General features: G+C 62.4%; 56 protein-coding genes (1 of these 56 cut by a window edge). 35 read left to right on the forward strand and 21 right to left on the reverse strand.

The window, feature by feature from the left end:
- Nucleotides 1-19: 19 nt before the first annotated feature.
- A complete protein-coding gene (locus tag G6N78_RS10330) occupies nt 20-301 on the reverse strand; it encodes a GNAT family N-acetyltransferase (protein ID WP_165218063.1) in 282 nt (93 codons plus the stop codon).
- A gap of 91 nt (nt 302-392) precedes the next feature.
- Between G6N78_RS10330 and G6N78_RS10335 the strand changes: the two genes are divergently transcribed.
- Entirely contained in the window at nt 393-857 is a 465-nt protein-coding gene (locus G6N78_RS10335; RefSeq protein ID WP_165218065.1) for a paraquat-inducible protein A, read from the forward strand.
- Nucleotides 858-961: 104 nt separating this feature from the next.
- Here the strand turns inward: G6N78_RS10335 and sciP are convergent, their stop codons facing one another.
- Nucleotides 962-1,237, reverse strand: a complete 276-nt coding sequence (gene sciP, locus G6N78_RS10340; RefSeq protein ID WP_165218067.1) for a CtrA inhibitor SciP — start codon at nt 1,235-1,237, stop codon at nt 962-964.
- Between the two features lie 174 nt (nt 1,238-1,411).
- On the reverse strand, nt 1,412-2,443 hold the full coding sequence (locus G6N78_RS10345) for a DUF2793 domain-containing protein (RefSeq protein WP_165218069.1): 1,032 nt from the start codon (nt 2,441-2,443) through the stop codon (nt 1,412-1,414).
- A gap of 266 nt (nt 2,444-2,709) precedes the next feature.
- On the opposite strand from G6N78_RS10345, the gene G6N78_RS10350 reads away from it, so the two are divergent.
- From G6N78_RS10350 to G6N78_RS10365, 4 genes are read left to right on the forward strand one after another with little or no spacing between them, the layout of a single operon-like run.
- Nucleotides 2,710-3,963 carry a sarcosine oxidase subunit beta family protein gene (locus G6N78_RS10350; RefSeq protein ID WP_165218071.1) on the forward strand — a complete coding sequence of 418 codons (1,254 nt, stop codon included), beginning with the start codon at nt 2,710-2,712 and terminating at the stop codon, nt 3,961-3,963.
- Nucleotides 3,964-3,979: 16 nt separating this feature from the next.
- The gene (locus G6N78_RS10355) at nt 3,980-4,267 is read left to right on the forward strand and encodes a sarcosine oxidase subunit delta (protein WP_165218073.1); all 288 of its coding nucleotides are present in this window, start codon (nt 3,980-3,982) and stop codon (nt 4,265-4,267) included.
- Nucleotides 4,267-7,224 (forward strand): sarcosine oxidase subunit alpha family protein, encoded by a 2,958-nt coding sequence (locus tag G6N78_RS10360; RefSeq protein WP_165218075.1) that lies wholly within the window; start codon nt 4,267-4,269, stop codon nt 7,222-7,224. The genes G6N78_RS10355 and G6N78_RS10360 overlap by 1 nt, the downstream gene beginning before the upstream one ends.
- An 11-nt stretch (nt 7,225-7,235) precedes the next feature.
- Nucleotides 7,236-7,787, forward strand: a complete 552-nt coding sequence (locus G6N78_RS10365; RefSeq protein WP_165218077.1) for a sarcosine oxidase subunit gamma — start codon at nt 7,236-7,238, stop codon at nt 7,785-7,787.
- 3 nt (nt 7,788-7,790) lie between these two features.
- Here the strand turns inward: G6N78_RS10365 and greA are convergent, their stop codons facing one another.
- The gene (gene greA, locus G6N78_RS10370; RefSeq protein ID WP_165218079.1) at nt 7,791-8,273 is read right to left on the reverse strand and encodes a transcription elongation factor GreA; all 483 of its coding nucleotides are present in this window, start codon (nt 8,271-8,273) and stop codon (nt 7,791-7,793) included.
- Between the two features lie 131 nt (nt 8,274-8,404).
- On the opposite strand from greA, the gene G6N78_RS10375 reads away from it, so the two are divergent.
- From G6N78_RS10375 to G6N78_RS10415, 9 genes are all read left to right on the forward strand, one after another.
- Nucleotides 8,405-8,686: a ribbon-helix-helix domain-containing protein gene (locus G6N78_RS10375; protein WP_165218081.1), complete on the forward strand. Its 282-nt coding sequence runs from the start codon at nt 8,405-8,407 to the stop codon at nt 8,684-8,686.
- A gap of 66 nt (nt 8,687-8,752) precedes the next feature.
- On the forward strand, nt 8,753-8,911 hold the full coding sequence (locus G6N78_RS10380; protein WP_165218083.1) for a hypothetical protein: 159 nt from the start codon (nt 8,753-8,755) through the stop codon (nt 8,909-8,911).
- 118 nt (nt 8,912-9,029) lie between these two features.
- Nucleotides 9,030-11,456, forward strand: coding sequence for a GcvT family protein (locus G6N78_RS10385; RefSeq protein ID WP_165218085.1), 2,427 nt, complete (start codon nt 9,030-9,032; stop codon nt 11,454-11,456).
- Between the two features lie 224 nt (nt 11,457-11,680).
- The gene (locus tag G6N78_RS10390; RefSeq protein WP_165218087.1) at nt 11,681-12,583 is read left to right on the forward strand and encodes a branched-chain amino acid ABC transporter permease; all 903 of its coding nucleotides are present in this window, start codon (nt 11,681-11,683) and stop codon (nt 12,581-12,583) included.
- A 49-nt stretch (nt 12,584-12,632) separates the two neighbouring features.
- Nucleotides 12,633-13,985 (forward strand): high-affinity branched-chain amino acid ABC transporter permease LivM, encoded by a 1,353-nt coding sequence (livM, locus tag G6N78_RS10395; RefSeq protein WP_370691518.1) that lies wholly within the window; start codon nt 12,633-12,635, stop codon nt 13,983-13,985.
- Complete coding sequence (locus tag G6N78_RS10400; RefSeq protein ID WP_165218091.1) at nt 13,985-14,854, forward strand: ABC transporter ATP-binding protein; 870 nt, start codon at nt 13,985-13,987, stop codon at nt 14,852-14,854. Before livM ends, G6N78_RS10400 begins: the two co-directional genes overlap by 1 nt.
- Nucleotides 14,854-15,600 carry an ABC transporter ATP-binding protein gene (locus G6N78_RS10405; protein WP_165218092.1) on the forward strand — a complete coding sequence of 249 codons (747 nt, stop codon included), beginning with the start codon at nt 14,854-14,856 and terminating at the stop codon, nt 15,598-15,600. The genes G6N78_RS10400 and G6N78_RS10405 overlap by 1 nt, the downstream gene beginning before the upstream one ends.
- Nucleotides 15,601-15,624: 24 nt before the next feature.
- Complete coding sequence (locus G6N78_RS10410) at nt 15,625-15,978, forward strand: DUF6867 family protein (RefSeq protein ID WP_165218094.1); 354 nt, start codon at nt 15,625-15,627, stop codon at nt 15,976-15,978.
- 140 nt (nt 15,979-16,118) lie between these two features.
- A complete protein-coding gene (locus tag G6N78_RS10415) occupies nt 16,119-17,234 on the forward strand; it encodes a branched-chain amino acid ABC transporter substrate-binding protein (RefSeq protein ID WP_165218096.1) in 1,116 nt (371 codons plus the stop codon).
- 192 nt (nt 17,235-17,426) lie between these two features.
- On the opposite strand, the gene G6N78_RS10420 is transcribed toward G6N78_RS10415, so the two are convergent.
- The 3 genes from G6N78_RS10420 to G6N78_RS10430 all read right to left on the reverse strand — a co-directional run bounded on the left by G6N78_RS10420 (nt 17,427) and on the right by G6N78_RS10430 (nt 22,521).
- Nucleotides 17,427-17,957: a chemotaxis protein CheD gene (locus tag G6N78_RS10420; RefSeq protein WP_165218098.1), complete on the reverse strand. Its 531-nt coding sequence runs from the start codon at nt 17,955-17,957 to the stop codon at nt 17,427-17,429.
- A 258-nt stretch (nt 17,958-18,215) separates the two neighbouring features.
- Nucleotides 18,216-19,142, reverse strand: coding sequence for a response regulator transcription factor (locus tag G6N78_RS10425; protein ID WP_165218100.1), 927 nt, complete (start codon nt 19,140-19,142; stop codon nt 18,216-18,218).
- Complete coding sequence (locus G6N78_RS10430; RefSeq protein ID WP_165218102.1) at nt 19,135-22,521, reverse strand: hybrid sensor histidine kinase/response regulator; 3,387 nt, start codon at nt 22,519-22,521, stop codon at nt 19,135-19,137. The genes G6N78_RS10425 and G6N78_RS10430 overlap by 8 nt, the downstream gene beginning before the upstream one ends.
- A 215-nt stretch (nt 22,522-22,736) precedes the next feature.
- On the opposite strand from G6N78_RS10430, the gene olsC reads away from it, so the two are divergent.
- Nucleotides 22,737-23,555, forward strand: a complete 819-nt coding sequence (gene olsC, locus G6N78_RS10435) for an ornithine lipid ester-linked acyl 2-hydroxylase OlsC (protein ID WP_234905776.1) — start codon at nt 22,737-22,739, stop codon at nt 23,553-23,555.
- 57 nt (nt 23,556-23,612) lie between these two features.
- On the opposite strand, the gene G6N78_RS10440 is transcribed toward olsC, so the two are convergent.
- On the reverse strand, nt 23,613-24,707 hold the full coding sequence (locus G6N78_RS10440; RefSeq protein WP_165218106.1) for a 5-methyltetrahydropteroyltriglutamate--homocysteine S-methyltransferase: 1,095 nt from the start codon (nt 24,705-24,707) through the stop codon (nt 23,613-23,615).
- A gap of 214 nt (nt 24,708-24,921) precedes the next feature.
- Nucleotides 24,922-26,583: an alpha-amylase family protein gene (locus tag G6N78_RS10445; protein WP_165218108.1), complete on the reverse strand. Its 1,662-nt coding sequence runs from the start codon at nt 26,581-26,583 to the stop codon at nt 24,922-24,924.
- A 216-nt stretch (nt 26,584-26,799) separates the two neighbouring features.
- On the opposite strand from G6N78_RS10445, the gene urtA reads away from it, so the two are divergent.
- The 18 genes from urtA (at nt 26,800) to aidB (ending at nt 41,901) form a co-directional block, all read left to right on the forward strand.
- Nucleotides 26,800-28,089: an urea ABC transporter substrate-binding protein gene (urtA, locus tag G6N78_RS10450; RefSeq protein ID WP_165218110.1), complete on the forward strand. Its 1,290-nt coding sequence runs from the start codon at nt 26,800-26,802 to the stop codon at nt 28,087-28,089.
- Between the two features lie 171 nt (nt 28,090-28,260).
- Entirely contained in the window at nt 28,261-29,865 is a 1,605-nt protein-coding gene (gene urtB / locus G6N78_RS10455) for an urea ABC transporter permease subunit UrtB (RefSeq protein WP_165218112.1), read from the forward strand.
- Nucleotides 29,862-31,031 (forward strand): urea ABC transporter permease subunit UrtC, encoded by a 1,170-nt coding sequence (urtC, locus tag G6N78_RS10460; RefSeq protein WP_165218114.1) that lies wholly within the window; start codon nt 29,862-29,864, stop codon nt 31,029-31,031. The genes urtB and urtC overlap by 4 nt, the downstream gene beginning before the upstream one ends.
- 5 nt (nt 31,032-31,036) lie before the next feature.
- Nucleotides 31,037-31,795, forward strand: coding sequence for an urea ABC transporter ATP-binding protein UrtD (gene urtD, locus G6N78_RS10465; RefSeq protein WP_165218116.1), 759 nt, complete (start codon nt 31,037-31,039; stop codon nt 31,793-31,795).
- A gap of 222 nt (nt 31,796-32,017) precedes the next feature.
- Nucleotides 32,018-32,713 (forward strand): urea ABC transporter ATP-binding subunit UrtE, encoded by a 696-nt coding sequence (urtE, locus tag G6N78_RS10470; RefSeq protein WP_165218118.1) that lies wholly within the window; start codon nt 32,018-32,020, stop codon nt 32,711-32,713.
- A 147-nt stretch (nt 32,714-32,860) separates the two neighbouring features.
- Nucleotides 32,861-34,063, forward strand: a complete 1,203-nt coding sequence (locus G6N78_RS10475) for a CE1 family esterase (RefSeq protein WP_165218120.1) — start codon at nt 32,861-32,863, stop codon at nt 34,061-34,063.
- Nucleotides 34,000-34,824: an urease accessory protein UreD gene (locus G6N78_RS10480; protein ID WP_165218122.1), complete on the forward strand. Its 825-nt coding sequence runs from the start codon at nt 34,000-34,002 to the stop codon at nt 34,822-34,824. Before G6N78_RS10475 ends, G6N78_RS10480 begins: the two co-directional genes overlap by 64 nt.
- A gap of 22 nt (nt 34,825-34,846) precedes the next feature.
- Nucleotides 34,847-35,149 (forward strand): urease subunit gamma, encoded by a 303-nt coding sequence (locus tag G6N78_RS10485; protein WP_062553749.1) that lies wholly within the window; start codon nt 34,847-34,849, stop codon nt 35,147-35,149.
- Between the two features lie 12 nt (nt 35,150-35,161).
- Nucleotides 35,162-35,467 (forward strand): urease subunit beta, encoded by a 306-nt coding sequence (locus G6N78_RS10490; protein WP_165218134.1) that lies wholly within the window; start codon nt 35,162-35,164, stop codon nt 35,465-35,467.
- 17 nt (nt 35,468-35,484) lie between these two features.
- Nucleotides 35,485-35,907, forward strand: coding sequence for a lysozyme inhibitor LprI family protein (locus tag G6N78_RS10495; protein WP_234905777.1), 423 nt, complete (start codon nt 35,485-35,487; stop codon nt 35,905-35,907).
- Between the two features lie 148 nt (nt 35,908-36,055).
- Nucleotides 36,056-37,768, forward strand: a complete 1,713-nt coding sequence (gene ureC, locus G6N78_RS10500) for an urease subunit alpha (RefSeq protein WP_165218136.1) — start codon at nt 36,056-36,058, stop codon at nt 37,766-37,768.
- A gap of 44 nt (nt 37,769-37,812) precedes the next feature.
- On the forward strand, nt 37,813-38,085 hold the full coding sequence (locus tag G6N78_RS10505) for a hypothetical protein (protein WP_165218138.1): 273 nt from the start codon (nt 37,813-37,815) through the stop codon (nt 38,083-38,085).
- 27 nt (nt 38,086-38,112) lie between these two features.
- Entirely contained in the window at nt 38,113-38,349 is a 237-nt protein-coding gene (locus G6N78_RS10510) for a hypothetical protein (RefSeq protein WP_165218140.1), read from the forward strand.
- Between the two features lie 178 nt (nt 38,350-38,527).
- Complete coding sequence (locus G6N78_RS10515; protein ID WP_165218142.1) at nt 38,528-39,067, forward strand: peroxiredoxin; 540 nt, start codon at nt 38,528-38,530, stop codon at nt 39,065-39,067.
- A 124-nt stretch (nt 39,068-39,191) separates the two neighbouring features.
- The gene (gene ureE / locus G6N78_RS10520) at nt 39,192-39,707 is read left to right on the forward strand and encodes an urease accessory protein UreE (protein ID WP_165218144.1); all 516 of its coding nucleotides are present in this window, start codon (nt 39,192-39,194) and stop codon (nt 39,705-39,707) included.
- 6 nt (nt 39,708-39,713) lie between these two features.
- Nucleotides 39,714-40,385, forward strand: coding sequence for an urease accessory protein UreF (locus G6N78_RS10525; RefSeq protein WP_165218146.1), 672 nt, complete (start codon nt 39,714-39,716; stop codon nt 40,383-40,385).
- Between the two features lie 84 nt (nt 40,386-40,469).
- A complete protein-coding gene (gene ureG, locus G6N78_RS10530; protein ID WP_165221611.1) occupies nt 40,470-41,090 on the forward strand; it encodes an urease accessory protein UreG in 621 nt (206 codons plus the stop codon).
- On the forward strand, nt 41,083-41,901 hold the full coding sequence (gene aidB / locus G6N78_RS10535; RefSeq protein WP_165218147.1) for an AidB family quorum-quenching N-acyl homoserine lactonase: 819 nt from the start codon (nt 41,083-41,085) through the stop codon (nt 41,899-41,901). Before ureG ends, aidB begins: the two co-directional genes overlap by 8 nt.
- Before the next feature lie 41 nt (nt 41,902-41,942).
- On the opposite strand, the gene G6N78_RS10540 is transcribed toward aidB, so the two are convergent.
- From G6N78_RS10540 to G6N78_RS10570, 7 genes are all read right to left on the reverse strand, one after another.
- Nucleotides 41,943-42,629, reverse strand: a complete 687-nt coding sequence (locus G6N78_RS10540) for a Crp/Fnr family transcriptional regulator (RefSeq protein ID WP_165218149.1) — start codon at nt 42,627-42,629, stop codon at nt 41,943-41,945.
- A gap of 128 nt (nt 42,630-42,757) precedes the next feature.
- Nucleotides 42,758-46,093: an efflux RND transporter permease subunit gene (locus tag G6N78_RS10545; RefSeq protein ID WP_165218151.1), complete on the reverse strand. Its 3,336-nt coding sequence runs from the start codon at nt 46,091-46,093 to the stop codon at nt 42,758-42,760.
- A gap of 16 nt (nt 46,094-46,109) precedes the next feature.
- Nucleotides 46,110-47,324, reverse strand: coding sequence for an efflux RND transporter periplasmic adaptor subunit (locus G6N78_RS10550; protein WP_234905778.1), 1,215 nt, complete (start codon nt 47,322-47,324; stop codon nt 46,110-46,112).
- 340 nt (nt 47,325-47,664) lie between these two features.
- A complete protein-coding gene (locus tag G6N78_RS10555) occupies nt 47,665-48,657 on the reverse strand; it encodes an ABC transporter substrate-binding protein (protein ID WP_165218153.1) in 993 nt (330 codons plus the stop codon).
- A gap of 26 nt (nt 48,658-48,683) precedes the next feature.
- The gene (locus tag G6N78_RS10560) at nt 48,684-49,550 is read right to left on the reverse strand and encodes an ABC transporter permease (protein WP_165218155.1); all 867 of its coding nucleotides are present in this window, start codon (nt 49,548-49,550) and stop codon (nt 48,684-48,686) included.
- Entirely contained in the window at nt 49,547-50,425 is an 879-nt protein-coding gene (locus tag G6N78_RS10565) for an ABC transporter permease (protein WP_165218157.1), read from the reverse strand. Before G6N78_RS10565 ends, G6N78_RS10560 begins: the two co-directional genes overlap by 4 nt.
- 306 nt (nt 50,426-50,731) lie before the next feature.
- Nucleotides 50,732-51,520, reverse strand: a complete 789-nt coding sequence (locus tag G6N78_RS10570) for an ABC transporter ATP-binding protein (RefSeq protein ID WP_165218159.1) — start codon at nt 51,518-51,520, stop codon at nt 50,732-50,734.
- A gap of 124 nt (nt 51,521-51,644) precedes the next feature.
- Between G6N78_RS10570 and G6N78_RS10575 the strand changes: the two genes are divergently transcribed.
- On the forward strand, nt 51,645-52,055 hold the full coding sequence (locus G6N78_RS10575) for a cupin domain-containing protein (RefSeq protein ID WP_165218161.1): 411 nt from the start codon (nt 51,645-51,647) through the stop codon (nt 52,053-52,055).
- Between the two features lie 106 nt (nt 52,056-52,161).
- Here G6N78_RS10575 and G6N78_RS10580 read toward each other — a convergent pair whose 3' ends face one another.
- The 4 genes from G6N78_RS10580 to G6N78_RS10595 form a co-directional block, all read right to left on the reverse strand.
- Nucleotides 52,162-52,575 carry an endonuclease domain-containing protein gene (locus G6N78_RS10580; protein ID WP_165218163.1) on the reverse strand — a complete coding sequence of 138 codons (414 nt, stop codon included), beginning with the start codon at nt 52,573-52,575 and terminating at the stop codon, nt 52,162-52,164.
- 145 nt (nt 52,576-52,720) lie between these two features.
- Entirely contained in the window at nt 52,721-54,175 is a 1,455-nt protein-coding gene (hydA, locus tag G6N78_RS10585) for a dihydropyrimidinase (protein ID WP_165218165.1), read from the reverse strand.
- 100 nt (nt 54,176-54,275) lie between these two features.
- Nucleotides 54,276-54,473: a hypothetical protein gene (locus G6N78_RS10590; RefSeq protein WP_165218167.1), complete on the reverse strand. Its 198-nt coding sequence runs from the start codon at nt 54,471-54,473 to the stop codon at nt 54,276-54,278.
- Nucleotides 54,474-54,522: 49 nt separating this feature from the next.
- Nucleotides 54,523-55,776, reverse strand: a complete 1,254-nt coding sequence (locus G6N78_RS10595; protein WP_165218169.1) for a Zn-dependent hydrolase — start codon at nt 55,774-55,776, stop codon at nt 54,523-54,525.
- Nucleotides 55,777-56,068: 292 nt separating this feature from the next.
- Between G6N78_RS10595 and G6N78_RS10600 the strand changes: the two genes are divergently transcribed.
- Complete coding sequence (locus G6N78_RS10600) at nt 56,069-56,713, forward strand: TetR family transcriptional regulator C-terminal domain-containing protein (RefSeq protein WP_165218171.1); 645 nt, start codon at nt 56,069-56,071, stop codon at nt 56,711-56,713.
- A 6-nt stretch (nt 56,714-56,719) separates the two neighbouring features.
- On the opposite strand, the gene G6N78_RS10605 is transcribed toward G6N78_RS10600, so the two are convergent.
- On the reverse strand, nt 56,720-56,806 hold the final stretch of the coding sequence (locus G6N78_RS10605; RefSeq protein ID WP_234905779.1) for an ArsR/SmtB family transcription factor. The gene runs 216 nt beyond the window's last position; only the last 87 of its 303 coding nucleotides appear in the window; its start codon lies off the right edge, out of view — the gene reads right to left on this strand; the stop codon is at nt 56,720-56,722.

The raw sequence follows: 56,806 nt of genomic DNA on the forward strand, positions 1-56,806 counted from the left end.
GCGTTTCCAGCCGACCTGCTCAACCCTTGATGATGTCGCGCCATTCCGGATGGCGCTCGACCTGCGCCTTGAAGAAGGGGCAAAGCGGAATGATCTTCCAGCCGCCGCTTCGGGCTTCCAGAACGGCATGCTCCGCAAGGGCCTGTCCCACCCCCTTGCCACGCAGCGCATCATCCACCCGGGTGTGATCGATGATGATCAGCTGCGGATCGGCGCGCGAATAGGTCATCTCGCCGAAATAGCCGGCCAGTTCCGCCCGGTAGCGCCCGCCCGAGGTGCCTTCTTCCTGCGTGATCTGCATGGTCGTCTCTCCGCCTTGGACTTTGCGCTTCTTTGGTCTGCCGTCATGATGTAGGACGCAGATCGTCCAAAACCAGACGGGAAGGGTGGCAATGACGCGGCAAAGACGCCGATGGCCGGTGCGCATGCTGGTGCTTCTGGCCGGGTTCAGCCTCGCGCTCGGACTGACATTGCCGATCATCCGGATGGACCGCCTCTACGTTTTTACAGAAACGCCGTCGATCATCGATCTGATCACGGGCCTCTGGTCCGACGGCGAATGGCTGCTTTCGCTGCTGATTGCGCTCTTTTCGGTGATCTTTCCGGTGCTGAAGCTTGTCTTGCTCCTCGCACGGGAGGCCGTGCCGGAGATGTCGGCCGGCTGGCTCGGCCGCACGCTGCCGCATCTGTCCAAGTGGTCGATGATTGACGTGATGCTGGTGGCGCTTGCGATTTTTGCGGCCAAGAGCAGCGGGCTGGCGGCTGCCGTGGCGCAGCCGGGCCTTTGGTTCTACGCAGCCTCTGCGGTCATTGTCGGGCTGCTGCTGCCCGCAACGACACGTGCGGGCGGTAAATAACGCATCCATCCGGAACACTGCAGGGTCGCCATGGGCCACCGTCATGCAAAATATCCCGCGGGAGTAATCTCCCGGGGATCACGGGGAGGGGTAAGCGTGCGTGCCTAGTGGCGGTACTGCTGAATGCGGGTGGTGCGCAGACCGGCCAGGCCGTGCTCGTTGATCGAAGACTGCCAGGACAAAAATTCCTCGACGGTGAGGGTGTAACGTTCGCAGGCTTCCTCGAGACTCAACAGGCCACCACGCACCGCAGCAACCACCTCCGCCTTGCGGCGGATGACCCAACGGCGCGTATTGGCCGGCGGAAGGTCCGCAATGGTCAGGGGGCTGCCATCGGGGCCGATGACATATTTCACTCGAGGGCGGATCATTTCGGTCATTGGACTCTCTACACTACACAAGACCACAAAGCGGAGCCTAGCCGCTCAGATTTAACAATTACCTAAACGGGAACATCACTTTAGAAGGAGTTTCTCGCATGCGGCTGTTTCTGCAGCCCTCTGTGCATAACTTCGGCCCCGATCAGTATTGTTAAGAAGATCCTTATTTGTTCCTCACAGCCTGAAAAGCGACAGCTGCGTGCGGCCGGAACCTTCATCGATCGTGGCAGACCCGCCATGCAGCAGGCTGAGGTGGTCGCCGGCATATAGCTGGACGATCGCCACCCCGCTGGCGGTTGTCGGCGCCGCAGTTGGCCCCTGAACCGTGAGCAAAGTGACCGATCCATTGCGGCGCAGGCTGACGGAAAAGCCGGACGAGGTGGTGACGATGACCGTCAGGGCTGCGAGAAAAAGCCCATCCGCCGGCACCGACAGCGCATTGCCACCGCCGGCGAGTGCCGCACCGAGCGCAAAGCCGCCCTGTTCCAGCGCAAGCGCGGCAAAACCCGTTTCGCTGCCGGAGGCCGGGGTGGAGGTGCCAGCCGCGCGATGGGCGCGGGCGAGCGGCCTGTTCGGCATCGAGACCCGGCCCTCACCATCGCAGTGGAGCGCGGTTGCCCAGGCGGACCCATCGCCGCTGACCTTGATCGAGAAGGCATCATTGCCGGAGAGGCCCATTTCCGCTCTGCCGGACCAGTTGGACTGGAAGAGCAGGGAGGCAGTGTCGCCGGCGGTTGCCTTGTTGAGTTTCAACTGGTGGCCTCCGCCCGCATGGTTGAGGAGTGTCGCAGGAGAGGAGAGCGCAAGCCGGTTCGTGTCGTCCGGCGTGGCCGAGATGCCGAGGCGGGATGGGGTCAGGATGTCGGGCAAGGGCGGGCGTTGCCAGCCGCTGCCGGTGAAGATCTTCAGCACTCCGCTGTCCTTGAAATAGGCGAGATAACCGGTCCGCGGCGCGGCAAACAGCCAGCCACCATCCTGAAAGCAGGCGATCTGGCCGGCGCGTCCGCTCCAGGCGCCGGTGGGTGCGCCGCCGACGGCAAACCGCTGGCCCTCCGACGGCGCGCCGGGTGCGACATCGCCCTCATATTCCAGGGCAAGCTGTACGAGACGGTCGAGCATCACGAGCGCCTCGTTGTGCATCACGTGCTTCTGCGCCTGCGAGGGCAGGATATAGGGCAGGTGAAGGTTGGGTGTCGTATCGGCCATGGGGCGGCTCCATCTTAGCGGGTCTCGAAACCATGCTAAGGCAGGACGCAGGGGCGGGGACGACGCAGGCGCCAAGGAATTGAAAAGACAGGCCGAGGAGGTGCCGTTCGTCCCCGTTGTCTGCGACGGTTCTCCGGCGTTGCCCCTCTGCCACGCTTTGCCATCTTTGCGCGCTTGGCCGACACAGCAACGTGAAGAGAGAGGCAAACGGACTTGTCCTTTATCTTCCATATGCGAAGGTGGGCCGATTGTTCCAGGATACCCGCATGCGCTATTCCGCCCTCGAGATCATCCGCCACGCGTTTTCCGGCAACCGGCACTGGAAGCCTGCCTGGCGGGAGCCGCAACCGAAACCGCAGTATGACGTGATCATCGTTGGCGGCGGCGGGCATGGGCTGGCGACCGCCTATTATCTCGCCAAGGAATTCGGCGTCACCAATGTCGCGGTGCTGGAAAAAGGGTATCTCGGCTCCGGCAATGTGGGTCGCAACACGACGATCATCCGCTCCAACTATCTCCTGGAAGGCAACGAACCCTTCTACGAGTTCTCCATGAAGCTGTGGGAAGGGCTGGAGCAGGATTTTAATTTCAACGCGATGGTCTCGCAGCGCGGCATCGTCAACCTGTTCCATTCGGATGGCCAGCGCGATGCCTATGCGCGGCGCGGCAATGCCATGAAGATGCACGGTGTCGATGCCGAACTGTTGGACCGGGAGGGCGTGCGCAAGCTGATGCCCTTCCTCAATTTTGACCATGCCCGGTTTCCGATCCTCGGCGGGCTGTTGCAGAAGCGGGCGGGCACGGCACGTCATGATGCCGTCGCCTGGGGCTATGCGCGCGGTGCCGATAGCCGTGGCGTCGATCTGATCCAGAACTGCGAAGTGACCGGTATTGTCCGCGACGAGACGGGGCGGGTAACCGGCGTCGAGACCTCTAAGGGTTTCATCGGCTGCACCAAGCTCGCACTCGCCACCGCCGGCCACACCTCGGTGACGGGGAAGATGGCGGGGCTTGACCTGCCGATCGAAACGCATGTGCTGCAGGCCTTCGTGTCTGAAGGGCTGAAGCCGGTGATCCCGAACGTCATCACCTATGGCGCCGGACACTTCTATATCTCGCAGTCCGACAAGGGCGGTTTGGTCTTCGGCGCCGATATCGACTACTATTCCTCCTATGCCCAGCGCGGCAACCTCGCCACCGTCGAGCATACGATCGAGGAGGGGGTCTCGCTGATCCCCGGCCTGTCGCGCGCCCGGGTGCTGCGCGCCTGGGGCGGGGTGATGGACATGTCGATGGACGGCTCGCCGATCATCGACAAGACGCCGATCGACAACCTCTACCTGAACTGCGGCTGGTGTTACGGCGGCTTCAAGGCCACGCCCGCCTCCGGCTTCTGCTTTGCCCATCTGATCGCCAAGGACGAGCCGCATTATACGGCGCGCCTGCTGCGCCTCGACCGCTTCCGGCGCGGTTTCGTGGTGGATGAAGGCGGCAAGGGCCCGCAGCCGAACCTGCACTGACGAGACAAGAAAAGCCATGGCAAGCCTGATCACCTGTCCCCATTGCGGGGTCCGCCCGAAGGAAGAATTCGCGATCCGCGGCGATGCGGTGCCGGTGCGCCCGGGGCCGAATGCCTCCGACGATGCCTGGTATGCTTATGTCTATGTGCGCGACAACCCGAAGGGGCGCATCCGGGAATACTGGCACCACACCGGCGGCTGCCGGCGCTTCCTCATCGTGGAGCGAGACAATGTAACCCACGAGGTCTTTTCCGTGACCGATGCGGACGCTCTGGCGCGCAACAAGAGCGGGGAGGTGGCCTGATGGTGCCCTATCGCCTTTCCACCGGTGGTCTCGTCAATCGTAACCAGCCGCTCTCGTTTACGTTCGATGGCAAAGCCCATCGTGGGTTCGAGGGTGATACGCTTGCCTCCGCGCTGCTCGCCAATGGTGAGCTGCTGGTGGGTCGCAGTTTCAAGTATCATCGTCCGCGCGGCATCGTGACCGCCGGTTCGGCGGAACCGAATGCGCTGGTGACCATCGGCACCGGAGGCCGCACGGAGCCCAATAGCCGCGCCACCGTCGCCGAACTTTATGGCGGGCTGACCACCCAAAGCCAGAACCGCTGGCCCTCGCTGTCCTTCGATATCGGCGGCATCAACAGTCTGCTGTCGCCATTCCTCTCGGCGGGCTTCTACTACAAGACCTTCATGTGGCCGGCCGCCTTCTGGGAGAAGGTTTATGAGCCGCTGATCCGCCGCGCCGCCGGTCTCGGACGGCTGGCAACGGAGGCCGATCCGGACCGCTATGAAAAGGCCTGGGCGTATTGCGACCTGCTGGTGATCGGGTCCGGTCCCGCCGGTCTGATGGCGGCACTGGCGGCGGCGCGTGCCGGTGCCCGCGTGATCCTGGCGGACGAAGGCTTTCGCCTCGGCGGCTCGCTTCTGTCGGAAAGCGTCGCCGTCGGCGGCCTGCCCGCGGCAGACTTTGCCGGGACGATCCTCGCCGAATTGTCCTCCCTGCCGAACGTCACCCTGATGCCGCGCACCACCGTCTTCGGTTGGTATGACGACATGGTGTTCGGCGCGGTCGAGAAGGTGCAGAAACACGTGGCCGAGCCGAGCCTCGATCTGCCGGTGGAGCGGATCTGGCGGATCGTGGCGAAACGCGCCGTCTTGGCCTCCGGCGCGGAAGAACGGCCGCTCGTCTTCGGCGGCAATGACCGCCCGGGCGTGATGACCGCGCAGGCGGCGCGCACCTATCTCAACCGCTACGGTGTTTCCGCTGGCCGCAAGGTGGCTATCTTCACCAATGGCGGTTCCGGGTATGGGCTCGCGCGTGATCTCGTGGCCGCCGGTGTCGAGGTGACGGCGCTGATCGATGCGCGGCGCGAGAGCGGCGATCTTGTGCCCGACGGGCTGCGGCTGATCCGTGGCGGGGCGGTGACGGCGACCAAGGGGCATCTGGCGCTGAAGGGCATCATTGCCGACCGCTCCGGTTACGAAGAGGCGATTGCCTGCGATGCGCTCGCTATGTCTGGCGGCTGGTCGCCGATCGTGCATCTGATGTGCCAGCGCGGCGCAAAGCCAGTCTGGTCCGAGGAAAAACAGGCGTTTCTGGCGCCGGAGGTTGGTGCGGCCTTTGTGCCCGCCGGCAGTGCAGCGGGGCTTGCTGATCTTTCCGCCTGCCTGAAGGATGGGGCGAACAAGGCAACGGCGCTTTGCCGCGACCTCGGATTTGCCGCTTACGAGGCGGACCTGCCGGAGGTGGAGGGAGCCTATGACCCCGACTTTGCAGCCCTCTGGTATGTGCAGGGCTCGAAAGGCAAGGCCTTTGTCGATTTCCAGAACGATGTGACGATGGCCGATCTGGGGCTGTCGCAGCGGGAAGGCTATCGCTCGATCGAGATGAGCAAGCGCTATACGACCGGCGGCATGGCGACGGATCAGGGCAAGCTCGGCAATGTCAACACGATCGGCATCGTCGCCGGTATGCGTGGCGTTTCGCCGGCGGAGATCGGCACCACCACGTTCCGTCCCTTCTATACGCCCGTCTCCTTCGGGGGGCTGGCGGGCACATCGCGGGGTGAACATTCGCGGCCCGTGCGCCGTTCGCCGCTGCATGGCTGGGCGGCGAAGAACGGTGCGGTCTTCGTCGAAGCGGGGCTCTGGTACCGCTCCTCCTGGTTCCCGCGCGAGGGCGAAAAGACCTGGCGCGACAGCGTGGACCGCGAGGTGCGCACTGTGCGGGCGAGCGCCGGTCTCTGCGATGTCTCGACGCTCGGCAAGATCGAGATCTTTGGTGCCGGTGCGGCGGAATTCCTCAACCGCGTCTACAGCAACGCCTTCCTGAAACTGCCAGTCGGCAAGGCGCGTTACGGCCTGATGCTGCGCGAGGATGGCATCGTCTATGACGACGGCACCACCAGCCGGCTCTCCGAAAACCACTATGTGCTGACGACCACCACGGCCTATGCGGCGGAGGTGATGACGCATCTGGAATTTGCCGCGCAGACGCTCTTCTCCCATCTCGACGTGCGGTTTGCCTCCTCCTCCGACCAATGGGCCCAGATGTCGATCGCCGGGCCGAAAGCGCGCATCATCCTGCAGCGGTTGGTGGAGGACGATCTCTCCGATGCCGCCTTCCCCTTCCTGGCCGCGCGCGCGGTGACGCTGAAGGGCGGGCTTGCCGCCCGGCTGTTCCGCATCTCGTTTTCCGGCGAGCTGGCATTCGAACTGGCCGTGCCCGCCGGCTATGGCGAGGCGGTGGCCGATGCCATCATGCAGGCCGGTTACGAGGAGGGCATCTGCGCCTACGGCGTCGAGGCGCTCAACGTGCTGCGCATCGAAAAGGGTCATGTGACGCACAACGAGCTGGACGGCCGCACCACCGCCGACGATGTGGGGCTTGGCCGGATGATGGCGATGCAGAAGCCCGATTTCATCGGCAAGCGGCTCTCCACCCGCTTCGGCCTGACGGCGGCCGACCGCCTGCAACTGGTGGGACTGAAGCCGGTGGAGGCCGATGGCGAGATCAAGGCCGGCGCGCATCTCTTGAAGGAAAATGCCAAGCCTTCCACCGTCAACGATCAGGGGTTCGTCTCGTCGGCTTGCTACTCGCCGACTCTCGGCTCGCATATCGCGCTCGCCATGCTGAAATCGGGCCGCGAACGCTATGGCGAAAAGATCGTGGTGTGGGATGCGCTGCGCGACAGCGAGATCCTCGCCGAAGTCTGCGCGCCGGTCTTCGTCGATCCCGACAACACCAAACTCCAGGCCTGAGGGACACGCCGATGACCATCGCCTTCGTTCACCGGCATGTGCTGGAAGACCACATCATCGGCTTCGAGACGAAACCGAACGCCCACCACATCACCGTACCGCGCCACCCGACCATTCTGACTGTCCTGGCGCATGCGGGTTCGGAGGCTGCTGTCGGTGCCGCGCTCGCACATATCGAGGGCGTTTCCGTCCGCGTCTGCGGCCCCGCCGAATGGCTTTGCGTGTCGGAAACCGTCTCTGCCGAGGCTCTGCTGCGGCTTGTGCGCGAGATCGAGGGCGCCTCTGCCTTCGATCACAGCGATGGCCGGGTGCTGCTGCAGATCACTGGTGCGCATGTGCGCAAGATCCTCGCCAAGTGCCTGGCCGTCGATCTGCATCCGGAGGCCTTTGCCATCGGCCGCTCGGCGAACATGCTGGTGGCGCATGTCTCCGGCAACCTCATCCGCACCGCGGACAACATCTTCGAGATCATCGTGCCGCGCTCCTATGCCGGCACCGTCTTCGAGGAGCTGATGGAAATGGGCCGCGAGTTTGCGCTGACGGCAGGGTTCGCCGGCGAATAGGCTTCAGGTGATCGCAAGGATCTCCAACTCCTGGCCGCCAACGGTCACCACATCGCCGACCGTTTTGCCGAGCAGCGCCTGGGCGACCGGCGAGACATAGGAAACGCTGCCGGCCTTCGGATCGGCCTCGTCCTCGCCGACGATACGATAGGTCTGTACACGTCCATCCTCGCGCTCGAAGCGCACCGTGTGGCCAAACGCGACCACTTCCTTGGAGGCCGGTGCCGGGCGCAGATCGGCGGTGCGCAACCGCTCCACCAGATACCGGATGTCGCGGGCCGGCCCTGCGGAGTGTCGACGGCGCTCGTTGACATCCTCTTCGACCTGCGCTGCCTCGAAGGCCGCGCGCGCCTCCGCCAGATCCCGCTCCAGGGCCTTCAACCCGGCTTCGGTGACGAGATTGGGATGGGGCGAGACCACCCGGTCCGGCAGGATGGTTTCCGCCGCGGTCTCTGCACTGTCTTCCTTTGTGAAGGCTACGCTCAAGGGTCTGGCTCCGGTGAGTGATCGAAGTTGCTTGATATACCGCGGGAGGGCAAGGGGGGAAGGGAGAGTGACGGGAATGGGAATGGGCCCCGTTTCGTGCTAAAAACGCAATCCTGAGAAAAGGTTTCATCATGCAGCCTAAGCGATCTCTCCAAATTACCCTTCCCGATGAGCTTGCCGAGATGGTGGCGATGAAAGTTGCCTCCGGTGAATATGCGAGCGAGAGCGACGTGATCCGCGATGGCCTCCTGTCGCTCGTATCCCGTGATGCGAGCTTGGAGCGCTGGTTGAAGGACGATGTCGCGCCAGTCTATGACCGGTACAAAGCTGACCCGGCCAAGGCTGTCTCGCTTGAGGATGCCATGCACCATCTGAAGAGCCGCATCGCGGATCATGGGACCAAGTCCAGGTGAAACGGTATGTCGTCCGACTGACTCCGGATGCGGAAGCCGACCTTTTCAACATCTATCGCTATATCCTTGAAGCCAACGGCGTCCGAGACCATCGCGCTTGGTTACCTCGACAGGATCAACGCCTTCCTCGCCTCCTTTCAAACTTTTCCCGCACGAGGCAGCCTGCGTAACGAAATCCGCGAAGGCCTGCGGATCAGTTATCGCGGCCAGTCGCTCGACCTCTGAGGGTCACCGATCAGCCATGCCGCAAACGGCACAATTTGTTTCGCGAAAGCGACTATTGCCTGCCATCACCTGCCTCTAGGCTCGCATGCCAGCGGTTCGGCCAAGGGAGTGTTTGCGGATGAAGAGTCATGCCAGGGTTGTCGTGATCGGCGGTGGGGTCGTCGGCTGTTCGGTGCTCTATCACCTCACCAAGTTCGGCTGGACGGATGTGGTTCTCGTCGAGCGCTCCGAACTCACCTCCGGTTCGACCTGGCATGCGGCGGGCGGCATGCACACGATCAATGGCGATCCGAACGTCGCCAAGCTGCAGAAATACACGGTCGAACTCTACAAGGAGATCGAGGAGTATTCCGGCCAGGATATCGGCCTGCACATGACCTCCGGCCTGATGCTGGCGGCGACGCCGGAGCGGTTCGACTGGATGAAGTCGCTGCTTGCCAAGGGAAAATATGCCGGCGGCGAGGCGCGGCTGATCTCGGCGGACGAAGCCTATGCAATGATGCCGTTGCTCGACCCGACCCAGTTCGTCGGCGCGGTCTTCGATCCGCATGAGGGCCATCTCGACCCTTATGGCACCACGCATGCCTATGCCAAATCGGCCAAGAAGAACGGTGCCGAAATCTACCTGCACACCAAGGTGGAGGCGCTCAGCCAGACGCCGGACGGCACCTGGCGGGTAATCACCGACAAGGGCGAGATCTTTGCCGAACACGTGGTGAATGCCGCCGGGCTCTGGGCGCGCGAAGTCGGCCGGATGGTGGGGCTGGAACTGCCGGTGCTCGCCATGGAGCACATGTATCTCATCACCGAGGATATGGCGGAAGTGATCGACTTCAACCGGACAACCGGCAAGGAGCTGATGCATTGCGTCGATTTCGATGGCGAGATCTATATCCGCCAGGAGCGCAACGGCATGCTGATGGGCACCTATGAAAAGGATTGCCGCCCCTGGTCGCCGATCGAAACGCCCTGGACGTTCGGCCACGAACTCCTGGCGGAGGATCTGGAGCGCATCACCAACGAGTTGGAAGTCGGCTTCCGGCATTTCCCGGCCTTCAACAAGGCCGGCATCAAAAAGATCATCAACGGCCCCTTCACCTTCTCGCCGGATGGCAATCCGCTGGTCGGGCCGGTGCGCGGCATGACGAATTTCTGGTCTGCCTGCGCGGTGATGGCCGGCTTCAGCCAGGGCGGCGGCGTTGGCCTTGCGCTTGCCAACTGGATCATCGAGGGCGATCCGGGGTTCGACGTCTTTGCCATGGATGTCTGCCGTTATGGCGATTACGCGACGCTTGCCTATACCAATGCCAAGGTGCGGGAAAACTATTCGCGCCGTTTCTCGATCCGCTACCCGAACGAGGAGCTGCCGGCGGGACGTCCGCTGCTGACGACGCCGATTTATGACCGGCTGAAGGCGGAAGGTGCGGTCTTTGGCGCATCCTATGGCCTGGAAACACCGCTCTGGTTTGCGCCGCCGGGTGTCGAAGATCGTTTCACCTGGCGCCGTTCGACCGACTTCGAGCACGTGGGCGCCGAAGCCAAGGCGGTGCGCGCCGGTGTCGGGCTGATGGAGACTTCGGGGTTTGCCAAATATTCGGTGAGCGGCGAGGGGGCGGCGGAGTGGCTCGATCATATGCTCGCCGGAAACATCCCGCCGGCCGGCAAGATGGCGCTCGCCCCGATGCTGAACGAGGCCGGCAAGTTGATCGGCGACTTTACGCTGGCCAACCTCGATGATGACGATTTCCTGCTGATCGGCTCCGGTATTGCAGAGGACTACCATATGCGCTGGTTCGAGAGCCACTTGCCGGACGACGGCTCGGTGGAGATCAATCCGCTGGGCATGAGCCTCGTCGGCTTGGCGGTGGCCGGACCGAAATCCCGCGCGGTGCTGCAGGGGCTGACGCATGTCGATCTTTCAGTCGAAGCCTTTCCGTTCATGGCGATCCGCGAGCTCGATCTCGGCATGGCGCCGGTGCTGATCGGTCGCGTCAGCTATACGGGCGACCTCGGTTACGAGCTCTGGATGCGGCCGGAATACCAGCGTCATGTGTTCGAAATGCTGATGGAGGCGGGCAGGCCGCATAGCATCCGGCTCTTTGGGCTTCGGGCGCTCAATGCGCTTCGACTGGAGAAATCCTATGGCAGCTGGTCGCGCGAATATCGCCCGCTCTACGGGCCGCTCGAGGCAGGGCTCGGCCGATTCGTGGCGTTGAAGAAGGAGGCGAATTTCGTCGGCAAGACATCCGCCATCGAGGAAAAGCTGTCTGGCGGAACGCTTCGGCTCATCACGCTGATCGTCGATGCAAAGGACGCCGATGTGCTGGGTGACGAACCGATCTTCCTGAATGGCCAGGTGGTCGGCTGGGTCACATCCGGGGGGTATGCCCATGCGTCCGGTTGTTCGGTGGCGCTCGGTTACGTGCCGAAGGCCCAGGCGGCGGTTCAATCCGGGTGGCAGATCGAGGTTCTGGGCGAGATGCTGAAGGCGGTCCTTCAGGCGGAACCACTGTTCGACGCCGATGGATCGTTGATGCGTCAATGATCAAAAGACGGCTTTTTGGTCATTTTATGCTGCATTTCTAGGTTCTTTGGTCTGTTTCGCGCCAGTTTCCGGTCCGGTTGGGGGTAAATGGCGACAATACATGATTTTGACTTCCCTTTTCGGATGAAAGCGGTATGAAATTTCCAACACCGAAGAACCCATAAGGGCCACACATACAAGAGGCGCGACTGCCCTTCCTGCAGATCGCGTCCGGGGGAAAATTTATGGAGTATTTCATCCAGCAGCTCCTGAACGGGCTGACTCTTGGATCCATCTATGGTTTGATCGCGATCGGCTATACGATGGTCTACGGCATCATCGGCATGATCAACTTTGCCCATGGTGACATCTTCATGCTTGGCGGCTTTGCCGCGTTGATCGCCTTCCTTGTCCTGACATCCTTCGTCGCCGGCGTTCCTGTGGCGCTCGCGCTGTTGATCATGATGGTTGTCGCGATGCTGGTGACGAGCCTGTGGAACTGGACGATCGAACGCGTTGCCTACCGGCCGCTGCGTGGATCCTTCCGCCTCGCGCCGCTGATCACCGCGATCGGCATGTCGATCGTGCTGTCGAACTTCATCCAGGTGACGCAGGGTCCGCGCAACAAGCCGATCCCGCCGCTGATCAACGATGTCTATCATTTCGGCGACGTCACCGTCTCGCTGAAGCAGTTCGTGATCGTCGCGGTCACGGCGGTGCTGCTCACCGTCTTCTGGTACATCGTCAACAAGACGCCGCTTGGCCGTGCCCAGCGCGCAACCGAGCAGGACCGCAAGATGGCGGCGCTGCTCGGCGTGGACGTCGACCGAACGATCTCCATCACCTTCATCATGGGGGCGGCGCTTGCTGCTGTCGCCGGTACGATGTACCTCATGTATTACGGGGTCGCTTCGTTTGCCGATGGTTTCATCCCCGGCGTGAAGGCCTTCACCGCAGCCGTTCTCGGCGGCATCGGCTCGCTGCCGGGCGCTGTTCTGGGCGGCTTGCTGATCGGCCTCATCGAATCCCTCTGGTCCGCTTATTTCTCCATTGCATACAAGGACGTGGCGACCTTCGCGATCCTCGCCTTCGTGCTGATCTTCAAGCCGACCGGCATCCTCGGTCGTCCCGAAGTGGAGAAGGTATAACTCCATGCCGAACACAAACTCTTCTGCCAATGATGCGGCACCGGGCGTGATGGCCCAGGCCGTGAGGGAAGGCCTCTTTGCCGGCGTTCTGGCGTTTGGCATGTTCCTTCTCTATGTCGGGATCGAAACCTACCAGAACATCGACAATGCGCTGGTGTGGCGCACGCGCTGGGGGCTTCTCGCCGTCTTCGTTCTGGTCGCTGCCGTCGGCCGTTTCCTGATCGTCGGTTTCCTCAAGCCGCGGATCGACCGCCGCAAGCTGTCCAAGGCCAAGGCCGGTATTCCGGAAGTCTCGGACGACAAGGGCTTCTTCCACAAGAACTTCCTGAAGCTCGCCATGCTGGCGCTGGTTCTCTACCCGCCGGTGGTGGTCAGCCTTTACGGCGTGCAGGGCTCGCTGAAGTTCGTCGATAACTTCGGCATCCAGATCCTGATCTACGTGATGCTGGCCTGGGGTCTCAACGTCGTCGTCGGCCTCGCCGGTCTGCTCGATCTCGGTTACGTGGCCTTTTATGCCGTCGGCGCCTATTCCTATGCGCTGCTGTCGGATACGTTCGGCCTGTCCTTCTGGCTGCTTCTGCCGCTGGCCGGTATTTTGGCGGCCTTCTGGGGCATCATTCTCGGCTTCCCGGTCCTGCGTCTGCGCGGCGACTATCTCGCCATCGTCACGCTCGCCTTCGGTGAGATCATCCGGCTGGTGCTGATGAACTGGTCGGATGTGACGGGCGGCACGGCGGGTATCTCCGGCATCGCCAAAGCCTCGATCTTTGGCATCTGGTCCTTCGATGTCGGTGCGGACAATAATTTCGCCAAGGTCTTCGGGCTGCCGATGTCGTCGGCCTATTACAAGATCTTCCTGTTCTACGTGATCCTGGCGCTCTGCCTGATCACCGCCTACGTGACAATCAAGCTGCGCAGCATGCCAATCGGGCGTGCCTGGGAAGCGCTGCGCGAGGACGAGATCGCCTGCCGCTCGCTTGGCATCGATACCGTGAAAACCAAGCTGACGGCCTTTGCGATCGGCGCGATGTTCGGCGGTTTCGCCGGCTCCTTCTTTGCCGCACGCCAGGGCTTCGTCTCGCCGGAAAGCTTTGTCTTCCTGGAATCGGCGGTCATTCTCGCCATCGTCGTTCTCGGCGGCATGGGCTCGCTGACGGGGATTGCTGTTGCCGCGGTGGTGATGATCGGCGGCACAGAGCTTCTGCGCGAGATGGAATTCCTCAAGCACGTCTTCGGCGAAGATTTCACGCCCGAGCTCTACCGCATGCTGCTCTTCGGCATGGCCATGGTTGCCGTCATGCTGTTCAAGCCGCGCGGTTTCGTCGGCTCGCGTGAACCGACGGCCTTCCTCAAGGAACGCAAGGCCGTCTCCGGAAGCTTTACCAAGGAGGGTCACGGCTGATGACCCCCGGAAACACCACGATGACACGCGATACCATTCTGAAGGTCGAGCATCTGTCGATGCGGTTCGGCGGGCTGATGGCGATCAACGACCTGTCGCTGGAAGCCAAGCGCGGCGAAATCACCGCACTGATCGGCCCGAACGGTGCGGGCAAGACGACCGTCTTCAACTGCATCACCGGTTTCTACAAGCCGACCATGGGCATGATCACGCTCAACCAGAAGGGCGGCGATCAGTTTTTGCTCGAACGTCTGACGGATTTCGAGATCACCAAGAAGGCGAAGGTCGCCCGCACCTTCCAGAACATCCGGCTGTTTTCCGGCCTGACGGTTCTGGAGAACCTTCTGGTCGCCCAGCACAACAAGCTGATGAAGGCCTCCGGTTACACGGTCATGGGTTTGCTTGGGCTCGGTTCCTACCGTCGCGAGGCAGACGGTGCTATCGAGCTTGCTCGTCACTGGCTGGAAAAGGCCGATCTCATCGATCGCGCCGACGATCCGGCGGGCGATCTACCCTATGGCGCGCAGCGCCGTCTGGAGATTGCGCGTGCCATGTGCACCGGCCCGGAACTTCTGTGCCTGGACGAGCCCGCCGCCGGTCTCAACCCGAAGGAGTCGCTGGCACTCAACACGCTGCTCAACAGCATCCGGGATGAGAGCGGAACATCGATCCTGCTCATCGAGCACGACATGTCCGTGGTCATGGAGATCTCCGACCACGTCATCGTGCTGGAATATGGCCAGAAGATTTCCGATGGCACACCGGACCATGTGAAGAACGACCCCAAGGTCATCGCCGCTTATCTCGGTGTCGATGACGACGAGCTGGAAGACGTAATCCATGACGAACTCGAGGGGGGCTCGCACTGATGTCCGCCAACGTTAATTCCCAGGCAGACGCGCTCCTGACGGTGTCCGGCGTCGAGACCTATTACGGCAGCATCCGCGCGCTTGCCGGCGTCGATGTGCATGTCAACAAGGGCGAGATCGTCAGCCTGATCGGCGCCAATGGTGCCGGCAAATCGACGCTGATGATGACGATCTGCGGCAGTCCGCAGGCGCGCCACGGCACCGTCGTCTTCGACGGCACCGATATCACCAAGATGCCGACGCACCTGATCGCGCGCCGCCGTATCGCCCAGTCTCCGGAAGGCCGGCGCATTTTCCCGCGCATGACCGTCTATGAGAACCTGCAAATGGGCGCCGGTCTCGACAATCTGAAATATTTCAACGAGGACGTGGAGAAGATTTTTACGCTTTTCCCGCGCCTGAAGGAGCGCCAGAGCCAGCGCGGCGGAACGCTGTCGGGCGGCGAGCAGCAGATGCTGTCGATCGGCCGCGCGTTGATGGCCCGCCCAAAGCTGCTTCTTCTGGACGAGCCGTCGCTCGGTCTCGCGCCGCTGATCGTCAAGCAGATTTTCGAGGCGATCAAGGTGTTGAACGAGACGGAGGGGCTGACGGTCTTCCTCGTGGAGCAGAATGCCTTTGCGGCACTCAAGCTGTCGCACCGGGCCTATGTGATGGTGAACGGCAAGGTGACCATGAGCGGATCGGGCAGGGAACTGCTCGCCAATCCGGAAGTGCGCGCTGCCTATCTCGAAGGCGGACGGCATTGATGCCGGCATCAGGGAGACGATGACATGCAAGGTCTTTTCTTTGAAACCGATACCGGCGCCCGTTACGTGCTGCGCTTTCTCGTGCTGATGATCGGCCTTTGGACCGCCTGGCGCACGGGACGCGCTGTGGCGGAAGGCTGGAAGGAACTGCCGCTGGTGGTGGGCTATGTTCTGTTGCTCGGCGTTCTGATGCGCTTCCTGCACTTTTCGCTGTTCCAGGGGCCCTTCCTCAGCCTTGGTTATTACCTGATCGATGTCGTGCTCTTGCTGGTCGTCGCGATCGCCGGTTTCCGGCAGCGCCGGACGAGCCAGATGGTTGAAAACTACTACTGGCTCTACGACAGAAGCAGCATGTTCTCGTGGAAGAAGAAGAATTGACAGCCTGAGGTTTTCGGCTTCAGACTGCAACCAATCCGATTGGGCTTTTGCCCAGCAAAGGGAACCAGTTACCGGCGCAAGGGTGGTGGGTCTTGCGTCGGTCTTTACACCGACCCGCTCAAAAAACTGGGAGTAACATTATGAAGAAGTCTCTTCTCTCAGCAGTCGCGCTGACCGCCGTCATGGCGTTCAGCGGCACTGCCTGGGCCGACATCCTGGTCGGCGTCGCCGGTCCGCTGACCGGCCCGAACGCAGCCTTCGGTGCACAGCTTCAGAAGGGTGCGGAGCAGGCTGCAGCCGACATCAATGCCGCTGGCGGCATCAACGGCGAAAAGATCAAGATCGTGCTCGGCGACGACGTATCCGACCCGAAGCAGGGCGTATCCGTTGCCAACAAGTTCGTCGCTGACGGCGTCAAGTTCGTCGTCGGTCACTTCAACTCGTCGGTTTCGATCCCGGCATCGGACGTCTATGCCGAAAACGGCATCGTGCAGATCACGCCGGCTTCCACCAACCCGAAGTTCACCGATCGCGGCCTGTGGAACACCTTCCGCACCTGCGGCCGTGACGACCAGCAGGGCGCTGTCGCCGGCCAGTATATCGCTGAAAAGTTCAAGGGCGTTCCGGTTGCCGTCGTTCACGACAAGACCACCTACGGCCAGGGCCTTGCTGACGAAACGAAGAAGGCGATGAACGCCCTTGGCGTCAAGGAAGTCATCTACGAAGGCATCACCGTTGGCGACAAGGACTTCTCGGCCCTCATTTCCAAGATGAAGAACGCCGGCGTTGGCGTTGTCTACTTCGGCGGTCTGCACACCGAAGCCGGTCTCCTGATGCGTCAGATGGCCGACCAGGGCGTCAAGGCTCCGCTGATGTCGGGCGACGGCATCACCTCGAACGAACTGGCCTCCATCGCTGGCGACGCCGTCAACGGCACGCTGATGACCTTCCCGCCGGATCCGCGCCAGAACCCGAATGCCAAGGACCTCGTCGAGAAGTTCCGCAAGTCGGGCTTCGAGCCGGAAGCCTACACGCTCTACTCCTATGCCGCGATGCAGATCTTCGCTGACGCCGCCAAGGCTGCCGGTTCCAACGACCCGCAGAAGGTCGCTGAAGCCATGAAGGCCAAGGGTCCGTTCAAGACGGCCATCGGCGACATCGGCTTTGACAAGAAGGGCGACATCACCCGTCCGGACTATGTCATGTACGAGTGGAAGAAGGGCGCTGACGGCAAGTACAGCTACTTCCAGATGTAAGATCCGTCCGGATCTTCAGGATCAAACTGTGAGGGAGCCCGGTATCGTGCCGGGCTCCTTTTTTATCGGCTGCCGCCGGTACTGCTTCATGACCAAGGACGGCCAGTCGATTTTCGTCTGCGGCGCTAAGACCACAAGCACTCCAGCACCGGCGACTGCCGGGAGGAACCGCGTCGCGGGCTTGAGCCCGTCTCAACTTGCCCGACGCGTCGCCGTGGCTCGTCGCGTAGCGGGGGTCGGCAGACGAATGATGTCATTCGTTTCGCGAAAAGTCGTTTTGCCGGTCGTGGGATGGAATGTCACCCATCGCGCAACCTGACCACCCAGGCTGGCCTCGATCAACTTGATCCGGTGCATGCGCAGGAAGTGTTTGGCATATTCGGCGTTGAGTGCGCCTGGATCGCCGCCACTATCGTCCCTGAGGCGGCCGCCATAAAGTTTGGCCACCAGCCTTTCGGCGCGCGCGCCGTTGCGACACAGGCTGTCCACCAGGCTTGCCATGGCGATGTCGCCGTAGCGGTATTTCTGCGTCACGGGGGCCTTGTCCCCGCCGCGTGGCAGGACAAAATGGTTCATGCCGCCGATCCCGGCGAGAGGATCGTAAATGCAGGCGCTGACGCAGGAGCCGAGCACGGTGCTGAAAATTCTGTCAGGATCACGCGTCACCAGACATTGACCGCCAATGATGTGGGTGACCTCCAAGCCGTCAAGGTTCTGACTCACGTATTGTTCTACTCTCTGCGTTCATAAGACGTCTTCGGCAATCTGGGGATGCCGTACATATCTGTATATTCTCAGATATTTATAGTAGATCTGCAAACTTAAGAAACGGAGAAGATCTGCCTACCAGTTTTCTGGAGGCAATTCCTGTGGTCTGGTTAACAGGATCGAAGCTGGCATGCCCCGGTTGTATGTTGCATCCGGTATGGCGTGCGCAACCAAAGTGGGTGTCACGGTCCGCGCCAGTTTGGTTAGGTGCCGTCACACCTCGTGCAGCACATTGGCCGCCTTGACGGCGGCGGAGGCCCGGTTTTCCACGCCGAGCTTCACATAGATCTGCTCGAGGTGCTTGTTCACCGTGCGCGAGGAGAGGCCGAGGATATCGCCGATATCCTTGTTCGACTTGCCCTTGGCGATCCAGAGCAGGACTTCGGATTCGCGGGTCGTCAGGGCAAAATGCTCGCGCAGCACAGCGTCGCCGGGCCGCCCGCTCGCACCGGTGACGCGGAAGAGATATTCGTCCGGGCCGATCGCGCCGAGATAGGCGAATTGCAGGCTCGTTTCCACACCTTCCTGCTGGAAGGAAAAGGCGGCATCGCGGGAAAATCCTGGCCGGTCGCGTTCGACCATCCAAGCGGCGATCTGGCGGACGACGAGATCGAGCCCGTCATCGCGGCCGATCGCCGAGTTGATCAGCCGGGTTGCCTGCGGGGTGGACCAGTGCAGCCCACCATTGCCCTTGACGGCCAGCAGATGCCGGCCGGCGGCATCGAGTGCCACGCGGGCGCTCTGGGCGGAACGGGCATTGGTCAGATGCACGCGGATGCGGGCGCGCAACTCGTCGATGTTGATCGGCTTCGTCAGATAATCGACGCCGCCGGATTCGAGCGCATGCACCACGTGCTCGGTCTCGGTCAGGCCGGTCATGAAGATCACCGGCACCTGCGAGACGGCGGAATTCGCCTTCAGCCGCCGGCAGGTGGTGAACCCGTCCATCGACGGCATCACGGCATCGAGCAGGATGAGGTCCGGCGTAATGCGGTCAACGATGTTGAGCGCCGACTGGCCCGACGTTGCGATCAGCACCGAAAAGCCGGAGGCCTCCAGAGCCTCCGTAAGGAAGCCCAGCGCTTCGGGGCTGTCATCGACCAGAAGAACGATGTCGCGGGGCTTGGCCAGGTCAGACATCGCCGGTGATCCTCTCCTCAGTGAATCGGTTGAGGAATGTCCTATAGCCTGTCAGGTCAAAGGCTTGAACATAGTGGCCCGCTTCTTCCGCAAACGGGCGGTGCGCCGGCTCGCGGGAGATTTCCGCCAGCTTTGCCTCAATGCCGCGGATGTAACCGATCTCGCCAAGCTCGATCAGGTCCTGCAGGTGGCGCTGACCGGGGCTGATGACGACCGGCTTGGCACCGGGCACATCCGGCACCCGCTCCCCCTCGTGGATCCAGGAGAGGCCCAGATGCACGGCAAGCTTGTCGGAGAGCTGGCGGATATCGACGGGTTTCGCCAGCGTGTCGTTGTGCCCATCGCCGGCGCGCACGGTGGAGGCACCATCGCCGATATTGGCGGACAGCATCAGGATCGGCGCCGTTTGACCGCCTTCGCGCAGCTTTTCGACCAGCTGCCAGCCGTTCATGCCGGGCATGCGGATATCGACGAGGAAAAGGTCCGGCTTCAGCCCCTCGATCAGCGTCAGGCAGTCCGGCCCGTCCTTGGCCGTCAGCACGACGAAATCCATCGGCACCAGTACCTCGCGCATCAGGTCGCGGTGGTCCTCGTTGTCGTCCACCACGACGATGGTGCGCCGCGCGCCGGTGTAGGAAATGATCTTCTTCTCCGCCGCCGGCAGGGTGTTGGCGCGGTCGATGGCGGACAGAAGCAGGCGCACCTTGAAGGTGGAGCCTTCATCCTTGCGGCTTTCGACGGAGATCTCGCCGCCCATCGTATTGGTCAGGAGCCGGGTGATGGTGAGGCCGAGGCCTAAGCCCGGCATCGGTCGCACGTTGTCGGCCTCGCCGCGCTGGAAGGGTTCGAAGATCCGCGACAGATCCTTGTCCGCAATGCCACAACCGGTATCGGCGATGGTGAAGGTTGCGACCTGGCTGCGGTAATCCACCTTGAAGCGGACACTGCCGGTTTCGGTGAACTTGATGGCGTTCGACAGCAGGTTGACGAGGATCTGCCGCACCCGCTTTTCGTCGCTTCGGACATAATGCGGCAGGTTGCGGGCGCGCTCGTGGATGAAATCCAGCCCCTTCGCCTGCGCCTGCGGGCGGACCATCTCGATGATCTGGTCGAGGAAATCGTGGATGTTGATCTCGTTCGAATAGACCTGCAGCTTGCCAGCCTCGATCTTGGAGATATCCAGCAATCCGTCGATCAGGCCTGACAGATGGTCGGCAGAGCGTTTGATGACCTTGATTGCCGACTGACGGGGCGTGGGAATGCTGTCGTCGCGTTCAAGGATCTGCGCGTAGCCCAGAACGGCGTTCAGCGGTGTGCGCAATTCGTGGCTCAATCCCACCACGTAGCGGCTTTTCGCGCGGTTGGCGGCTTCCGCCACCTCCTTCGCCTTCTGGAGCGCTGCATCCGTCTTTTTGTGCGCAGCGATTTCCTTCAAGAGCAGGGTGTTCTGGCGGGAGGATTCCTCTTCCGCCACCACCCGGCTGTCATGGGCAAGCACATAGAACCAGGAAACGATGCCGGCGATGATGGCGAAGACGAAAAACACGATCAGCACCGTGCCGTAGATCACCTCGGCATTGGCGGGGGCGGCCTCACCGACATGATAGGCGATCATCGCCAGAATGCCGCCGATCAGGGACACCGAGATGACGGCGGTCAGCGCGTAACGACCCAGCCGGGTCATCAGCCGCTCGACGATGCTATCGGAGAGGAAGGAGCGGGCGACGCTGCCGATCTGCGCCTTCATCTGCGCCTTTGGTTTGCACATGTCGTGGCAGCGGCTGTCCAGCGAACAGCAGAGCGAACAGATGGGCGCCGCATAGGCGGGGCACCAGGCCATGTCCTCCGGCTCGAACGGGTGTTCGCAGATGGAGCAGGTGATCGAGGTCTGGTTCTTCCAGGCGTAGCGCGGTTTGCGCGCCAGATAGAATTTTCCCTTGGTGCCCCAGGCGATCAGCGGCGACAGCAGGAAGGCAGACAGCGTCAGATAGGTGGAGAGGGAGGCCATCAGCGGCCCGAAGGCGCCGAAATGCGCGGTGAGGGCAATCGCCGCCGATCCGAACATCGAACCGAGGCCGACTGGGTTCAGGTCGTAGAGATGGGCGCGCTTGAACTCGATGCCGGGGGGCGAGAGGCCGAGCGGCTTGTTGATGAAGAGATCCGCCGAGATGGTGCAGAGCCAGGCCATGGCGATGATGGAGAAGATTCCGAGCGTCGCTTCCAGCAGCCGGTAGATGCCGAGCTCCATTAAGAGCAGCGCAATCGCTACGTTGAAGATCAGCCAGACGACCCGGCCCGGATGGCTGTGGGTGAGCCGCGAGAAGAAGTTCGACCAGGCAAGCGACCCCGCATAGGCGTTCATCACGTTGATCTTCAGCTGCGAGACGACGACGAAGGCGGCCATCAACAGAAGCGCCGCGGTCTCGTTCGGGATCATGTAGCCGAAGGCGGCGAGATACATGTGGGCGGGATCGGCGGCCTCGCGGGCCGGCACGCCCATCGAGAGCGTCAGCACGGCCAAAAAGGAGCCCGCCAGCAGTTTCGGCACGCCCACCACCACCCAGCCGGGACCAGCGAGGAAGACGGCGAAGCGGTGGCGCCATTTCTGTTGCCCTTCCGGCGGCAGGAAGCGCAGAAAATCCACCTGCTCGCCGATCTGCGGCATCAGCGCCAGGATGACCGCCGAGGCGGCGCCGAATTCCACGATGTTGAAGGGGGCGGCCTGTCCGGCATGGGCATTCGAATGGTTGATGCCGGCAAAGCTGCGCCAGAGGTCGAACTTTTCCCAATCGACGAAGGCGATGAAGACGAAGGGCAGGACGTTGAGGACGATCCAGAAGGGCTGCGTCATCAGTTGGAAACGGGAAATCAGCTGTACGCCGTAGATCACGAGTGGGATGACCACCACGGCGCTGATCATGTAGCCGAGCCAGGGCGGGATGCCGAGCGCGAGCTCCAGCGCTGCCGTCATGATCGAGGCCTCGATCGCAAACAGCATGAAGGTGAAGCTCGCATAGATCAGCGAGGTGAGGGTCGAGCCGATATAACCAAAACTTGCGCCGCGGGTGAGGAGATCGATATCCACCCCGTGGCGGATGGCATAACGGCTGATCGGCAGGCCGACGATCAGCATGGCGACGGCGGCCGTCAGGATCGCAAAGAAGGCGTTCGTCGTGCCGTAGGAGAGGGTGATCGCGCCACCGATCGCCTCCAGCGCCAGGAAGGAAATCGCGCCGATCGCGGTGTGCGAAATGCGGTTGGAGGAGAAACGGCGGGCGCTTTTGGCGGTAAACCGCAGCGCATAATCTTCCAGCGTCTGGTTTGCGACCCAGCGGTTATATTCACGCCGGACGGGAATGATGCGTTGCCGCGCTGCCATGCGCCATGCTGCCCTTTTGTGCATGCTGATCGATTGTGCACTCTCCAGGGTTCAGCACGATTTTGCAAGCGGATTGCGGTTCGTCACAAATGTGTCGCCGGACCTTGCACGCCGCCGCAATTGCGCCAATCTCAGAGGTGCAAATCGTTCCACAGCCGGCTCATTGCCCCGATGAGTCCCGGTCTCCCGTCAACCTTCCTTGTGTGTGATCTCCCGTGAAACCGTCTCAAGCCAGCATTTCAACGACTGAACAGACTTTTGGGACCGAGGGCATCCAGCCCATGGAGCGCCCCAGCCGCATCACCCGCTTTTTCATGGGCATCGTCGCCTGGGCGGAAAAGCTGAACTTCAAATATGCCACGCTCGGCAATCCGCCCGTCTATGACAATGCCACCTTTCCCTGGGCGGCCGAGATCGAAAAGGCGGCGCCGGCCATCCGCGCTGAACTCGACAAGATCCTGCTGCGCAAGAACGAGCTGCCATCCTTCCAGGATATTTCGACCGACGTGAAGACGATCTCCACCGACAATGGCTGGAAGACCTTCTTCCTGCTCGGCTTCGGGGTGAAATCGGAGCAGAACATCGCCGCCTGCCCGGAAACCTGGAAGGCCTGCCAGAAGATCCCGGGGCTGACGACCGTGATGTTCTCGATCTTCGAACCGGGCAAACATCTTCCCGCCCATCGCGGCCCCTATAACGGCGTGCTGCGTCTGCATCTCGGCCTCATCGTGCCGGAGCCGCGCGACAAGCTCGCCATCCGCGTCAAGGACCAGATCTGCCACTGGGACGAAGGCAAGGTGCTGATCTTCGACGATGCCTACGAGCACGAGGCCTGGAACCACACGGAGCATACCCGCGTGGTGATGTTCGTCGATTTCGTCAAGCCGCTGAAGTTCCCGGCCCGCTTCGTCAACTGGTGCCTGATGAACCTGGCGATTTTCACACCCTTCATCCGCGAGGGGCTGGATAACCACAAGGAATGGGAAAAGAAGTTCTATGCGGAAGCGGAAAAGCTGAGAAATCGCCCGAACTGAGCGGTCTCGGCTTTTCAGGTGGCCTGCGAACGATCTGCTCGCAGGCCACGGTGTAACTCAGGCTTCGCCCCAGATCGTCTCGGCGGTCTTCACCACCAGTTCGAGCTTTCGCCTCTGGTCGTCTTCGGTGATGGCATTGCCGTGCTCGGTGGAGGCGAAGCCGCATTGCGGGGCAATGCCCAGCTGATCCATGTCGACGAACTTGGACGCATCGTCGAAGTGCTGGCGCAGCGAATCGAGGCTTTCCAGGTCGCCCGTCTTGGTGGTGATGAAGCCCGCCATGATCCGCTTCTTGCCCTTGGGCAGAAGCTTCAGCGGCTCCAGGCCGCCGGCGCGCTCCGTGTCATATTCCATGAAGTACACATCGACACTGGTCTTGTTGAAGATCGCATCGGCTGCGGCATCGTAGCCCCCGGTTGCCACATGCGTGGAGCGGAAGTTGCCGCGGCACATGTGCATGCCGATCACCATGTCGGACGGACGGTCCTTGATCGCTTCCTCGAGCATCCAGGCATAGCGGTCGATCAGCCAGTCCGGATCCTGCCCCATAGCCTTGCGCAGGTCGCGCTGCTTCGGATCGCACAGGTAGGCGAAGAAGATGTCGTCCATCTGGAGATAACGGCAGCCGGCGGCGTAGAAGCCGGCGACGGCCTGTTTGTAGGTCTCGGCAATGTCGGTGAACAGCACGTCCGGGTCCTTGTATTCGGACGGGCGCACATCGACGGGCTCGGTTCGGAAGTGCACGCAGGATGGCCCCGGAATCGAGATCTTCGGGCAGACCTTTGTGTGCTCCTGTACGAATTTGAAGTGCCCCAGCATCGGGTGATCGGCGGGAAAGCCGAGCTTGCCGTTGATCACGGGGTGGACCGGCGGGAGCTGCGTGCCATGAAACTGCACGCCTTCTCCGCGCGTCTCCATGTCCATGCCGTCGAGCATGCCCATGAAATCGAAATGCCAGTAGGCGCGGCGGGCTTCGCCGTCGGTCACCACCTTGAGGCCGACATCCTCCTGCATCTTGATGAGGGACGGAATTTCGGCGTCCTCGATGGCGTGCAATTCGGCGGCCGGCACATGGGCATGCCGGGCCTCGGCAATGGCGCGAGGGCGCAGCAGACTGCCGACGTGATCGGCACGGAAGGGCGGTGTGGGCATGGGATCCTCCTATGGATGTTTTCTCTGATAGTGCGGCGGCGGGGTCGAACCTTCGCCACGGCCTGCAAGACAACCGATGGCTGATCTTGCAAAGCCTGCGGCTGCAAGAACTCCTCCTCTCCCAAGGCCCATCAGTGCCTTGTTGGCGTTGTAATGCAAGACCTTCTTGAGGTTGTATCCACTTCTGAACAGCGCCTGACTGCCCTGCCGCACCTCAGATCTCGGTGCGGCGCAAGATATAGTCGAGGCCGCCGATCCGGTACCAGCGGTAGCCATAGGGCTCGAGCAGGATGTGGTGGCGCCCGTCATCCTCGGCCTGGCTGTGGCCGCCGTCGGCGATGTCGATCAGCCGCAGGCCGATCTCGCCCATCTTCAGGTCAAGCGCGATCTTGTGGGGGTAGTCGCAGAGATTGTGCAGGAGAAGCACGGAATTGTTGCGCCAGTCGTAGCGCATCGCCAGCACGTCCTTCTCGCCCGTCTCCACCACCGAATAGGCGCCCCAGCCGATCTCCGGCGCCTCGCGGCGCATGCGGATCATCCGCTCGGTCCAGTTCAGGAAGGAGTTCGGGTCGCGCCGCTGACTGGCGACATTGACATGGGCGAAGCCGTAGGGTCCTTCCGAAATGACCGGCAGCACCGTCTTGTCGCTGCGGCTGAAGCCGCCCTGCGGCTCGTCCGACCATTGCATCGGTGTGCGGGCGCCGTTGCGTTCGGGAAGCGACAGATCGTCGCCCATGCCGATCTCGTCGCCATAGCGCAGCACCGGCGTGCCCGGCATCGACAGCATCAGGCTGTAGGCGAGTTCCAGCCGCCGCCTGTCGCCGCCGAGCATCGGGGCAAGCCGTCTTCGGATTCCGCGCTCGTAGAGCTGCATGTCGGGGTCCGGCCCGAAATGATCAAAGACCAGCTTGCGTTGCGCTTCGGTCAGGCGCCCGAGATCCAGTTCGTCGTGATTGCGCAGGAACGTGCCCCATTGGGCGGTGTCTGGCCGCGCCCGCGTCTCATCCAGCGCCTTGATGAGCGGCTTCGTATCGGCGCTGGCCAGCGCGTAGAACAGCGTCTGGTTGACCTGGAAATTGAACATCATGTGCATGCGGTCGCCGTCATCGCCGAAATATTGCAGGTTCTGCTTTGGCGGCACATTGGCTTCGGCAAGGATCACGGCGTCGCCCTTGCGCCACTGCAGCAAGGCGCGGAACCAGCGCAGAAGATCGTATTGCTGCTGCGGCTTCTGCTCGTCGGCGCCCTTGTCGGCAATCACGAAGGGCACGGCATCCATGCGAAAGCCGTTGACACCCAACTGGATCCAGAAGCCCATGATCTTCAGGATTTCCGCCTGCACCTCCGGATTGGCGGTGTTGAGGTCCGGCTGGAATTTGTAGAAGCGGTGGAAGTAATACTCGCCGGCCTTGTCATCCAGCGTCCAGGTGCTTTCCTGCACGCCGGGAAACACCATACCCTGGTCCGCATCCTTCGGCTTCGTCTTCGACCAGACATACCAGTCGCGATAGGGTGAGTTCGGGTCGCTGCGGGCCGACTGGAACCAGGGGTGTTGGTCGGAGGTGTGGTTGACGACGATATCGATCAGCACGCGGATGCCGCGCTGCTTTGCGGCGTGGGTAAACTCGACGAAATCGCCGAGCGTGCCGAAGCGCGGATCGATATCGTAGTAATTGGAGATGTCGTAGCCGTCATCCTTGCCGGGCGAGGCCTGGAAGGGCATCAGCCAGATGGCATCGATCCCCATGCCGTGCAGATAGTCGAGCCTGCGCATCAGGCCGGGAAAATCGCCGACACCATCGCCGTTGGAATCCTGGAAGGTTTCGACGGACAGGCAATAGATGACGGCGTTCTTGTACCAGAGGTCGTTGATCATGACGGCTCCTTGCTATGCGCCGGAGCAACTCCGGCCACCGGCGGGCGGTTCCGCTTGAATGAACGGGTGCCTGCGCAAAACTTCCCCTTTCGCCCCCTGACTTACGTCATTTTACGTATGCCGTTTTGCGGTGCAGCAGCCGATAGTTCGTGAAGCAACGGTTAACGGCTCGCCTGAAGCCCCGTTGCAGAACGAACGAGAAGAGGGGTTCGCACCATGAGTTTCAAGACCAAGCTTGGCGGCGCCATGCTCGCTGCCATCATGTCCACCACGGCATTCCACGGCGCATTCGCAGCAGACGACACCATCAAGATCGGCGTCCTGCATTCACTCTCCGGCACCATGGCGATTTCGGAAACGACGCTGAAGGATGCCATGCTGATGCTCGTCGAAGAGCAGAACAAGAAGGGCGGCGTTCTCGGCAAGAAGCTCGAAGCCGTCGTCGTCGATCCGGCCTCCGACTGGCCGCTGTTTGCCGAAAAGGCCCGCCAGCTGATTTCGCAGGACAAGGTCGCCGCCGTGTTCGGCTGCTGGACGTCGTCCTCGCGCAAGTCCGTCCTGCCGGTCTTCGAAGAGCTGAACTCCATCCTCTTCTACCCGGTCCAGTACGAGGGTGAAGAATCCTCGCGCAACATCTTCTACACCGGTGCTGCTCCGAACCAGCAGGCCATTCCGGCCGTCGATTACCTGGCCGACAACGAAGGCGTTCAGCGCTGGGTTCTCGCCGGCACCGACTACGTCTATCCGCAGACGACCAACAAGATCCTGAAGGCCTACCTGATGTCGAAGGGCGTCAAGGAAGAGGACATCATGATCAACTACACGCCGTTCGGTCATTCCGACTGGCAGACGATCGTCACGGACATCAAGAAGTTCGGCTCGGCCGGCAAGAAGACCGCCGTCGTCTCCACCATCAACGGTGACGCCAACGTTCCCTTCTACAAGGAACTCGCCAACCAGGGCATCAAGGCCGAAGACATCCCGGTCGTCGCCTTCTCCGTCGGTGAAGAAGAACTCGCCGGCCTCGATACGGCGCCGCTCGTCGGCCATCTCGCCGCCTGGAACTACTTCCAGTCCGTCGATGCCCCGGTCAATGCCGAGTTCATCAAGACCTGGCACGCGTTCACCAAGAACGACAAGCGCGTGACGAACGACCCGATGGAAGCCGCCTATATCGGCTTTAACGCCTGGGTGAAGGCTGTCGAAGCCGCCGGCACGACCGACACCGACAAGGTACTCGACTCGATCATCGGCGTCTCCGTTCCGAACCTGTCGGGCGGCACTTCCACCGTCATGCCGAACCACCACATCACCAAGCCGGTGCTGATCGGCGAAATCCAGGCCGACGGCCAGTTTGAAATCGTGCAGCAAACCCCGTCCGTCGTCGGCGACGAGTGGTCGGACTACCTGCCGGATTCGAAGGACCTGATCTCCGATTGGCGCAAGCCGATGTCCTGCGGCAACTTCAACGTCGCCACCGGCAAGTGCGGCGGCAAGGGCAGCTGATGTCCCCCTTCTCCCCCTCGGGGAGAAGGTGGTCCGAAGGACCGGATGAGGGGGAGGCGTAGCCTCGCGGCTCCCCCTCATCGCCTCGCATCCGCTCGGCACTTCTCCCCGCTGGGGAGAAGAGGGAGCGCGCCGCAATCGCCGATTTCCTGGGGCGACGGGGACTGCCAAATGATAGCGCGACTTTTCACACTCGTTTTCTTCCTTCTTTCCATCGCCACACCCTCGCTTGCCCAGTCCGATCCGAAAGCGTTGATCGACCAGCTCGGCAAAGCGGATTTCAAGCAGGCGGAAGAACTGATCGGCCAGATCGCCGCGACGGACGACCCGCGGGTCGTGCCGGCGCTGAATGCGTTTGGCGAAGGCGATCTTTACGCTCGCAAATCGGATGGTGCCGTCTTCATCACCAAGGCCGCCGGCGCCAATTTTGCGCTCACCGATCCCTTGACCGGGGAAAGTGCCGGCGAGGCGCCAAAAGCCGCCATGGTCAAGCTCAAGATCAACAACAGCCTGCGCCGCGTGATCCGCTCGGCCATGGGCGGCCTGACGCTCCTGAGCCCGGATCGTGCGGTGCGCCTGCAGGCGGCCGATGCCGTTTTACGCTCGCCGTCGGCGGAAAACCTCGAACTGGTCGAGGCAGCCCTTGCCAAGGAGACCGACCGCGAGGTGAAGGCGCGGATGGAAGAGGCGCGCGCCGTCTCCATCCTGATTTCCGATCGTCCGGTCGCCGACAAGCGCGCCGCCATCGAGACGGTTGCCAGCCTCGGCGGGCGTGGCGCGATCAGCATCCTGATGTCCGCATCCGCCTCGCTCGATCCCGCGCTGAAACCGGATGTGGATGCGGCGATCGCCAAGATCGAAACCACCCAGGCCTTCTGGGACATGGGTCAGAACGTCTGGTACGGCATTTCGCTCGGCTCGGTGCTGCTGCTGGCCGCCATCGGCCTTGCCATCACCTTCGGCGTGATGGGAATCATCAACATGGCGCATGGCGAAATGGTCATGCTCGGCGCCTATTCCACCTTCGTGGTGCAGGAGGCGATCCGCACCCATGCGCCGCACCTGTTCGACTGGTCGCTGGCGATTGCGCTTCCGGTCGCCTTCCTGGTGACGGCCGCCGCCGGCCTCGTCATCGAGCGCGGTGTCATCCGCTTCCTCTACGGGCGCCCGCTGGAGACCCTGCTGGCGACCTGGGGCGTCTCTTTGATCCTCCAGCAACTCGTCCGCTCCATCTTCGGTCCGACGAACCAGGAGGTCGGCAATCCGTCCTGGATGTCCGGTGCCTTCCAGCTCGGGCAGATGCAGATCACCTGGAACCGTCTGTGGATCGTGGCCTTCTCGCTCACCATCTTCGTCGGCTTGCTGATGCTGATGAAGCGCTCCGCCTTCGGGTTGCAGATGCGCGCCGTCACCCAGAACCGCCGCATGGCCTCGTCCATGGGTATTCGCACGCCGTGGGTGGATGCCTTCACCTTCGCGCTCGGCTCCGGCATTGCCGGGATTGCCGGAGTCGCACTTTCGCAGATCGACAACGTCTCGCCGAACCTTGGCCAGTCCTACATCATCGACAGCTTCATGGTCGTGGTCTTCGGTGGCGTCGGCAATCTGTGGGGAACGCTGGTCGGCGCGCTGTCGCTTGGCGTGCTCAACAAGTTCCTCGAGCCCTCGGTCGGTGCCGTTCTCGGCAAGATCCTGGTGCTCGTTCTGATCATCCTCTTCATCCAGAAGAGACCGCGCGGCCTGTTCGCGCTCAAGGGAAGGGCGATCGAAGCATGATCACCAGCTTTATTCTTCGCGCGCTCGAAGGCCGGATCGTCGCGGCCGTCGCCATCCTGCTTGCCGTGGCCGTTCTGGTGCCTGCCAGCAACCTCCTTCTGTCGCCCGACAGTGCCTTGCATATCCCAACCTATGCCATGGCACTGATGGGCAAGTATCTGTGCTATGCGCTGCTCGCGCTGGCGCTCGATCTGGTCTGGGGTTACTGCGGCATTCTCTCGCTCGGCCACGGCGCCTTTTTTGCGCTCGGCGGTTATGCCATGGGCATGTATCTGATGCGCCAGATCGGATCGCGCGGCGTCTATGGCGATCCGGTCCTGCCGGATTTCATGGTCTTCCTGAACTGGAAGCAGTTGCCGTGGTTCTGGCATGGCTTCGACATGTTCTGGTTCGCCATGCTGATGGTGCTGGTGGTGCCCGGCCTGCTCGCCTTCATCTTCGGCTGGTTCGCCTTCCGCTCGCGCGTCAACGGCGTTTATCTCTCGATCATCACCCAGGCCATGACCTACGCGCTGATGCTCGCCTTCTTCCGCAACGACATGGGGTTTGGCGGCAATAACGGCCTCACCGACTACAAGGACATTCTAGGCTTTTCCGTGCAGGCGGATGGCACGCGCGCCATGCTCTTTGCACTCTCGGCGATCATGCTGTCGCTCTGTCTGGTGCTGGCGTCGGCCATCACCCGCTCAAAGTTCGGCAAGGTGCTGGTTGGCGTGCGCGACGCGGAAAGCCGGGTGCGCTTCCTCGGCTTCCGCGTGGAAAACATAAAACTCTTCACCTTCGTCGTCTCGGCCATGATGTCGGGCATTGCCGGCGCGCTCTTCGTGCCGCAGGTCGGCATCATCAATCCGGGCGAGTTTGCGCCGGCGAACTCCATTGAAGTGGTGGTCTGGACGGCAGTCGGCGGGCGCGGCACGCTGATCGGCCCGATCATCGGCGCGGTGCTGGTCAATGGCGGCAAGAGCTTCTTCACCGGCGCCTTCCCGGAGTTCTGGCTCTATGCGCTCGGCGCGCTGTTCATCGGCGTGACGCTGTTCATGCCGAAGGGCATTGTCGGCACGGTTCAGGGTGTTTTCGCCAGCCGCCGGGCCGCCCGGGCGGCCGCAAAGGCCGAGGCCGGCCAGAACGACGACCGTGCCACCCCACAGATCCAGGCAGCGGAGTAAGAGTGATGGAAGTCAATGACGGCAAGGCCAAATCGCTGCTTTATCTCGACGGGGTCTCGGTCTCCTTCGACGGGTTCAAGGCGCTGAATTCGCTCTCTTTCGTGGTGGAGCCGGGGGAACTGCGCGCCATCATCGGCCCGAACGGTGCCGGCAAGACGACGATGATGGACATCATCACCGGCAAGACGCGGCCGGACAGCGGCACGGTTTTGTTCGAGGACAAGATCGACCTGACGAAACGCGACGAGGCCGACATTGCCCAGCTCGGTATCGGTCGGAAGTTCCAGAAGCCGACGGTCTTTGAAAGCCACACCGTCTGGGACAATCTGGAGCTGGCGCTGAACCGCAAGCGCGGCGTGTTTGCCACTCTCTTCTATCGCCTGACGGCGGAGGACCGGGACCGTATTGAGGAGATCCTCGCCACCGTGCGCCTCGGCCATCGCCGCGATGAATTGGCCGCCAATCTGTCGCATGGCCAGAAGCAGTGGCTGGAAATCGGCATGCTGCTTGCCCAGGAACCAAAGCTGCTGCTCGTCGACGAGCCGGTGGCCGGCATGACCGATGCCGAGACGGCCGAGACCGCGATCCTCCTGCGCGAGATCGCCAAGAGCCGGTCCGTGGTGGTGGTGGAGCACGACATGGGCTTCATCCGCGACCTCGGCGTCAAGGTGACCTGCCTGGCGGAAGGCTCGGTGCTGGCCGAAGGATCGATCGATTTCGTCTCGAATGATCCGAAGGTCATCGAGAACTATCTGGGGCGGTGAGGTTCATCCGGTTGGTCGTGGATTGCCCCTCACCCTAACCCTCTCCCCGCTTGCGGGGAGAGGGGACGTGCCCTGCGACGGCTTGGTGGATGCGGAGAGGGCGCGGCAAAACCCTTCTCCCCGCCTGCGGGGAGAAGGTGGCGGCAGCCGGATGAGGGGCAGCCTTCGAGATTGCTGACGGCGGTGGCCGGAGATGGGCTCAACAGAATTGGAAGAACAGCCATGCTGACAGTCAACAACATCAATCTTCACTACGGTGCCGCGCAGGCGTTACGGGGCGTGTCCATTGAGGCGCCGATGGGCAAGATCACCTGCGTGCTCGGCCGCAACGGGGTGGGAAAGTCATCGCTCTTGCGCGCCATCACCGGGCAGCATGCGATCTCCGCCGGCACGATTGCCTTCGACGGCGAAACTCTCAACGGTCTTGCCCCCTTCAACCGGGCGAAACATGGCATCGGCTACGTGCCGCAGGGGCGCGAGATCTTTCCGTTGCTCACCGTCAAGGAGAACCTGGAAACCGGATTTGCGCCGCTGCCGCGCAAGGAGCGGTTCATTCCGGACGATATCTTTGCGCTGTTTCCGGTGTTGAACTCCATGCTGTCGCGCCGCGGCGGCGACCTGTCCGGCGGCCAGCAGCAGCAGCTTGCGATCGGTCGCGCCATGGTCACGCGGCCGAAAATCCTCGTGCTGGACGAGCCGACGGAAGGCATCCAGCCGTCGATCATCAAGGATATCGGCCGGGCGATCCGTTACCTGCGCGATTCCACGGGGATGGCGATCCTGCTCGTTGAACAATATCTCGACTTCTGCCGCGAACTCGCCGATCATGTCTACATCATGGATCGGGGCGAGATCGTGCATGAGGGGGCGGCTGAAACGCTGGATACTCCGGAGGCACGGCGGCATCTGACCGTGTGAGCCTGTGTCATTTATGATAGCTCGTCATATTTTGCACGGCTGGCACGCGCAGGCAGGGTTTATCAAAGGGGGCTAATATGATACTCGGGCGGCGCTTTTCATCCAAAGCATGACACCTTCCACGCACTCTCTGTCACGAGGCGCTTGATGGCATTTGGAATTTGGACCGGCTCCGTCGCCCGCGCTCTTGCTCGCCTGACCGCGGCAGGGGCCTTTTCATTGGGCGCCAGCGTTGCCGCCCATGCCGCGGGATGCGGCACGCCCGTTGAAACCGGCTACCATGACATGACGCTCGATGTCGGCGGGCAGACCCGCTCCGGCGTCGCCTTCATCCCGCCGGGCTATACCGGTGCGCAGAAGGTACCGGTCGTGTTTGACCTGCACGGCAGCAACAGCAATCCGCGCGGGCAGATGACCCGCAGTTCCTGGGACAAGGTGGCGGCGAAGAACGGCTTCATCGTGTTCGCCCCGCAGGGCAGCCTCTCCGGCAGCATGCCGGGCACGCATGCCTGGAACGTTCCGGGTGTGACCTTCCGCGAGGGCGGACTGGACGAGGTGGCCTTCCTGAAGGCCGCCGTCGAGCGAGTGAAGGCGGAATATTGCGTTGATCCGGCGCAGGTCTTCGCTTCCGGTTATTCGGGCGGCGGGCGCATGCTGTCGGCCTATGTCTGCTCCGGTGCCGATGATTTTGCCGCGGCCGGTTTCGTCAATTCGCTGCGCGTCGGCCTGCCGGTCGAAAGCCGCGATGGGCGCTGGCGGCCGGACCCGACCACCTGCCACCCGGCCAAGCCGATCTCGATCATGGCCTTTGCCAGCGTGAAAGACGAGCAGAACCCCTATGCGGGCGGTGGCAAGCCCTATTGGCAGTACAGTTTCAAGACGGCGCTGCAGCGCTGGCTGGAACTCGATGGCTGCAAACCGGCCGCCAAGCCCGAGACGGTGGACGACGTGACCTTCAGCCAGTTCGACACCTGCCAGAACGGCGCGCGTGTCGCGGCTTACGAGTTTGCCGAGGGCAATCACGACTGGCCGAAGCCGAGCCAAAAGGCGCGGGTGATCGCCGCTGCGGCGGAGGGCAAGGCTGCCGGCGTGGTGCAGGTGTCGAGCGTCCGCAAGCCGGGTTTCGATCCGAATATTGATCCGGCGTCGCGGATGTGGGACTTCTTCCGCAAGGCCGACAGCACGGATGTCGTGGCCACCGCAACGCCGCCCGCGACCAAGGTCAAGGCGGCGGCAACCTGCGGCGGCGACCCGGCATCGGCCGCACAGACAGTCGAGGGGATGACGTGCAGCAGCAATCCGCCGCAAGAGCCGCGCCGCAGCGGGCTCGGGGCAAAGGGCGCCTTGTAACGAAACAGTTGGCGGGCCGTACGCGGCTCGCCGAACTCTATCAGGAGGGCTGCGGCAAGATCCGCCTGCCCGAAACCTTCGATTCCTCCCTTGAAGCGATCCTCATCAACAGTTCGGGCGGGCTGACCGGCGGCGACCGGCTGGACTGGTCGCTGAGCGCCGGACCCGGCACGGACGTCACCGTCACCACCCAGGCAAACGAGAAGATCTACAAGGCGGCTGCCGATACGGCTTTGCTTTCCAGCCGGATCGAGGTGGGCGAGGGGGCGAAGGTCGCCTGGCTGCCGCAGGAGAGCATTCTCTTCGACCGCGCCTCGCTCACCCGCGAACTTTCCGTCGATCTGGCACCGAGCGCCGAGTTCATGGCGGTCGAAGCGATCATTCTTGGACGCACCGCCATGGGCGAACGGGCCGAGACCGGTCTTTTCCGCGACCGCTGGCGCATCCGCCGCGGCGGCAAACTCATCCATGCCGAAGACGTGCGGCTGGAGGGCGAGATCGCAAGACTTTCAGCCGAGCCTGCTGTGCTGTCCGGCAAGGTGGCCTTTGCCACCGTTCTCTATTGCGGCCCCTCCGCAGAGCTGTTTTTGCCGCGTCTGAGGTCGGTTCTCGACGGCCACCATGCTGGCGCAAGCCATTGGCAGGACAAGCTGATCGTACGGGCTGCCGCAACGGACGGATTCTCTTTAAGAAAAATTCTTGTTCCGGTCATTTCGCTCTTGCGAAACGGCGCGGCCTTGCCGAAAGTCTGGAACACATGACAGCACAAGATTTGGGGAACCCATGAACCTCAGCCCGAGAGAAAAAGACAAGCTTCTGATTTCGATGGCGGCCATGGTGGCCCGCCGGCGGCTGGAGCGCGGCGTCAAGCTCAACTATCCGGAAGCCATTGCGCTGATCACGGATTTCGTCGTCGAGGGCGCGCGCGATGGACGCGCCGTGCCGGATCTGATGGAGGCCGGTGCCCATGTCATTACCCGCGACCAGGTGATGGAAGGCATTGCCGAAATGATCCACGACGTGCAGGTGGAAGCGACCTTTCCGGACGGCACCAAGCTGGTGACCGTTCACGAACCGATCCGCTGAGGGGAAGACGTTATGATCCCGGGTGAAATCATTGCCGCCAGCGGCGAGATCGAACTGAATGCCGGACGCCCGACCATCACGGTCGAGGTGTCCAATACCGGCGACCGTCCGGTGCAGGTGGGCAGCCACTACCATTTCTACGAGACCAATGCCGGCCTGTCGTTCGACCGCGACAAGACGCGGGGCATGCGGCTAGACATTCCGGCGGGCACCGCCGTTCGTTTTGAGCCCGGCCAGACGCGCGAGGTGACGCTGGTCCCGCTCGCCGGCAAGCGCGAGGTCTACGGGTTCCGCCAGAAGGTCATGGGCAAGCTGTGAGAACAAGGAAACAGGCGGTGATCAAGGCGGGCCTCGGCATACTCTATCTCTGCGGCTGCGTCCTGCTGATGGATGCCCCGTCCTCGGCGGAGGACAAGCCCTCGGTGCCTTGCGACCAGGCGGTGAGCCAGGCCGACATCAACCTCTGCGCCGATCTCGATTACCGCGCCGCCGACAAGGCGCTGAACGTTCAGTGGAGTGCCACGAAGAAGGTGCTGGCTGGCTGGGATGCGGAGCTCGAAGCCCAGAACAAGGGTGCGGTCGAAGAGCTGACGAAGGCGCAACGTGCCTGGATCGCCTATCGCGACGCCCATTGCAATGCCGTCGGTTACAGCGTGTGGGGCGGCAGCCTCTATCAGGCGGTGATCCTCGGCTGCCTCGCCGAGGTGACGCGCAATCGCACGACGGAACTGAAGGAACTGGCGGACGGCATCCAGTAGGGTGCCGGTCGCCGCATTGACCCGCGCGAGCGCTGCCGGCCTGAACCGGCGGCTCCGCCGAACACACATGGACTGACCCGTTTTGCAGTCGCCGGTTTCCCGCCGGTTCTGCTGCCGAAATTCTCCCGCCTCGAAGGAGTCTGACCCGATGCCCTACAAGATGTCCCGCGCCGCCTATGCCTCGATGTTCGGTCCGACCGTCGGCGACAAGGTGCGGCTCGCCGATACCGAACTCTTCATCGAGGTGGAGAAGGACTTTACCGCCTACGGCGACGAAGTGAAGTTCGGCGGCGGCAAGGTGATCCGTGACGGCATGGGCCAGAGCCAGGTGACGCGCGCCGATGGTGCTGTCGATACCGTCATCACCAATGCGGTGATCGTCGATCACACCGGCATCATCAAGGCGGATATCGGGCTGAAGGACGGGCGGATCGTCGCGATCGGCAAGGCCGGCAATCCGGATACCCAGCCGGGCGTCAACATCATCGTCGGGCCGGGCACGGAAGCGATTGCCGGCGAAGGCAAGATCGTCACCGCCGGCGGCATGGACGCGCATATCCACTTCATCTGCCCGCAGCAGATCGAGGAGGCGCTGATGAGCGGGCTTACCTGCATGCTGGGCGGCGGCACCGGCCCCGCGCACGGCACGCTTGCCACCACCTGCACGCCCGGCCCCTGGCATATTGCCCGCATGATCGAGGCGGCAGATGCCTTCCCGATGAACCTCGCCTTTGCCGGCAAGGGCAATGCCTCGCTGCCCGGCGCGCTCGAGGAAATGGTGCTCGGCGGCGCCACCTCGCTGAAACTGCACGAGGATTGGGGCACAACGCCCGGCGCCATCGATTGCTGCCTCTCGGTTGCCGATCAATACGACGTGCAGGTGATGATCCATACCGACACGCTGAACGAAAGCGGTTTCGTGGAAGATACGGTCGGCGCCATCAAGGGCCGCACCATCCATGCCTTCCACACGGAAGGCGCCGGCGGTGGCCATGCGCCGGACATCATCAAGATCTGCGGTCAGCCGAACGTCATTCCGTCCTCCACCAATCCGACGCGGCCCTATACTGTCAATACGCTCGCCGAACATCTCGACATGCTGATGGTCTGCCATCACCTGTCGCCGTCGATCCCGGAAGACATCGCCTTTGCCGAAAGCCGCATCCGCAAGGAAACGATCGCGGCGGAAGACATTCTCCACGATATCGGCGCCTTTTCGATCATCTCGTCGGACAGCCAGGCCATGGGCCGCGTCGGCGAGGTGATCATCCGCACCTGGCAGACGGCTGACAAGATGAAGCGCCAGCGCGGCAGCCTGCCCGGCGAGACCGGCGACAACGACAACCTGCGTGTGCGCCGCTATGTCGCGAAATACACGATCAACCCGGCGATCGCGCATGGCGTCTCCCACGAGATCGGCTCTATCGAAATCGGCAAGCGTGCCGACCTCGTGATCTGGAACCCGGCCTTTTTCGGCGTGAAGCCGGACATGGTGCTGATGGGCGGCGTGATTGCGGCTGCCCCGATGGGCGATCCGAACGCCTCCATCCCGACGCCGCAGCCGGTGCATTACCGCCCGATGTTCGGTGCCTATGGCAAGGCGCGCACGAATTCGTCCGTCACTTTCGTGTCCCAGGCTTCGCTCGATGCAGGCCTTGCCGGAAGACTCGGCGTTGCCAAGCAGCTGGTGGCGGTGAAGAACACCCGCGGCGGCATTTCCAAGAAGTCGATGATCCTCAACGACCTGACACCGCATATCGAGGTGGACCCGGAAACCTACGAAGTGCGCGCCGATGGCGAACTTCTGACCTGCGAACCGGCGACCGTGCTGCCGATGGCGCAGCGGTATTTCCTGTTCTGAGGAGCCCCTTTTGGCGGGCGGATGGTCTGTGATAGAATGCTGCCATGAGCACCAAAGAGACGGTCAGCATCGACGGTGATTTGAAAAAGCGTCTCGCAGTCATTGCGGAACGCGAAGGCTCGACCGTCTCTGAACTGGCGGAAGGCGTTTTGCGGCTTCATGCGGAAGATGTGGAACGCCAGGAGGCCGAATTTGCCGAAGATGATCGGCGATGGGCGCGATATCTGGAGACCGGTGAATCGATTTCTCTTGAGGATATGAAGACAGAATTGCGAGCTCTTGCCGATGAAGCGGGGCGCAAGGCAAGATCAGCTTGATAGTGCGTGTCATGTCAGGGTGGAGCCATGGCTGAAGACATCAACAATCTTGTGCTTGAACACCTGCGCGCCGTCCGCGCGGACATCCGCGACATGCGGGAGAGCCTGCGTGAGCAGGGCAGCCGCCTGACCCGGATCGAATTGGGGCTTGCCGGTCTTCGCCGAGATCAGGGAACTGATGCAGAAGGCGTTGCAGAGATGGGGCTGGATCGTCTCACCGACAAGATCAACCGGATCGAGCGGCGGCTCGACATCACGGATTGATGAGCAACCGTGCGGCCCCTCTGCCATGATCACACCGCATAGCCGCTATGCGCGGGTGTTGAAATCACCGTTCTATGCTGCACTGCACGCAAAGACCGGTTAAAATACCTCCTGTTTTTCCGCTGCCGGTTTCTTTTCCGATGCGGCGGCATCTATCGGTTTTTACAGGAGACGATCCATGCTCATTGGCCGCAAAGTGCCTGACGTGACCTTCCGCACGCGCGTTCGCGATGAAGCGATCGGCGGCCCCAATCCGTTCCGCTGGCAGGATGTCACCTCGGCGGATTATTTTGGCGGCAAGCGCGTCGTGCTGTTCTCGCTGCCGGGCGCCTTCACGCCCACCTGCTCGACCTTCCAGCTACCGGATTTCGAAAAGCTCTATCCGGAGTTCCAGGCGGAAGGCATCGACGAGATCTACTGCATCTCCGTCAACGATGCCTTTGTGATGAATGCCTGGGGCAAGTCGCAGGGTCTCGACAACGTCAAGCTCATTCCGGATGGTTCCGGCGAGTTCACCCGCAAGATGGGCATGCTGGTGCGCAAGGATAATCTTGGCTTCGGCCTTCGCTCCTGGCGGTATGCGGCCGTGATCAACAACCTGGTGGTGGAGCAGTGGTTCGAGGAAGAAGGCTTCTCCGACAACTGCGAGACCGATCCTTACGGCGTCTCCTCACCGCAGAACATTCTCGAGACCCTGCGCCGCAAGCAGGCCGCCTGAGGATTGTATTCGGGTCGGGCGGTTTTATCCGCCGGCCCCCCTATGCCTGTGCATCGCAAAAATGCCGCTTGTCATGCGGACCTTGCTTGGCAATGATGCCGGCCATCATCACAGGAACAATCCCATGCAGCATGTCCATTCCTTTCGCCCGGCCGGCGAGATCACCGATCCGCCCGTCGATACCGTCACGCTTCCGCATGACCTGCGGCACCTGCGCCGCAAGCTCCTGCATCTCTCCAATGGCGACATGGTGATGCTGGATCTGAAGGAGGCCGTGCTGTTTCATGATGGCGACCGGCTGGTGCTGGACAATGGCGATACGGTGGAGGTGAAGGCGGCGGCGGAAAAGCTGTTCGAGGTGAAGGCGCGCAATCCGCTTCACCTCATCGAACTCGCCTGGCATCTCGGCAACCGGCATCTCTCGGCGCAGATCGAGGAGGGGCGTATCCTGATCCTGCGCGATCACGTGATCCGCTCGATGCTGGAGGGCCTCGGTGCGAGCGTCACGGAGGTCGAGGAAGCCTTCCAGCCGGCCCGCGGCGCCTATCACAGCCATGGTTCGCACGGTCATTCTCATGATCACGGCCACCAGCACGACCATGGCCACGATCATTCCCATGGCCATCATCACCCCGATTGAGGCGCCATGAGCGCTTCCTCCGACATGCAGGCCCTGCTGCGGCTGATGGCGTGGCTCTCGCCGGCCTTTCCGGTCGGCGGCTTTGCCTATTCCGGCGGACTGGAGCGGGCGGTGCATGACCGTCTGGTGACGGATGCCGCCGGACTGGAGGGGTGGTTCTCGACGCTGCTGCGTTGCGGCACGTTGTGGAACGATGCGGTCCTGCTTGCCGCCGCAGCGGCTGCGAACGGAGAGGGCGAAACACTGGCCGAGCTCTCTGAACTGGGGCTGGCGCTGGCCGGGTCTGCCGAACGGCATCTGGAAACCCTGTCTCTGGGAAAGGCCTTTCTTTCCGCCGCAACCGCCTGGCCGCATCCTGTCTTCGAGGCCCTGCCGAAGGACTGTCCCTATCCGGTGGCGGTCGGTGCGGTGGCCTCTGCGCATGGGATCCAGCCGGCGCAGGCGGTTGCCGCCTTCCTGCATGCCGGGCTTTCGCAAGGCGTGTCCGCCGGCATCCGGCTCGGCGTCTGCGGCCAGCAGCAGGGTGTGGAGATCCTTGCACGCCTCGAGCCGCTGATGGCAGAGATGGCGGAACGGGCGGCGCGGGCAAATCTCGATGACCTCGGCACCGCCACCGTCCAGGCGGATATCGCCTCGCTCCGGCACGAGACGCAGGTCTCGCGCCTCTTCCGGTCCTGACGACCGGTCAACGTTTTGTCGCCTTGTGCGGCGCAGCGGCGGCGTTATGCTGCCGTCATGGATTTGTGGAAAGGCATGGACAAGATGACATCGGCAAACGGACCTCTTCGCGTCGGCATCGGCGGCCCGGTCGGCTCCGGCAAGACGGCGCTGACGGAAAAGCTCTGCAAGGCGATGCGCGAGACCTATTCGGTCGCGGTCGTCACCAATGATATCTACACCAAGGAGGATGCCGAGGCGCTGGTGCGCATGCAGGCGCTCTCCTCCGACCGGATCGTCGGGGTGGAAACCGGCGGCTGCCCGCACACCGCCATTCGCGAAGATGCGACGATCAATCTGCAGGCGATCGCGGGACTGAACGACCGCTTCCCGGATCTCGACGTGGTCTTCATCGAATCCGGTGGCGACAATCTTGCGGCGACCTTTTCGCCGGACTTGGCTGACATCACCATCTATGTGATCTCCACCTGCCAGGGCGAGGAAATTCCTCGCAAGGGCGGGCCGGGCATCACCCGCTCGGATCTGCTCGTCATCAACAAGAAGGATCTCGCGCCTTATGTCGGCGCCGATCTCGACGTGATGGACCGCGATGCCAGCAAGCAGCGCGCCGGCATGCCGTTTGTCTTTACCGATCTCAAGCGCGGCGAGGGGGTCGATCACATCGTCCGCTTCCTCGAAACCCATGGCGGATTGCAGCATGCCTGACGGTCGACGCTTCGGCTCTTATGAGGTTACAGTACTGATTGACGGTGTCTACAAGGCGCCGATCGAGCATCTTGCGCATGCCAGCAGCGAGACGGTGCGGGATGCCGCGGTCGCCGCCTGGGCCGAGCCCACCGTGGATATGGACGTCAACCTTTTCCTGCTTCGCGGACCGGATGGTGTGACCTTGGTCGATGCGGGCACGGGGCCGTTCTGGGGGCCGCAACTGGGCCTTGGCCGGGCAGCGCTTGCAGACGCTGGCGTGCAGCCGGAGGATGTCAAGCGCGTGCTGATCACCCATCTGCACGGCGACCACGCGCTGGGACTGTTTGCCGATGACGGCGCTTATTTTCCGAAGGCGGAGATCGTCGTGCCGAAGCCGGATCTCGACTTCTTCGGCAATAGCGCGTTGAAGGAAACGGTGCCGACCTATCGGCGTGGCGGGTTTGATATCGCGGCCCGCCTCTTGGCAACCTATGGCGAGCGGGTCAAGCCGGTGCCGGAAGGTCCCGTGCTGCCGGAGATCGAAGCGATCGCCATGCCTGGTCATACGCCCGGCCATTTCGGTTATCTCATCGGCAAAGGGGCGGAGCGGCTTGTTCTCTGGGGCGATCTGGTGCACGCACCGGCCCTGCAACTCGACGATCCGGATTTCTGCTTCATTTATGATGCCGATGCCGCCCAAGGGGCCGCAAGCCGCCGGTCGATCTTCGCGCGTGCCGCCGAGGAGCGCTGGGTGGCGTCCGGCGGGCACGTCTCCGGTTTCGTGCATGTGGAGAGGGCGGGTGACGTCTGGCGTTTCACGCCGGCCTGACACCCGACCATCCTGGCCGAAGCCTTGTTCTGCCGGGTGCCTCAGATTTCCTTCAAGGCGTCCACGTCGCCGATCTGGATGACCCGGCCGCGGACGGTGACGCCGGTGCGGCGCAGGGACGAAAAGGCCCGCGACAGCGCCTCGGGCGCCAGCCCCAGCATGCCGGCCAGAAGGCTCTTCTGGAAGGGCAGCCGGATGGAGGTCGGGCCGTTCTCATTGGTGCAGCGGGCGAGCAGATAATCGGCCACGCGCTGCGGCGCGGTGTGCAGCCGGTCGTTCACCACGCAATCCATCGTCGACAGCAGATGGTCGGAGAGGGTCGCCATGATCGCTTTGGCCACGGTCGGATCCTGTTCGGCGAGTTCGCGCACGTCCTGCATGTCAAAGCGGGCCAGCATGACATTTTCGGCGGCCTGTGCGTTGAAGCGATACTTGTCGCCGCCATAGATCAGGCATTCGGCAAACATGTCGCCCGGGCCGCAGATGCGGATGTCGGCCTGCCGGCCATCGCGGCTGACCCGGTAGAGGCGGACATAACCGCTTAGCAGGCAGTAGAAGGAAAGCGCCTGTTCACCCTCGCGGAAGATGGCGGAGCGCGCCGGCATCGTCGCGATATGCGCGCCATCCAGCATTTTCGATGACGCCACCGGGGACAGCGCGCGGATGAAACTCGTCTTTGACAGAAGAGTGCGCTCCCGTTGATTTGCCCTGTGATTTCTGTCCAGCATCGCCTGTCGCTCCCCTTGCGCGTCATGTCCTTCGGACTTGCGAACGGGAATGAGATTAGCACCACGCGAAAAGGCCCAATTTGACATCGATCAAACTGGGCCTCCCGAAAGATTAATTTTCTGTCTTCTTATTCAGCCGCAAGTGGTGGCAGCCTCAGCACGTTGTTGCCGGCGGAATGCGCCGCGCGCCCGTGTTCGTCAGGTGCCGATTTCGTCGTCAGGCTGTCCAGCTTTTCCTGCAGGGCGGCGATCTTGCGCTCGTTATCGCGGGCGACGCGGCTTAGTTCCTCATCCGACAGAACCTCTTCCTCCACCTCCTTCTTGCCGACGAAGCGGCTGAAGATGCGGCTGAGAATGCGGGATACGTCGTCCATGATCAGGAAGAAGGCCGGGACGACCACGAGGCTGAGCACCGTCGAGACGATGATGCCGCCGATGACGGCGATCGCCATCGGCGAGCGGAAGGAGCCGCCTTCGCCGACGCCGAGCGCGGACGGCAGCATGCCGGCCGACATGGCGATCGAGGTCATGATGATCGGGCGGGCGCGCTTGCGCCCGGCCTCCACCATGGCGGCAACCCGCTCCATGCCGTGACGGCGCATCTCGATGGCGAAATCGACCAGCAGGATGGCGTTCTTCGTCACGATGCCCATCAGCATCAGGATGCCAATAAGGACCGGCATCGAGAGCGCATTGTTGGTGACGATCAGCCCGACCGCCACGCCGCCGATGGCAAGCGGCAGCGAGAACAGGATGGTGAAGGGCTGGATCACGTCCTTGAACAGCAGGATCAGCACCACCAGCACCAGAAGCAGGCCAAGCAGCATGGCATTGGCAAAGCCCTGCACCATTTCCGCCTGGATCTTGGCGTCACCGCTTTCAGCGAGCCGCACCGTTGGCGGAAGGTCGGTTTCTTCGACGATGCGCTTGAACTCGGCGGTTGCCGTATCAAGTGCGGTACCCTGCGGGATGTCCGAACCGATCGAGACGACGCGGCTGCGGTTGTTGCGCTTGATCGAGCTCGGGCCTTCCGAATAGTCGATATCCGCCACGCTCGACAAGGGAACGGTGGTGCCGCTGGCCGTCTTGATCTTCAGGTTGCGGATCGCCTGCAGGTCGCGCCGAACGTCGAGCGAGGCCTGCGAGCGGATCGGGATCAGGCGGTTATCGAGCGAGATCTTCGGCAGGGCCGCGTCCACGTCGCCGATCGTTGCGACACGCACGGTTTCGGAAATCTGCTGTGGCGTGATGCCAAGCCGGGCCGCCTCGTCCTTGCGGGGACGGATCTGCAGTTCCGGACGGGGAAGGGCGCCTTCGGACGAGACGTTGGCAAGCACCGGCGATGCGCGCAGCCGGCTTTCGAGCTTGGCCACCGCATCGTCCAGCTGCTCGCTGTTGCTGGCGAGGAAGTTGAACGAGAGTTCGCGTTCGCCGCGGTCGTTGAGCTTGGTGATGCGCACATCCGGCACGGCGCGGACCTTGGAGAAGATTTCCTCCTCGATTTCCCATTGCGGACGCGTGCGGCCCTCGATCTTCATCTTCGGAACATACTGGCCGACGACCGGCAGTCCGCCCAGTCCCTTGTTGACCAGCGTCTTCAGCAGCGAGTGCTCGATGTTGCCGAGGATCACGTTGACGGTTGCGCGGCGCAGTTCGAGATCGCCCTTCGGCGAGGCGCCGCCGAGAATGAAGACGCTTTCCACGCCTTCCATCGGCCGGATGATATCGTAGAGCGCATTCGTCGTGGCCGAGGTCTCGTCCAGCGTCGCATTCGGCGGCAGTTCGACCGAAAGCGTGATGCGGGAGCGGTCTTCCGGCGGCAGGAAGCTGCCCGGCACCTGCATCAGCAGCATGATCGAGCCGATGAGGAAGGCGATGGCGCCGGCAAGCGTCGCGTAGCGCATGTACCAGCGCCTCGTCGTGCCGGTCACCAGGCGCGTATAGGCCTTCATGATCCGGCCGTCATTGTCATGGTGGTCATCCATCGCGTCTTCGGCGCGCATCAGGTAGGCGGCCATCAGGGGTGTGATGAGACGCGCCACCAGCAGCGAGAAGAAGACGGATATCGCCACCGTCAGGCCGAACTGGATGAAATACTGGCCGGGAATGCCCGGCATGAAGGAGACGGGCACGAAGACGGCGATGATGGTGAAGCTGGTCGCTATGACCGCGAGGCCGATCTCGTCGGCTGCATCAAGGGCTGCACGATAAGGGGTTTTGCCCATCTTGATGTGGCGGGCGATGTTTTCCACCTCGACGATCGCGTCATCGACGAGGATGCCGGTCGCGAGTGTGAGCGCCAGGAAGCTGACGAGGTTCAGCGAGAAGCCGAGCAGGTCCATGACCCAGAAGGTCGGGATGGCCGAGAGCGGCAAAGCAATCGCCGAAATCAGCGTGGCGCGCCAGTTGCGCAGGAAGAGCAGCACCACGATGACGGCGAGGATCGCCCCCTCGATCAGGGTGTGGATCGCGGCCTCGTAATTGCCGTAGGTGAAGTAGACGGAATCATCCACCATCTGGATGTTGACGTCCGGATTGCTTTTGCGGATCTGGTCCAGCTGCGTCGCGACCGTCTCGGCCACGGAGACTTCGCTGGCACCCTTGGCGCGGAACACGGCGAAGGTGACGGTCGGTTCGCCGTTGAAGCGCGAGAAGCTCTTCGGTTCTTGGTAGGTGTCGTTGACCGTGCCCAGATCGGAAAGCTTGACGAAGCGGCCGTTGGACAGGGCGATCGTGGTATTAGCGAGGTCCGCGACGCTGCGCGCATCGCCGAGCGTGCGGATGCTTTGCTCGTTGCCGCCCACCTGGCCGCGGCCGGAGCCGAGATCGACGTTGACGCTGCGCAACTGGGCGTTCACGTCCGGCGCGGTGATGCCGTAGGAATTCAGCTTGGCCGGGTCGAGCGCCACGCGGACTTCTCGGTCGGCGCCGCCGTACCGGTCGATGCGGCCGATGCCAGGCTGCCCCTGCAGGGACCGCTTGACTGTGTCGTCCACGAACCAGGAAAGTTCCTCAAGCGTCATGTTGGGGGAGGAGACGGCAAAGGTCTGGATCGCCTGGCCTTCGACATCCACCTTGGAGACGATCGGTTCATCGACGGAGGCGGGGAGATCGCCGCGGATGCGGTCGATCGCGTCCTTGACGTCCTGCACGGCCTCTTCCGTCGGCTTTTCGATGCGGAAGAGCACGGCGGTGGTGGACTGTCCGTCGGTAACGGTGGAGGTGATTTCATCGACGCCGCTGATCGAGGCGACGGCGTCTTCCACCTCCTTCGTCACCTGCATTTCGAGTTCCGAGGGCGAAGCGCCGCTCTGGGTGACGGTAATGGAGACGACCGGAACGTCGATGTTCGGGAAGCGGGTGATCGGCAGCGAATTGAATGCACCGATGCCGAGGAAGACCAAGAGCGCGAAAGCGAGCAGCGGCGCAATCGGGTTGCGGATGGACCAGGCGGAAAAGTTCATGACGATCTCGTCTCCGTCAGTTCGATGCAGCGGCCGGTTCGTCCGATACCGGCGAAATGCGGTCGCCGTCACGTACGAAGGCGCCGGCCTTGGCCACCACCATATCACCCTCTGCGAGACCGCTCAGGATCTGCACATAGCCCTTGTCCTGGATGCCGGTTTCGACCGCAACCTGCTTGATGACATGGTTCTCGACCTGCCGGGCAATGGTGCCGCCGCGCTCGGTCGTCACCGCCGATTGCGGCAGGGAGAGTGCTGTGGTTTCCTCGATAATGATCTGGGCGCTGGCATACATGCCCGCTTTCGCCCCGGTGCTCGCGTCGACGACGATGTGCACCGAACCAAGCCGCGTGGATGCATCCACCACCGGCGCCACCAGGCGCACCTTGCCCGGCAACGGGTCGCGCCCGCCGGCAATCGTCACCCTGGCCGGCATGCCGGCCTTGATGCGGCGAATATCGCTTTCCGGCACATCCGCCACCAGTTCGATCTCGCCATTGCGGATCATGGTGAAGAGGGGCGTGCCGGCGCCGCTGGCAATCGCGCCGACCTTGGCATCCCGGACCGATATGATCCCATCGACCGGGGCCTTGACCTCGGTACGTTCGAGCTTCAGATCGATGTCATCGATCTGTGCATCCACGACCTTGATGTCAGCCTCGCCGACACTGACGGCCTGTCTGGCGGCATTCAGCCTTGCAAGGGCGGCATCGGCGGAGGCGGTCAACTGTTCGACCTGGGAGGTCGAGACCGTGCCGTTGCGGCTGAGCGTCACGGCGCGGTCGCGCTGGCGCACGGCATCATCGGCATTGGCCTGAGCTTCGATCACCTGGGCGCGGTATTGCGCAAGACCTGCCTCGGCCTTTGCCTTATTGGCCTGCAACTGGCTCTTTTGCAGCAGGAGGCTGTCGCTGTTGAGCTCGGCCACCACGTCGCCTGCCTTGACCCGGTCACCGACATCGGCATGCAGCACCTTGATCGACAGGCCATCGACGAGCGGCTGCACGAAGATTTCCTGGACCGGTCGAACCGTGCCGCTGGCCACGACGCTATCGACCAGCGGGCGCGCGACGACCCGGGTAACCACAATGGCGGGAAGGCGGGCCGGCTCGGCCTGCGCCGGAGCGGCCGCTTTCTGATCCTGGGCGGCGACGGGGAGTGCCACACCGCCGGACAAGGCAATGGCGGCAATAAGGGTGACGAGCGTTGTCTGTCGGGTAATCATCGGCATTATCCGGCCTATCCTGGCAATTCCATCGGGGTACGGTCTGTCACTGGCTATGGGTCTTGGGCTGCTTCTACAGTCGGCATCAGGGCGTCGGTCGTTTCCGGCATTTCAGGTGCACGGTCTTCCTTGCCTGCGCTTTCGCCGCCTTGCCCGCCTTGTGTGAGCGTAGGTGGCTACGGCTCCTCTCTCCCACAAGACCACAGCACAACAATTCGTGATCAACTTAGTCGCAGTGCACAACCGGATCAATCACCGGATGTTGCTCCCAGTCATCACTTATTGTGCTGCAAACGAAAAAACGCGCAGCCAGAGACTGCGCGTTTCGACAGGGGACGCGATGCGCTTACTTCAGCGCTGCCGCCGTGATGTCCAGCGTATAGGCGCCCGTCGGCTCCTTGGTGATGACGGGGTCGGAGCCGCCACCCAGCAGCGTCTTGACAGTGCGATCGTAATCCGCCTTGTCGAGCGCGCCGTTCGAGCCGGCCGTCAGCTTGGCGATCTCGCCCATCATGCGCTTCTGGTGCTTTTCGGTCTGGGCACCGGAGGCGTCATTGTCGAGCACGATGCCGGCGGCTTCATCCGGGTTCTTTTCGGCGTATTTCCAGCCCTTCATGGAAGCGCGGACGAACTTGACCATCTTTTCCTTGAAGGCCGGGTCCTTCAGCTTGTCTTCCAGCACGTAGAGGCCGTCTTCCAGCGTCGCCACGCCCTCATCCTCGTACTTGAACGTGACGAGTTGGTCCGGCTTGATGCCGGCATCGATCACCTGCCAGTATTCGTTATAGGTCATGGTGGAAATGCAGGCGGCCTGCTTCTGCAGGAGCGGATCGACGTTGAAGCCCTGCTTCAGCACCTTCACGCCATCGGCGGAACCGTCGGTCTTGATGCCGAGCGTCGCCATCCAGGACAGGAACGGGTATTCGTTGCCGAAGAACCAGACGCCGAGCGTCTTGCCCTTGAAATCGGCGGGCTTGGTGATGCCGGTTTCCTTGAGGCAGGTCAGCATCATGCCCGACTTCTTGAACGGCTGGGCAATGTTGACGAGGGCTACGCCCTTTTCGCGGGTGGCGAGCGCAGACGGCATCCAATCGACGATGACGTCGGCGCCACCGCCGGCCAGCACCTGCGGGGGTGCAATGTCCGGGCCGCCCGGCTTGATATCGACGTCGAGGCCTTCCTCCGTGTAGAAGCCCTTCTCCTTGGCGACGTAATAGCCGGCGAACTGCGCCTGGGTCACCCATTTCAACTGCAGGGTCACCTTGTCGGCGGCAGCCGCAGACATGGCCGTCAAGGAGATGGCGGCGGCCAGCATCAGCGATGCAAGTTTCGTTTTCATGGTGTCAGTTCCCTCTTTTTTGGTTGTTACCTCCGTCCACCGCGGACGGAAGGGTGCCAGAAGGTGACGGCCCGTTCACTGAGCGCCACCAGACCGTAGAAGACCGAGCCGGCGACCGCGGCAACCGCGATTTCGGCCCAGACCATGTCAATATTCGCGCGCCCCACCTCGGTGGAGATACGAAAGCCCATGCCGACGATGGGCGTGCCGAAGAATTCCGCCACGATGGCGCCAATCAGCGCCAGTGTCGAGTTGATCTTCAGCGCGTTGAAGATGAAGGGCCAGGCCGCCGGCAGGCGCAGCTTGACGAGCGTCGGCCACCAGCCGGCGGCATAGGTGCGCATCAGGTCGCGTTCCATGTGGCTGGCGGCTGAAAGTCCCTGCACCGTGTTCACCAGCATCGGGAAAAAGGTCATGATCACGACGACCGCCACCTTCGACGGCCAGTCGAAACCGAACCACATGACCATGATCGGTGCGACGCCGACGACCGGCAGCGCCGACACGAAATTGCCGATCGGCAGCAGGCCCTTCTGCAGGAAGGGCGAACGGTCGATGAGGATTGCGACCAGAAAACCGAGGCCACAGCCGGCGATATACCCGGTGATCACGGATTTCAGGAAGGTCTGCTGAAAATCCGCCCAGAGCACCGGCAGCGAGTTGGTCAGCTTAGCCCAGATGGCGGACGGCGCCGGCAGCAGGATCGGCGGGATCTCGAAGCCGCGCACCAGGCATTCCCAGATCACGAGGAGCGTCACGCCGAAGATCAGCGGCACGGCGATGCCGATGGCGCGCGCTGTGCCCGGGCCTGCCGGCGTCTGCCGTACCAGCCATTCGTTGAGCGCCCAGGCGCAGAGCCAGACCGCGAGCGCCAGAAAGATATACCCGTTCATGGCTTCACTCCCATGCGTTTCAGCACGAGGCCGTGTGCTGCGCCGACGATGGAGACGAGAACGGCCGCCAGCGCGGCTGCCATGAAGAGCGCCGCCCAGATCTGGATCGTTTGGCCGTAATAGGAGCCGGAGAGCAGCCGTGCACCGAGCCCCGCCACGGCCCCGGTCGGCAACTCGCCGACGATCGCCCCGACCAGCGAAATCGCGATCGCCACCTTCAGCGAGGTGAAGAGATAGGGCATGGCCGCCGGCCAGCGCAGTTTCCAGAAGGTCTGGGTGTTGCTGGCATTATAGGTGTGCATCAGGTCGATCAGCAGGGTATCGGGGCTGCGCAGGCCCTTCACCATGCCGACGACGACGGGAAAGAAGGAAAGGTATGTCGAAATCAAAGCTTTGGGTAAGAGACCTGAGATGCCGATCGAGTTCAAAACGACAATGATCATCGGCGCGATGGCGAGGATCGGGATCGTCTGGCTGGCGATCACCCAGGGCATCAGCGATTTGTCCATCGCCCGGTTGTGGACGATGCCGACGGCGAGCGCGATGCCAAGCACGGTGCCCATGCCAAAGCCCATCAGGGTAGCCGAGAGCGTGATCCAGGCATGATAGACGAGGCTGCGCTTCGAAGTGATCGGCTTGGCGACCGTCGTATCCCAAAGCTCGGCAATGATCTGGTGCGGCGCCGGCAGGATCGGCCGCTCCTGGTTGAAGGTCTGCCCGACGATCTGGCCGAGCGTCACCGTCTCACCGGCCCGCGCCGCCTGGTCGCGCACGAAGGGGGCGTTGAGATAGACGACGAAGACATGCCACACGACGAGGATCGCGGCGATCACGGTGAGGACGGGCAGGATGCGGTCGCGGAAGAGGGCGGTCATGGGGTTCCTCCCGCCAACGCGGCCATGCGCCTCATCCGCCAATCTGCCTGAGGAGAAGAAAGGTACCCCCCTCTGTCCTGCCGGACATCTCCCCCACAAGGGGGGAGAACGGCCTGACGAGACGTCCGGCTCCATGTCCCCAACGTATCTTCGCTTCTGCTGACGGTGATGCCAGTTTGGCCGAAGTGGGTGCGTCCATCCGATCTCCCCCCGTGTGGGGGAGATGTCCGGCAGGACAGAGGGGGGTATGGCAGGGCTCGATACGCAATTGAGTTCAAAACCTGACTGAGCCCCGACGTGGAAATCCTACTCCTCATAGCTATGCCCCGCCTTCAGGCCCTCGCGGACGCGGTGGGCGATTTCCAGGAACTCCGGCGTGTCGCGGATCTCCAGCGGGCGATCGCGGGGGAGGGTGGATTCGATGACGTCGGTCACGCGGCCGGGGCGCGGGCTCATCACCACGATGCGGGTAGATAGGTAGACAGCCTCGGGGATCGAGTGGGTGACGAAGCAGATCGTCTTGTTCGTCTTGTCCCAGAGTTTCAGGAGCTGCTCGTTCAGATGGTCGCGGACGATCTCGTCCAGCGCACCGAAGGGCTCGTCCATCAACAGCAGGTCGGCATCGAAGGCGAGCGCGCGGGCAATCGAGGCGCGCTGCTGCATGCCGCCCGACAGTTGCCACGGGTATTTCTTGCCGAAACCGGAAAGGTTCACGAGGTCGAGCATCTCGGCGATGCGCTTCTTCTGCTCGTCCGCACTGTAGCCCATGATTTCCAATGGCAGCGCGATGTTCTTTTCGATCGTGCGCCAGGGATAGAGTGCCGCGGCCTGGAAGACATAGCCATAGGCACGCGCGAGGCGGGCATTTTCCGGAGTCATTCCATTAATGTCGATCGAACCGCTCGTGTGTTTCTCGAGGTCGGCAATCACCCGCAGGAAGGTGGTCTTGCCACAGCCGGACGGGCCGATGAAGGAGACGAAATCGCCCTTTCTGATATCGAGGTTGACACCGGTCAGGGCATGTACGGGCCCATCGCCGGTTTCGAAGGTGAGGCCGAGATCGCGGGCGGAGACGACGGATGCGGGGCTCGTCATGACAGCGCCTCCGGCAGAGAATGAGGCATGGAAAGGGGCATTTTATCTGGTATCTTCTGTGGCTGTTGCCGCACCGGCCGGCTTTCAGAGCCGCCGCCGGCAGGGCTGTTGGAGGATTTTGGACATGGACGCATCATCGAAGCCCACCTGCCGGCTGGTGAAGCCGGGCAATACCTATGACGGCAAGCAGGGGCTCAGCTATTTCGAGGGGATCGCGGCGGAAACCGTGGGGTCGAAGGGCATCTGCATGCATATTCTGACGATGCCGCCGGGCGCCCGCGCCAAGGCGCATCTGCACGAGAACCACGAGACGGCGATCTACATGCTCGCCGGAAAAGCCGACACCTGGTACGGCGACAACCTGGAACACCATGTGGTGGTGAGCGCGGGCGAGCTTTTCTACATCCCGGCCGGCGTGCCGCACCTGCCGGCGAACACCTCCGACGAGCCGGCAACCGCGATCATTGCCCGTACGGACCCGAACGAGCAGGAAAGCGTGGTGCTGTTGCCGCAGTTGGATGCGCTGGCGCGGTGAGGCGAGGCTCCCCCTCTCCCCTTGGGGAGAGGGTGGCGCGATAGCGCCGGGTGAGGGGACAGCACCTTTCCGTATCGTTTGCGTCAAGACGTGATCTCTTTCACCTTTACCGTTTGACTGCGGGATAAAAACGCGTCAGTTCGCAGCGAGCAAACAGCCGCCCTTCCAGCGCAGCAACGATCGTTTCCAACACGGCACGCCGCTCTTGAAGTATTTCGTGATTCCAGAACCGTAAGACGGCATATCCTTGGCAATTCAACCACTCGGTCCGATGGACGTCCGAAAGACTATCGGCGTGTTGTGAGCCATCCAATTCAACAATCAATCGTCTTCCCCGGCACAAAAAGTCCGCGAAGTAAGGGCCGAGCGGAATCTGTCGTGAGAACTTGAAGCCGTTCAAATTTCGGTTTCTGAGATCGGACCAGAGCCGATACTCTGCTTCGGTCTCATCCTTGCGAAGTGTTCGCGCACGTTGGGTTGCACCGTCTCGTCTTTTCCAGGCTGAATTGGGTGATGTCATCGCAAGGCCCCTCATCCGGCCCTACGGGCCACCTTCTCCCCAAGGGGAGAAGAGGCCGCGCCCTGCGCGGCTCCACCTAGATCAACGTCACAGAGACAATTGACAGGTTTGGTAACAAGCGCCGCGGGTCTACATGTTTCCATTATCACACCCCGGATGCCGGAATGCCGGTGCGTTCCACCTTGCGGGGCGCCGTCAGCTCCTTCCAGGTCGAGAGCGCCTTGGACACCGCCGGATAGGGCTCGCGGGAAACAAACTGGCCGTGGCCCTCGCGGGTCTTGATCACCCCTTCCTCGATGGCGACCACGCCGCGGGTCAGCGTGTAGCGCGGCAGGCCTTTCACCGTCTTGCCCTCGAAAACGTTGTAATCGATCGCCGACTGCTGGCTTTTCGCCGTGATCGTCTTCTCCTTGTTCGGGTCCCAGACGACGAGATCGGCATCGGCGCCGACCAGGATCGCGCCCTTCCTCGGGTAGACGTTGAGGATCTTCGCGATGTTCGTCGAGGTGACCGCGACGAACTCGTTCATGGTGATGCGGCCGGTCGCCACCCCATAGGTCCAGAGCATCGGCATGCGGTCTTCCAGCCCGCCGGTGCCGTTCGGGATCTTGCGGAAATCGCCGACGCCATAGCGTTTCTGGTCGGTGGTGAAGGCGCAGTGATCGGTCGCCACCACCTGCAGCGAGCCGGCGGCGAGGCCCGCCCAGAGCGAATCCTGATGCTGCTTGTTGCGGAAGGGCGGGGACATGACGCGCCGCGCGGCGTGATCCCAATCCGGGTTCGCATATTCGGTCTCGTCCAGCGTCAGGTGCTGGATGAGCGGTTCACCATACACCCGCATGCCATTCTGCCGGGCGCGGCGGATGGCTTCATGCGCCTGTTCGCAGGAGGTGTGGACCACGTAGAGCGGCGCGCCCGCCATGTCGGCAATGATGATGGCGCGGTTGGTGGCTTCGCCTTCCACGGTCGCAGGCCGCGAATAGGCGTGCGCTTCCGGGCCGTTATTGCCTTCATCCATCAGCTTGGCTTGCATGGCGGCGACCACATCGCCGTTTTCCGCATGCACCAGCGGCAGGGCACCAAGCTCGGCACAGCGCGAGAACGAGGCGAACATTTCGTCGTCGTTCACCATCAGGGCGCCTTTGTAGGCCATGAAGTGCTTGAAGGTGTTGATGCCCTTTTCCTGCACCACCGTCTTCATGTCGTTGAACACCTGTTCGCCCCACCAGGTAACGGACATGTGGAAGGAATAGTCGCAATTGGCGCGCGTCGCCTTGTTGTCCCAGCGCTTCAGCGCGTCGAGAAGCGACTGGCCGGGATCGGGCAGACAGAAATCGACGACCATGGTCGTGCCGCCGGCAAGCGCCGCGCGCGTGCCGCTTTCGAAATCGTCCGCCGAATAGGTGCCCATGAACGGCATTTCGAGATGCACATGCGGATCAATGCCGCCCGGCATGACGTAACAGCCGGTTGCATCCAGCACCGTGCCGCCTGACAGGTTCGGGCCGATCTCGACGATCTTCCCACCCTCGACCTTCACATCGGCCTTGTAGGTGAGATCGGCGGTGACGATCGTGCCGTTCTTGATGACTGTGGTCATGGGTTCGGTTCCCTCCGCTGGTTTTGGGAACCTCCGGCAGTATCGGTGCCGGAGGCCCGATGCCTATTGTGGTCTTGTGGGTGAGGTAGCTTGACGGTTGTCACGCCTCGACGAGATCGAGCCGTCGTTCGACACGGTCGAGCCGCTGATCGATGTGATCAACTCGGCGCGAGATGCTGGCATATTGCTGTTCAAGAATGCCGAGCCGGCCCTTGATCTCCAAGAGATCCTGGGTATGCCTGTCCTGCGTTGCCCTGATCGCCCTGAGATATTCCAGAACAAGATTGTCGGTAGACATGTCTGTGTCTCCGGTGTGGCTCCGATGCCGTATCGTAACACCAAAGGCATCACCCGACAATCTCCGCAGTTTCAACCACTGCGTGAAATAGCACGTCGCAGCCGGCGGCGGCCCAGTCCTTGGAGATCTCTTCCGCCTCGTTGTGCGACAGACCGCCGACGCAGGGGCACATGATCATGGTGGCGGGCGCCACCTTGGCGGCCCAGCAGGCATCGTGGCCGGCGCCGGAGATGATGTTCATGTGGCTGTAGCCCAGCTTTTCCGCCGCCGTGCGCACCCGCTCCACCAGGGTCGGATCGAAGGTCACCGGATCGAAGTGGCCGACCGCTTCGACCGAACAACCGACGCCGAGGGCCTCGCAGATTGTTGCCGCCTCCGCCTCGATCTTGGCGCGCATGCGGTCGAGCTTCTCCTGCGACGGCGTGCGGATATCCACCGTGAACACCACCTTGCCGGGCAAAACATTCCGGGAATTGGGCGAGAAGAACACCTGGCCGACGCCGCCGACGGCGCCCGGTTGCTCGGACATGGAAACCTTCTGCACCATTTCCAGAATGCGCCCGAAGGCGAGGCCGGCATTGACGCGCAGGTTCATCGGCGTGGAGCCGGTATGGGCTTCCTTGCCGGTCAGCGTGAATTCCAGCCACCAGAGGCCCTGGCAGTGGGTCACGACGCCGATCTGCTTGTTCTCGGCTTCCAGGATCGGGCCCTGTTCGATGTGATATTCGAAATAGGCATGCATCTTTCGCGCGCCGACCTCTTCCTGGCCCCGCCAGCCGATGCGCTTTAATTCCTCACCATAAGTCTTGCCGTCGGGATCCTTGCGCGCATAGGCGTAATCCAGCGAATGCACGCCGGCAAACACGCCGGAGGCCAGCATGGCGGGGGCAAAGCGGGCACCTTCCTCGTTCGCCCAGTTGGTGACGACCACGGGGTGTTTGGTCTTGATGCCCAGATCGTTCATCGTGCGGATGACCTCGAGGCCGGCCAGCACGCCGAGCACGCCGTCATATTTGCCGCCGGTCGGCTGCGTATCGAGGTGGCTGCCGACATAAACGGGCAGGGCGTCTGGATCGGTGCCGGGGCGGGTGGCAAACATGGTGCCCATCTGGTCGACGCCCATGGTGAGCCCGGCGGCCTCACACCAGCGCTGGAAGAGGTGCCGGCCTTCGCCATCGGCATCCGTCAGCGTCTGGCGGTTGTTGCCGCCGGCAATGCCGGGGCCGATCTTCGCCATCTCCATCAGGCTGTCCCACAGCCGATCGCCGTTCACGCGCAGGTTTTCGCCTGGTGCTGCCACCATACGTTCATTCCTTCTTCTGTCAGCCGTTGGTTCGAGTGATGCGGCTGCTGTTCCCGTGACGGTCCGCCCATCTTCTTGTGACGTCGGGTCGCGCGGTGGCTTGCCTTTGTCGGATGGGTCATTGATAAATTGACCGATTGGTAAAAGCTTACAATGTCCGCGCCGGTACTCAAGCCGAAAAATGCCGGACCGATGAAAAAATGAACACAAATCCGGCAGGCGGTTTGTGGGGATAAATTTTGTGCAGCTGCGTTTCGTGTTATGCGGATGCGAGAGGAGAAGTCAGAACGCAATGATTCCACGAGCGGCGAAAACGCAGCGGCGCACCCGCATTCAGGAAGAAAAAGAAGAGAAGATCCTCGAGGCGGCGCTCGACGTGTTTTCCGCCTACGGGTTCCGCGGCGCGACGATCGACCAGATCGCCGAGGCGGCCGGCATGTCGAAGCCCAATCTTCTTTATTATTTCCGCACCAAGGAAGCGATCCACCGCACATTGCTGGACCGGATGCTGTTTACCTGGCTGGAGCCGCTCCGGGCCTTTGATGCGGCCGGCAATCCGGAAAGCGAGATCCGCTCCTATATCCGCCGCAAGCTGGAAATGTCGCGTGATTTCCCCCGCGAGAGCCGGCTCTTCGCCAACGAGATCATCCAGGGCGCCCAGCATATCGAGGATGAGCTGAAGGGGCCGCTGAAGGAGCTGGTGGATGAGAAGGCTGAGGTAATCCGGGCCTGGATCCGGGCCGGCAAGATCGCGAAGTGCGATCCCTATCACCTGATCTTTTCCATCTGGTCCACCACCCAGCACTACGCGGATTTCGACGTGCAGGTGCAGGCGGTGCTGGGGGAGAAATCCGGCGAGGGGCGCTTTGACGATGCCGCCCGCTTCCTGGAGGAATTGTTCCTGCGCGGGCTGAAAGTGGAAACATCTAACCTCTGAAAAAGGTTAGGCGCCGTTGCAGAAGTGCCGGTCGAGCACAGCCATGAGATCAGCCACCGCGGCATGGCAGATGGAATAATACAGCGTGCGGTG

It is taken from the genome of Allorhizobium pseudoryzae (assembly GCF_011046245.1).
In the GTDB taxonomy this organism is placed as follows: Bacteria; Pseudomonadota; Alphaproteobacteria; order Rhizobiales; family Rhizobiaceae; genus Neorhizobium; species Neorhizobium pseudoryzae.

Coding starts and splice junctions, on each gene's coding strand:
- G6N78_RS10330 (WP_165218063.1), bottom strand. CDS start 301: ATGCAGATCACGCAGGAAGAAGGCACCTCGGGCGGGCGCTACCGGGCG.
- G6N78_RS10335 (WP_165218065.1), top strand. CDS start 393: ATGACGCGGCAAAGACGCCGATGGCCGGTGCGCATGCTGGTGCTTCTG.
- sciP (WP_165218067.1), bottom strand. CDS start 1,237: ATGACCGAAATGATCCGCCCTCGAGTGAAATATGTCATCGGCCCCGAT.
- G6N78_RS10345 (WP_165218069.1), bottom strand. CDS start 2,443: ATGGCCGATACGACACCCAACCTTCACCTGCCCTATATCCTGCCCTCG.
- G6N78_RS10350 (WP_165218071.1), top strand. CDS start 2,710: ATGCGCTATTCCGCCCTCGAGATCATCCGCCACGCGTTTTCCGGCAAC.
- G6N78_RS10355 (WP_165218073.1), top strand. CDS start 3,980: ATGGCAAGCCTGATCACCTGTCCCCATTGCGGGGTCCGCCCGAAGGAA.
- G6N78_RS10360 (WP_165218075.1), top strand. CDS start 4,267: ATGGTGCCCTATCGCCTTTCCACCGGTGGTCTCGTCAATCGTAACCAG.
- G6N78_RS10365 (WP_165218077.1), top strand. CDS start 7,236: ATGACCATCGCCTTCGTTCACCGGCATGTGCTGGAAGACCACATCATC.
- G6N78_RS10375 (WP_165218081.1), top strand. CDS start 8,405: ATGCAGCCTAAGCGATCTCTCCAAATTACCCTTCCCGATGAGCTTGCC.
- G6N78_RS10385 (WP_165218085.1), top strand. CDS start 9,030: ATGAAGAGTCATGCCAGGGTTGTCGTGATCGGCGGTGGGGTCGTCGGC.
- G6N78_RS10390 (WP_165218087.1), top strand. CDS start 11,681: ATGGAGTATTTCATCCAGCAGCTCCTGAACGGGCTGACTCTTGGATCC.
- livM (WP_370691518.1), top strand. CDS start 12,633: ATGGCCCAGGCCGTGAGGGAAGGCCTCTTTGCCGGCGTTCTGGCGTTT.
- G6N78_RS10400 (WP_165218091.1), top strand. CDS start 13,985: ATGACCCCCGGAAACACCACGATGACACGCGATACCATTCTGAAGGTC.
- G6N78_RS10405 (WP_165218092.1), top strand. CDS start 14,854: ATGTCCGCCAACGTTAATTCCCAGGCAGACGCGCTCCTGACGGTGTCC.
- G6N78_RS10410 (WP_165218094.1), top strand. CDS start 15,625: ATGCAAGGTCTTTTCTTTGAAACCGATACCGGCGCCCGTTACGTGCTG.
- G6N78_RS10415 (WP_165218096.1), top strand. CDS start 16,119: ATGAAGAAGTCTCTTCTCTCAGCAGTCGCGCTGACCGCCGTCATGGCG.
- G6N78_RS10425 (WP_165218100.1), bottom strand. CDS start 19,142: ATGTCTGACCTGGCCAAGCCCCGCGACATCGTTCTTCTGGTCGATGAC.
- G6N78_RS10430 (WP_165218102.1), bottom strand. CDS start 22,521: ATGGCAGCGCGGCAACGCATCATTCCCGTCCGGCGTGAATATAACCGC.
- G6N78_RS10440 (WP_165218106.1), bottom strand. CDS start 24,707: ATGCCCACACCGCCCTTCCGTGCCGATCACGTCGGCAGTCTGCTGCGC.
- G6N78_RS10445 (WP_165218108.1), bottom strand. CDS start 26,583: ATGATCAACGACCTCTGGTACAAGAACGCCGTCATCTATTGCCTGTCC.
- urtA (WP_165218110.1), top strand. CDS start 26,800: ATGAGTTTCAAGACCAAGCTTGGCGGCGCCATGCTCGCTGCCATCATG.
- urtB (WP_165218112.1), top strand. CDS start 28,261: ATGATAGCGCGACTTTTCACACTCGTTTTCTTCCTTCTTTCCATCGCC.
- urtC (WP_165218114.1), top strand. CDS start 29,862: ATGATCACCAGCTTTATTCTTCGCGCGCTCGAAGGCCGGATCGTCGCG.
- urtD (WP_165218116.1), top strand. CDS start 31,037: ATGGAAGTCAATGACGGCAAGGCCAAATCGCTGCTTTATCTCGACGGG.
- urtE (WP_165218118.1), top strand. CDS start 32,018: ATGCTGACAGTCAACAACATCAATCTTCACTACGGTGCCGCGCAGGCG.
- G6N78_RS10475 (WP_165218120.1), top strand. CDS start 32,861: ATGGCATTTGGAATTTGGACCGGCTCCGTCGCCCGCGCTCTTGCTCGC.
- G6N78_RS10485 (WP_062553749.1), top strand. CDS start 34,847: ATGAACCTCAGCCCGAGAGAAAAAGACAAGCTTCTGATTTCGATGGCG.
- G6N78_RS10490 (WP_165218134.1), top strand. CDS start 35,162: ATGATCCCGGGTGAAATCATTGCCGCCAGCGGCGAGATCGAACTGAAT.
- ureC (WP_165218136.1), top strand. CDS start 36,056: ATGCCCTACAAGATGTCCCGCGCCGCCTATGCCTCGATGTTCGGTCCG.
- G6N78_RS10505 (WP_165218138.1), top strand. CDS start 37,813: ATGAGCACCAAAGAGACGGTCAGCATCGACGGTGATTTGAAAAAGCGT.
- G6N78_RS10510 (WP_165218140.1), top strand. CDS start 38,113: ATGGCTGAAGACATCAACAATCTTGTGCTTGAACACCTGCGCGCCGTC.
- G6N78_RS10515 (WP_165218142.1), top strand. CDS start 38,528: ATGCTCATTGGCCGCAAAGTGCCTGACGTGACCTTCCGCACGCGCGTT.
- ureE (WP_165218144.1), top strand. CDS start 39,192: ATGCAGCATGTCCATTCCTTTCGCCCGGCCGGCGAGATCACCGATCCG.
- G6N78_RS10525 (WP_165218146.1), top strand. CDS start 39,714: ATGAGCGCTTCCTCCGACATGCAGGCCCTGCTGCGGCTGATGGCGTGG.
- ureG (WP_165221611.1), top strand. CDS start 40,470: ATGACATCGGCAAACGGACCTCTTCGCGTCGGCATCGGCGGCCCGGTC.
- aidB (WP_165218147.1), top strand. CDS start 41,083: ATGCCTGACGGTCGACGCTTCGGCTCTTATGAGGTTACAGTACTGATT.
- G6N78_RS10540 (WP_165218149.1), bottom strand. CDS start 42,629: ATGCTGGACAGAAATCACAGGGCAAATCAACGGGAGCGCACTCTTCTG.
- G6N78_RS10545 (WP_165218151.1), bottom strand. CDS start 46,093: ATGAACTTTTCCGCCTGGTCCATCCGCAACCCGATTGCGCCGCTGCTC.
- G6N78_RS10550 (WP_234905778.1), bottom strand. CDS start 47,324: ATGCCGATGATTACCCGACAGACAACGCTCGTCACCCTTATTGCCGCC.
- G6N78_RS10555 (WP_165218153.1), bottom strand. CDS start 48,657: ATGAAAACGAAACTTGCATCGCTGATGCTGGCCGCCGCCATCTCCTTG.
- G6N78_RS10560 (WP_165218155.1), bottom strand. CDS start 49,550: ATGAACGGGTATATCTTTCTGGCGCTCGCGGTCTGGCTCTGCGCCTGG.
- G6N78_RS10565 (WP_165218157.1), bottom strand. CDS start 50,425: ATGACCGCCCTCTTCCGCGACCGCATCCTGCCCGTCCTCACCGTGATC.
- G6N78_RS10570 (WP_165218159.1), bottom strand. CDS start 51,520: ATGACGAGCCCCGCATCCGTCGTCTCCGCCCGCGATCTCGGCCTCACC.
- G6N78_RS10575 (WP_165218161.1), top strand. CDS start 51,645: ATGGACGCATCATCGAAGCCCACCTGCCGGCTGGTGAAGCCGGGCAAT.
- G6N78_RS10580 (WP_165218163.1), bottom strand. CDS start 52,575: ATGACATCACCCAATTCAGCCTGGAAAAGACGAGACGGTGCAACCCAA.
- hydA (WP_165218165.1), bottom strand. CDS start 54,175: ATGACCACAGTCATCAAGAACGGCACGATCGTCACCGCCGATCTCACC.
- G6N78_RS10590 (WP_165218167.1), bottom strand. CDS start 54,473: ATGTCTACCGACAATCTTGTTCTGGAATATCTCAGGGCGATCAGGGCA.
- G6N78_RS10595 (WP_165218169.1), bottom strand. CDS start 55,776: ATGGTGGCAGCACCAGGCGAAAACCTGCGCGTGAACGGCGATCGGCTG.
- G6N78_RS10600 (WP_165218171.1), top strand. CDS start 56,069: ATGATTCCACGAGCGGCGAAAACGCAGCGGCGCACCCGCATTCAGGAA.